41 protein-coding genes (1 of these 41 running past the window's edge) are annotated in these 57671 nt (G+C 50.0%); 21 read left to right on the top strand and 20 right to left on the bottom strand.

Annotated features, from left to right (window positions below; translation table 11 throughout):
• Positions 1-974, top strand: partial view of an MBL fold metallo-hydrolase gene (locus IK012_RS05090; RefSeq protein WP_290951428.1) — the 3' portion only. 64 nt of this gene lie to the left of the window's left edge; the window shows 974 of its 1038 coding nt (coding positions 65-1038); its start codon lies beyond the left edge, outside the window; the stop codon is at positions 972-974.
• Positions 975-979: 5 nt separating this feature from the next.
• On the opposite strand, the gene IK012_RS05085 is transcribed toward IK012_RS05090, so the two are convergent.
• Entirely contained in the window at positions 980-1744 is a 765-nt protein-coding gene (locus IK012_RS05085) for an acyl-ACP thioesterase domain-containing protein (protein ID WP_173379070.1), read from the bottom strand.
• A 92-nt stretch (positions 1745-1836) separates the two neighbouring features.
• Here IK012_RS05085 and aroA point away from each other — a divergent pair, with 92 nt between their 5' ends.
• The 3 genes from aroA to dacB are packed head-to-tail and all read left to right on the top strand — an operon-like array spanning position 1837 to position 6975.
• Entirely contained in the window at positions 1837-3150 is a 1314-nt protein-coding gene (gene aroA, locus IK012_RS05080; protein ID WP_173384755.1) for a 3-phosphoshikimate 1-carboxyvinyltransferase, read from the top strand.
• Positions 3147-4778 (top strand): extracellular solute-binding protein, encoded by a 1632-nt coding sequence (locus tag IK012_RS05075; protein ID WP_290951422.1) that lies wholly within the window; start codon positions 3147-3149, stop codon positions 4776-4778. The genes aroA and IK012_RS05075 overlap by 4 nt, the downstream gene beginning before the upstream one ends.
• Before the next feature lie 19 nt (positions 4779-4797).
• Entirely contained in the window at positions 4798-6975 is a 2178-nt protein-coding gene (gene dacB, locus IK012_RS05070) for a D-alanyl-D-alanine carboxypeptidase/D-alanyl-D-alanine-endopeptidase (protein WP_290951419.1), read from the top strand.
• 91 nt (positions 6976-7066) lie between these two features.
• On the opposite strand, the gene IK012_RS05065 is transcribed toward dacB, so the two are convergent.
• Positions 7067-7516: a hypothetical protein gene (locus IK012_RS05065; protein WP_290951415.1), complete on the bottom strand. Its 450-nt coding sequence runs from the start codon at positions 7514-7516 to the stop codon at positions 7067-7069.
• 85 nt (positions 7517-7601) lie between these two features.
• On the opposite strand from IK012_RS05065, the gene IK012_RS05060 reads away from it, so the two are divergent.
• The gene (locus IK012_RS05060; RefSeq protein WP_290951412.1) at positions 7602-10382 is read left to right on the top strand and encodes a TIGR02171 family protein; all 2781 of its coding nucleotides are present in this window, start codon (positions 7602-7604) and stop codon (positions 10380-10382) included.
• A gap of 33 nt (positions 10383-10415) precedes the next feature.
• On the opposite strand, the gene IK012_RS05055 is transcribed toward IK012_RS05060, so the two are convergent.
• The 3 genes from IK012_RS05055 to pgi all read right to left on the bottom strand — a co-directional run bounded on the left by IK012_RS05055 (position 10416) and on the right by pgi (position 14313).
• Positions 10416-11198 (bottom strand): hypothetical protein, encoded by a 783-nt coding sequence (locus IK012_RS05055; protein WP_290951409.1) that lies wholly within the window; start codon positions 11196-11198, stop codon positions 10416-10418.
• Positions 11199-11207: 9 nt separating this feature from the next.
• Positions 11208-12302: a hypothetical protein gene (locus IK012_RS05050; RefSeq protein ID WP_290951406.1), complete on the bottom strand. Its 1095-nt coding sequence runs from the start codon at positions 12300-12302 to the stop codon at positions 11208-11210.
• 346 nt (positions 12303-12648) lie between these two features.
• Positions 12649-14313: a glucose-6-phosphate isomerase gene (gene pgi, locus IK012_RS05045; protein WP_290951403.1), complete on the bottom strand. Its 1665-nt coding sequence runs from the start codon at positions 14311-14313 to the stop codon at positions 12649-12651.
• Positions 14314-14468: 155 nt separating this feature from the next.
• On the opposite strand from pgi, the gene IK012_RS05040 reads away from it, so the two are divergent.
• The gene (locus IK012_RS05040) at positions 14469-16217 is read left to right on the top strand and encodes a 1-deoxy-D-xylulose-5-phosphate synthase (protein WP_290951400.1); all 1749 of its coding nucleotides are present in this window, start codon (positions 14469-14471) and stop codon (positions 16215-16217) included.
• Between the two features lie 640 nt (positions 16218-16857).
• On the opposite strand, the gene IK012_RS05035 is transcribed toward IK012_RS05040, so the two are convergent.
• The 7 genes from IK012_RS05035 to IK012_RS05005 are packed head-to-tail and all read right to left on the bottom strand — an operon-like array spanning position 16858 to position 28555.
• Entirely contained in the window at positions 16858-18624 is a 1767-nt protein-coding gene (locus IK012_RS05035) for a hypothetical protein (protein ID WP_290951397.1), read from the bottom strand.
• The gene (locus IK012_RS05030; protein WP_290951395.1) at positions 18624-21065 is read right to left on the bottom strand and encodes a hypothetical protein; all 2442 of its coding nucleotides are present in this window, start codon (positions 21063-21065) and stop codon (positions 18624-18626) included. The genes IK012_RS05035 and IK012_RS05030 overlap by 1 nt, the downstream gene beginning before the upstream one ends.
• A complete protein-coding gene (locus IK012_RS05025; RefSeq protein ID WP_290951392.1) occupies positions 21062-22510 on the bottom strand; it encodes a hypothetical protein in 1449 nt (482 codons plus the stop codon). Before IK012_RS05025 ends, IK012_RS05030 begins: the two co-directional genes overlap by 4 nt.
• A 1-nt stretch (position 22511) precedes the next feature.
• Positions 22512-25658, bottom strand: a complete 3147-nt coding sequence (locus tag IK012_RS05020) for an ATP-binding protein (RefSeq protein ID WP_290951389.1) — start codon at positions 25656-25658, stop codon at positions 22512-22514.
• Positions 25655-27109 (bottom strand): lipopolysaccharide kinase InaA family protein, encoded by a 1455-nt coding sequence (locus IK012_RS05015; RefSeq protein WP_290951386.1) that lies wholly within the window; start codon positions 27107-27109, stop codon positions 25655-25657. The genes IK012_RS05020 and IK012_RS05015 overlap by 4 nt, the downstream gene beginning before the upstream one ends.
• Positions 27110-27115: 6 nt before the next feature.
• Complete coding sequence (locus IK012_RS05010; RefSeq protein WP_290951383.1) at positions 27116-27841, bottom strand: PP2C family serine/threonine-protein phosphatase; 726 nt, start codon at positions 27839-27841, stop codon at positions 27116-27118.
• Between the two features lie 3 nt (positions 27842-27844).
• Positions 27845-28555 (bottom strand): VWA domain-containing protein, encoded by a 711-nt coding sequence (locus tag IK012_RS05005; RefSeq protein WP_290951378.1) that lies wholly within the window; start codon positions 28553-28555, stop codon positions 27845-27847.
• Positions 28556-28611: 56 nt separating this feature from the next.
• On the opposite strand from IK012_RS05005, the gene IK012_RS05000 reads away from it, so the two are divergent.
• Positions 28612-30186, top strand: a complete 1575-nt coding sequence (locus IK012_RS05000) for a sigma 54-interacting transcriptional regulator (RefSeq protein ID WP_290951437.1) — start codon at positions 28612-28614, stop codon at positions 30184-30186.
• Positions 30187-30287: 101 nt separating this feature from the next.
• Here IK012_RS05000 and IK012_RS04995 read toward each other — a convergent pair whose 3' ends face one another.
• Complete coding sequence (locus tag IK012_RS04995) at positions 30288-30665, bottom strand: hypothetical protein (RefSeq protein ID WP_206673114.1); 378 nt, start codon at positions 30663-30665, stop codon at positions 30288-30290.
• Positions 30666-30779: 114 nt separating this feature from the next.
• On the opposite strand from IK012_RS04995, the gene IK012_RS04990 reads away from it, so the two are divergent.
• The 3 genes from IK012_RS04990 to IK012_RS04980 all read left to right on the top strand — a co-directional run bounded on the left by IK012_RS04990 (position 30780) and on the right by IK012_RS04980 (position 34527).
• On the top strand, positions 30780-31547 hold the full coding sequence (locus IK012_RS04990; protein ID WP_290951371.1) for a ZIP family metal transporter: 768 nt from the start codon (positions 30780-30782) through the stop codon (positions 31545-31547).
• Positions 31548-31568: 21 nt separating this feature from the next.
• Positions 31569-32132 carry an HD domain-containing protein gene (locus IK012_RS04985; RefSeq protein WP_290951367.1) on the top strand — a complete coding sequence of 188 codons (564 nt, stop codon included), beginning with the start codon at positions 31569-31571 and terminating at the stop codon, positions 32130-32132.
• Positions 32133-32193: 61 nt separating this feature from the next.
• Entirely contained in the window at positions 32194-34527 is a 2334-nt protein-coding gene (locus tag IK012_RS04980; RefSeq protein WP_290951365.1) for a SpoIIE family protein phosphatase, read from the top strand.
• Positions 34528-34613: 86 nt separating this feature from the next.
• Here IK012_RS04980 and IK012_RS04975 read toward each other — a convergent pair whose 3' ends face one another.
• From IK012_RS04975 to IK012_RS04965, 3 genes are read right to left on the bottom strand one after another with little or no spacing between them, the layout of a single operon-like run.
• On the bottom strand, positions 34614-35234 hold the full coding sequence (locus IK012_RS04975; protein ID WP_290951362.1) for a Spy/CpxP family protein refolding chaperone: 621 nt from the start codon (positions 35232-35234) through the stop codon (positions 34614-34616).
• A gap of 3 nt (positions 35235-35237) precedes the next feature.
• Positions 35238-35588, bottom strand: a complete 351-nt coding sequence (locus tag IK012_RS04970) for a hypothetical protein (RefSeq protein WP_290951360.1) — start codon at positions 35586-35588, stop codon at positions 35238-35240.
• Entirely contained in the window at positions 35581-36144 is a 564-nt protein-coding gene (locus IK012_RS04965) for a sigma-70 family RNA polymerase sigma factor (protein WP_290951357.1), read from the bottom strand. The genes IK012_RS04970 and IK012_RS04965 overlap by 8 nt, the downstream gene beginning before the upstream one ends.
• Positions 36145-36361: 217 nt before the next feature.
• Here IK012_RS04965 and IK012_RS04960 point away from each other — a divergent pair, with 217 nt between their 5' ends.
• The 5 genes from IK012_RS04960 to IK012_RS04940 all read left to right on the top strand — a co-directional run bounded on the left by IK012_RS04960 (position 36362) and on the right by IK012_RS04940 (position 45871).
• Positions 36362-37225, top strand: coding sequence for a DUF4423 domain-containing protein (locus IK012_RS04960; RefSeq protein ID WP_290951354.1), 864 nt, complete (start codon positions 36362-36364; stop codon positions 37223-37225).
• Positions 37222-38463 (top strand): hypothetical protein, encoded by a 1242-nt coding sequence (locus tag IK012_RS04955; protein WP_290951352.1) that lies wholly within the window; start codon positions 37222-37224, stop codon positions 38461-38463. The genes IK012_RS04960 and IK012_RS04955 overlap by 4 nt, the downstream gene beginning before the upstream one ends.
• A gap of 162 nt (positions 38464-38625) precedes the next feature.
• Positions 38626-40773 carry a family 43 glycosylhydrolase gene (locus IK012_RS04950; RefSeq protein WP_290951349.1) on the top strand — a complete coding sequence of 716 codons (2148 nt, stop codon included), beginning with the start codon at positions 38626-38628 and terminating at the stop codon, positions 40771-40773.
• 207 nt (positions 40774-40980) lie between these two features.
• Entirely contained in the window at positions 40981-43215 is a 2235-nt protein-coding gene (locus tag IK012_RS04945; protein WP_290951346.1) for a carbohydrate-binding protein, read from the top strand.
• Positions 43216-43672: 457 nt separating this feature from the next.
• Positions 43673-45871 carry a carbohydrate-binding protein gene (locus IK012_RS04940; RefSeq protein ID WP_290951343.1) on the top strand — a complete coding sequence of 733 codons (2199 nt, stop codon included), beginning with the start codon at positions 43673-43675 and terminating at the stop codon, positions 45869-45871.
• A 78-nt stretch (positions 45872-45949) separates the two neighbouring features.
• Here IK012_RS04940 and IK012_RS04935 read toward each other — a convergent pair whose 3' ends face one another.
• Together IK012_RS04935 and IK012_RS04930 are read right to left on the bottom strand one after the other, a co-directional pair.
• Positions 45950-46558 (bottom strand): hypothetical protein, encoded by a 609-nt coding sequence (locus IK012_RS04935; protein WP_290951340.1) that lies wholly within the window; start codon positions 46556-46558, stop codon positions 45950-45952.
• 2 nt (positions 46559-46560) lie between these two features.
• Entirely contained in the window at positions 46561-50211 is a 3651-nt protein-coding gene (locus tag IK012_RS04930) for a hypothetical protein (protein ID WP_290951337.1), read from the bottom strand.
• Between the two features lie 327 nt (positions 50212-50538).
• Between IK012_RS04930 and IK012_RS04925 the strand changes: the two genes are divergently transcribed.
• A complete protein-coding gene (locus IK012_RS04925) occupies positions 50539-52635 on the top strand; it encodes a carbohydrate-binding protein (RefSeq protein ID WP_290951334.1) in 2097 nt (698 codons plus the stop codon).
• Between the two features lie 82 nt (positions 52636-52717).
• On the opposite strand, the gene IK012_RS04920 is transcribed toward IK012_RS04925, so the two are convergent.
• Both IK012_RS04920 and IK012_RS04915 read right to left on the bottom strand, forming a co-directional pair.
• Positions 52718-52942: a DUF167 domain-containing protein gene (locus tag IK012_RS04920; RefSeq protein ID WP_290951331.1), complete on the bottom strand. Its 225-nt coding sequence runs from the start codon at positions 52940-52942 to the stop codon at positions 52718-52720.
• Position 52943: 1 nt separating this feature from the next.
• A complete protein-coding gene (locus tag IK012_RS04915; protein WP_290951328.1) occupies positions 52944-53480 on the bottom strand; it encodes a DivIVA domain-containing protein in 537 nt (178 codons plus the stop codon).
• Between the two features lie 118 nt (positions 53481-53598).
• On the opposite strand from IK012_RS04915, the gene IK012_RS04910 reads away from it, so the two are divergent.
• The 5 genes from IK012_RS04910 to IK012_RS04890 all read left to right on the top strand — a co-directional run bounded on the left by IK012_RS04910 (position 53599) and on the right by IK012_RS04890 (position 57485).
• The gene (locus IK012_RS04910) at positions 53599-54684 is read left to right on the top strand and encodes a GGDEF domain-containing protein (protein ID WP_290951326.1); all 1086 of its coding nucleotides are present in this window, start codon (positions 53599-53601) and stop codon (positions 54682-54684) included.
• Positions 54685-54845: 161 nt separating this feature from the next.
• Entirely contained in the window at positions 54846-55001 is a 156-nt protein-coding gene (gene rpmH / locus IK012_RS04905) for a 50S ribosomal protein L34 (protein WP_072813226.1), read from the top strand.
• 15 nt (positions 55002-55016) lie between these two features.
• Positions 55017-55391, top strand: coding sequence for a ribonuclease P protein component (locus tag IK012_RS04900; protein ID WP_173379840.1), 375 nt, complete (start codon positions 55017-55019; stop codon positions 55389-55391).
• Positions 55375-55620, top strand: coding sequence for a membrane protein insertion efficiency factor YidD (gene yidD / locus IK012_RS04895; protein ID WP_173383558.1), 246 nt, complete (start codon positions 55375-55377; stop codon positions 55618-55620). Before IK012_RS04900 ends, yidD begins: the two co-directional genes overlap by 17 nt.
• A gap of 2 nt (positions 55621-55622) precedes the next feature.
• Positions 55623-57485: a YidC/Oxa1 family insertase periplasmic-domain containing protein gene (locus IK012_RS04890; protein ID WP_290951320.1), complete on the top strand. Its 1863-nt coding sequence runs from the start codon at positions 55623-55625 to the stop codon at positions 57483-57485.
• Positions 57486-57671 lie beyond the last annotated feature (186 nt).

Here is a 57671-nt window from a genome sequence, read left to right as displayed (position 1 = left end):
GCACTTGTGTGATAGATGAGGGCGAGGAGGAGGCTCTTCCGCTGCGGGTCGAGTTTCTTGATGTGGGGCAGGGGCTCGCGGTGCTGCTGGAGTATGGCGGGCGTTTCGCGCTGTACGATACGGGGCCCGATTCCGTGGGGGTGGTGGATTCGCTGGTCGCGCGCGGGGTGGATACGCTCGAGTGGGTGGTGGTGAGCCATAACCACAGGGACCATGCGGGCGGGTTCATGGAGTTCGCTGTGGACCGCGGTGGGGTTTCGGGTGAGGCGGGCGCTGGCTTTGCTCGGGTTGGGACGTCGCCGCGGATTGTTGACTCTTCTCAGGTTGGGAGTGCCGCGCGGGTGCATGTGCGGCGTCTGTTCGTGGGGCCGGATACCGCGGGCGGTTTTGTGCGGGATAGCGTACTGCGGGTGGCTCGCAGGTTGGGCGTCCCGGTGGATATGCTTGTGCGCGGGGATGCGCTCGGGTTCGCTGCGGATTGCGGGCAGTCTTCGGGTGCCGGGAAAGGTTCGCCCGAGTGTGTCGCGGGTTCCGGGCAGTCTTCGGGTGCCGGGGATGCCCCGCGGTTCGACGTTCTTTGGCCGCCGGATTACGTGCGCGAAGGCGGGAACCCTGCGAGCGTGGTTCTGCGGGTGGAATTCGGGGTTTCTACCGCCCTCCTGACGGGCGACCTGGATTCTGCGGGTGAACGCCGCCTGCTGGAACTTTCCCCCACGCTCTCCGCGGGCTTGCTGCAGGTGCCGCACCACGGATCTGCGGGGAGCAGCTCACTGCGGTTCGTTGCGCAAGTCGCTCCGGATTATGCCGTGGCAAGCGTTGGCGCGGGCAACAGCTACGGGCACCCCGCCATGTCGGTTATCCGCAAGTACGCTTATGTGCTCGGGGATACGGCGCGGTTTTTCCGCACCGACCGAGACGGCAGCGTGACGTTTGAACTGTGGCCTGATTTGGGCGTGGTGGTTAATACAAACTAATAAAATTAGTCTGCAAACCCGATGCGCGCCTGGAAATGGCATTCCGCATCGTTCGGGTCGCGTTGCATGCCCACTTCGTTCATCCCGAAAATGTAGGCGTGGTGGTTCGTGTTCTTGAAGCGTACGATGCTCACCTTCCCCCCGAGCGGGACCTGCGAAAGATAATTCATTTGTATGGAACGGATGCGACGGCTCTTGAGTTCTTCGGCGTCGAGGGCGTCCATGACCCAGTCCACGTAGCGGCAGTGGTTCACGTGCCTGTTCATGTCGAGGTCGCTGTACTTGGCCGTTTCCGTGCATACCACCCTCGGTTCGATCTGCGGGTCGAGAATGTCCATCATTTCGGGCAGCGCGTTCTTGCCGGGGAACAGCGGGATGGGGAACGGGCAATCGGCGGGGTTCTCGGACCTGCCGGTCTTGATGTTCACCAGGAGCCAGCTCGAAGTCGCCTGGGCGATAGAGTGCCCCTGTGAATCGACGATGGAATAGTCCTTCAGTACGACCTTGTCTTTGATGATGTCCTTGGCCCAGGTGGATACCTGGATTTTTTCGCCCCAGACGGGCGTGTGCAAAATGCGAATCTTGAGGCGCGTGATGACGGTGGTGTAGCCGGCCTGCATCATCTTCCAGAGGCCGAAACCGTTTTTCTCGGCGTCGGCGATGGCCGTCTCTTCCATGAACAGGAAAAGGTTCGAAAGTTTTAGGCGGCTGTGGTGGTCGCAGTCCGAGAAGCGCACCTCGAATTCCTTTGTCGTGATTTCTTGTTCCATGGTCTACCTGCCGTTTTGCGGTTGTCGTCGAATTTAAGCGGATTTTGCGGCGCTCCGTGCGCCGCCTTTTCAATAATTTATAATTTTGAATTATGGAAGATTTTCAGTTCCGCCCGTCTTTTATACAGTTACCGGTTTTTACTTCGTTTGAAGGGGAGGTTCGCCTCCCGGGTTCCAAGAGTATTACCAACAGAGCCTTTTTGATTGCCGCCCTCGCGAAGGGCCGGACCCGCCTGCACAACCTGCTCAAGAGCGACGATACGCGCTACATGGGCGAGGCCTTGCAGAAACTCGGCGTTCATATCGATTTTTCGGAAGACTTCTCCGAGGCTGTGGTGGAAGGCAGCGGCAAGCCCATATCGGTGGACGGCGCTGTGGACCTGTTCCTCGGCAACGCGGGTACGGCGATGCGTTCGCTCACGGCCGCGCTTTCGCTCGGGAAGGGCCAGTTTGCGCTTACGGGCGAAGAACGCATGTCGGAACGCCCGATACGCGACCTCGTGGATGCGTTGCGTACGCTTGGCGCGAAGATTGAATACCTCGAGACCGAGGGCTATCCGCCGCTCCGTATCGATGCCTCCGGGCTCGAAGGTGGCGAGGTGCATGTGCGCGGGAACATCTCGAGCCAGTACCTTACGGCGCTTTTGGTTTGCGCTCCGTACTGCAAGGCTCCGCTGAAAATCCACGTGGATGGAGAACTGATTTCCGAGCCGTACATAAGGCTTACGCTTGCCGTGATGAAGCGCTTCGGTGTTGAGGTCTCGTGGCCTGCGGCCCAGCCGTACCGGTTCGACGTGCCGCATGGAGAGTACACCTCTCCCGGCGATTTCTTCGTAGAGGGCGACGCGAGTTCGGCGAGCTATCCGCTTGCCGCAGCGGCCATTGCCGGTGGCAAGGTGAAGGTCGTCGGCGTGGGCAAGTGCAGCACTCAGGGCGATGCGCAATTCGCGAAGGTGCTGGAACGCATGGGCGCGAAGATTACGTGGGGTGACGAGTTTATCGAATGCGAAGGCCCGAAGGGCAAGCTCAAGAGCCTCGGTGAATTCAACGCCATCGAGATTCCCGATGCCGCCATGACGGTCGCGGTACTTGCGCTGTTTGCGGATGCCCCGATGACGATTACCGGTATCGCGAGTTGGCGCGTGAAGGAGACCGACCGCATCGCGGCGATGGCTGCGGAACTGCGCAAGGTGGGCGCGACTGTGCGCGAAACGATGGACAGCATCACGGTGACGCCTCCCGAAGTATTGCAGAGCGCGACAATTGAAACCTACAACGACCACCGCATGGCGATGTGCTTCAGTCTCGTCGCGCTCGGTGGCGTGCCTATCAAAATTTTGGATCCCGCGTGTGTGAACAAGACTTATCCGAACTTTTTTGAGGACTTCAAGAAGCTCGCAAAATGAAGAAGCTGTTGAAAAAGTATGCGTTGCACCCTGCGCGTGGCCTGCTGGCCTCGTTGATTGTCGCTGCTTCGGTCGCAATCGCTGCTGTTGCGACGCCTGCCAATGCGGAACCTGTTTTGCAAAGTGCCCCCTGGTCCGGCCCGCTTTATCTTTGGGTCATGGACAACGGTGTCGGCTCGCAGAAGGCCGTGCACAAGTTGGTGAAAAAGTTCCGGCGCGATACGGGCATCCCGGTCGAGGTGCGCGTGCTGAACTGGGCCACCGCCTACGCCGCCATTTCCGAGGCTCTCGCCAATCCGGATTCCGTAGCTGATTTCCCGGACGTGTTGCAGCTGGGTTCCACGTGGGTCCCGCATTTTGCTTCGATCGGCAAGCTCCGCGTGCTCGACACGCTCCTTGCCCAAATTGATTCTTCGAGGTTCTATCCCGAACTGTTCAAGGCGAGCCGCATGGTCGGCAGTCCCGACGTGTATTCCTTCCCGTGGTTCCTGGACGTGCGCGTCTTTTTCGCGAACGAGTGGCTCTGGCATTCGCTCGACATTCAGGACAGCGATATTAGCGACTTCTCGAGGTTCCTCGGATCGCTCCGCGCCATCAACCGCGGGGAATTGAAGAACTCCGAAATGAAGCGCGTCGCAGCGTTCGCGCTGCCCGGCAAGGACGACTGGACCGGGCCGCAGCAGATGGCTCCGTTCGTGTGGAGTTACGGCGGCGAATTTCTGGATTGTGAAGAAGGTTCCTGCAGGAGCGGCCTGCTGGATTCCCTGACGCTTGCTGGCATTTCCGTGTTCGTGAAGATTCTGGGCGACAATGAACTTGCCCCCTTGAGCCTTTCTGAAAATTCAGCGCAGAACGCGGCGCGGTTCGTGAACTCCGAAGTCCTCATCCATTACGGCTCGTCGGAACTTGTGCGCCAGCTGGACTATCCCGAAGATGTCGGCGGGCTGCGCTCGAGCGCTATCGCCGATGACGGCATCATGATTTTGCCGTCTCCTGAAGGTCCGCGTGCGCATTACACGTTCGTGGGCGGAAGCCACCTGGCCTTGCCCAAGCATGGCGATTCCGTGCGGTACGCTGCCGCGGAAATGTTGCTTTCTTACCTGTTGCGTTCCGACAACATCGACGGTTTCTGCCGTGCGGTTGGATTCCTGCCTTCGGACCGCGGGCTCATCAGCATCTGGAACCAGGATCGCCGCTACTCGCAGGTCATCCAGAGTCTCGAAATTGGCAAGAGTTTCCCGAATATCCCCGAATGGGGTGAAATTGAATGTATTTTAAATAAACTAACAAACGATATCGGGACGGCGCTGTCCTTAAACGAAAACGAGGATATTCGCGGACGCGAAGTCGCGAAACTCCTGGTGCAAGCCCATAAGGACGTGAACAATGTCTTGCGTCGCGATGATTCGCTCGACGAGGCGGCCGCCTTGAAAATGGTTGAAAACGCCCTGCTTGCGGATATTCCGGAAGTCTTGCCCGATGACTTGAAATTCGAGCATCCGACTTCTCTGTACCCCATGTGGCGTGCGGTTGACATAATCATTGTTGTCGCGTTTGTTCTCATTAGCCTTGCTGTAATCGCTGCTTTTGTTTGCTTGATTGTTTGCTTGGTTCGTCGCAAAAAGTGAGTGGTTGGGTTTGGGGTTCTTGAATAGGTTGGTTGTTGTTCTCCTGCTTGCGATTGCGCCGCTCTTTGCGGGGTTCGATTTCGCACCGTATCAGGCCTACATCGATTCCGTGATTCCCGAAGTGAAATTCGGGCTTTCCGTGCGTTCGGTGAGCACGGGAGCGGAACTCCTGAACGTGAATGCCGACGAATATTTTACGCCCGCGAGCACGATGAAGACGCTCTCGACGGCGACCGCGCTTCATTTTTTGCCGCTCGATTATGCCCCGCAGACAAAGCTCAGGCTGATAGGTAACAAGCAGCGCAACGTCTTTACCGGCGAAGTGAACGTGCGCGGCGAAGGCGACCCGAATATTTCGGCACGCTATTACACCGACCCGATGCTCGTTCTCTACGCGATGGCCGATTCCATCAAGTCGCTCGGCATCGATACCATCCGCGGCCGCGTGGTGCTCGACACATCGTTCTTTACTCCGCCTTGGAAACCCGAATTTTGGCGCAGTGACTTTTTCGACTACTATTACGGTGCCGAGGTGACGCCCCTGCAGTTCAACGACAACTGCACGGTAATCCGCATTAAGCCGGGTGATGCCGAGGGCGATCCGGTCCGCGTGACGGTCGTGCCCGACGTGGGGTATGTCAAGGTCGTGAACAAGTTGATAACGAAGACGGCGCCCCGCAACAAGCGCGGACGCAAGCAGAAGCTCAAGTGGAACCGTGCGCTGGACCCGAACGAGCCGGTGGTGACCATCGAGGGCGAATTCGATATCGAGTCCGATTCGACGCAGTTCGTGATACCCGTGCGCAAGGCCATCGGGTATTTCCGTGCGGCTCTTTTGCGCGCCTTCCGCGATCGCGGGCTGGTGCTGTACGAGGCTCCCGTTCCCGCGGGCCCCGTGAAGAGGAAAACCTTTACCTTCTCGTCGGCGCCTCTGCTGAGCGTGATGGACGAAATCAACCAGAGAAGCCAGAATTTGCATGCCGAGACGCTCTTCCGCAATGCCGCCGCCTACGTGTATGGCGTCGGGAGCGTAGAAAACGGCAAGAAACTCGAACGCAGGTTCCTCGCCGAGATGGGGCTTGATTCCAGCGGGTTCGAAGTGTTCGACGGTTGCGGGCTGGCCGCGAAAAACAAGCTCAAGCCTTCCGTCGAAACGAAGATGCTTGCCAAGATGGCGCGCCACCCGAAGGGCGAATACTACGTCAATTCTTTTGCGAGCCCGCGGATCGGTTCGGGCAGCAAGCGCATGCAGACGCTTTTGTATCCCTGGTTTACGCGCTTCAAGACGGGCTACATCGCCGAAGTTCACGGCCTTGCGGGTTACATCTTCACGATGGCGGGCGACACGCTTTCTGTTGCCATGTACCTGAACCAGACCGGCAAAAACAAGGATGCCGATTGCAAGAATACGATGGATTCCGTGTGGATCGCGCTTGTGGAATGGGCGAACAACGGGTATCCTTCGCTGCTCCGCATGAAGGACATGTGGCGCGAGGGCATGGGCCTGAAGGATTTTGATGATCGCCTGGAATATTTCTCCAGGAGGCTCATGAAAACGCCGTATGGTCTCGGCAAGATGGGCGAGGGCCATATCGATGCCGTGGAGTCGAAACCGATGGTGTATTTGGATTCGGTCGATTGCGTCACCTACGTGGAACACGTTCTCGCGATGGCGAATGCGACTAGCGAAGATTCTCTGTTCAACGTGCTACAGCGCATCCGCTATGTGGGCGGAAAAATCGGCTACCGCACGCGCAAGCACTACATGATTGTCGACTGGGTGGGCGAAGGGAAGTTCGCCCGCATTATGCCGGTGCAAGGCGATACGCTGATGGAACGCACCATCGCCAAGAAGGAGTTCTTCAAGGCGAAGAAAATGAAGTACCTGGTTGACGGCAAACCGGCTGACGACCCGAAGGTGCAAATCCGCTACCTGCCTTATGAAAAGGCTCGCAGTTGGGCCGCCGAGACGCGGTCCGACACCCTGAATGTGCTCGGCGTTGCCTTTATCTCGAAGGCCGAAAAATACGATGCGAGCCATACCGGATTTATCGTGTTCAAGCCTGGGGAAGCCCCGCGGCTCCGCCATGCGTCATCGCAGCGCAAGCAGGTCGTGGACATGGCCTTAAGTGATTACCTTAATAGCCGAAAAGGCAAATTACCGGGAATTACTTTGTTTGAATTTGTCAATCCATAACCCCGCTCGTCACCCATCATCATACCGCCGCGTTGCAGAGGCTTGCAAACCCTCGTTACACTGCAGTGCCATCGGCAAGACGTAAGGCTGGTTAATCGCCGTAATCGAATGCGAGAATGGCCACCAGCTCGTGCGGGTTCCCTTCTTCGTCCGATTCGCCTTCGAATGCCGTCCATGCGTCGGGCATCCATCCGTAGGCGTTCGTGGTAAGTTCTTTGCCCAGGGCTATTTCGGCATGCTCGATCTGTTCCCAGTCGATTTTTTTCTTGGGCGAGGTGTAGTAGCGCAGCATGCCGAGCGCTTCCATCGATTCGGGATGATCGTCCACGAGTTGGTACACGCAGTCCTTGAAACTATTTCCTGTAAAGCGCAGAACTTGGTAGAGCCTTTTGCGGCCCAGGAATTTCGAAAGTTCGCTTCTGTCCGTCTGAATTTTCGAGGCTCTGCCGAAAAAGACCGCAAGCTCGCGGAATATTTCGGATTCTTCCTCCATGAGCGGGGAAAGTTTCTTGATGAGCGATTCGATCGGTTCGGTGGACATGGTGAAAAAAATATATATTTGCAAAAGGGATTGTGAAACGGGAGGGGTGAAATTATCAATGTTTTTTGAGAGTTCCAAAAAAGGTTTGATTCGTTTGTGTAGGGTTCCCCTGTTTGCCGCCGTAGCCGTCGCTATGGCCGTTGTGGCGTGTACGGACAAGAAACCGGACTCGCCGTCATCCCCGATTGTGGAGACCCCCGAGGAGCCCGCGGCAACGGACGGATTTAAACTGATTGGCGCTGCCGGTGATTCCGTGTATCTCGGGGCCAACGTGACGACCGCTCCTTCCGGCGAACGCCCGCAGATGCTTGTATTGTTCGACTACAATTTTTGGTTTTCTAAACACGAGGTCACCTGCGGTGAATACAAGTCCGTGATGGATGGCCGCGGGTTCGTGCCCGAATGCGAAAACGATTCCCTGCCCGTTACCGACGTGACGTTCTTCGATGCGGTGCTTTTCGCAAACGAGAAGAGCAAAATGCTTGATCTCGATACCGCCTACAGGTACACTGCCGTGACGAAGGACAACCAGGGGCATTGCACTTTCTTGGAAGGGTACGCGTTCGAACCGCAGTCGGCGGGGATGCGCCTGCCAACGGAAGCGGAATGGATGTTTGTTTCCCGCTGGCATTGGGATACGCAGCATTCGTGGAGTGCGGAAAATTCCGAAGACAAACCCCATGAGGTGTGTACGGCGTTGCAGGGCGATGCCATCTGTGATATGGCGGGCAACGTGATGGAATGGGTGAACGACTGGTATGCCAATCTGCGGGATACGACCCTCATGAATTTTGCGGGTGCACCCGACGGTGGTCACCAGGGAAAGCGCATCGTGAAGGGCGGTTCTTTCCGCACGCCCGCTTCTGGAATGCTGCGGTATTCCCGCGGTGACGTGTACACCGTGACCTCTTCTACCCATGCCGAATATGTCGGGTTCCGCCTTGCCATGGGCGCCATTCCCAGCGCCGTATGGATGAACGACAAGGGGTACGCGGGCAATAGCCGTTTTGTCGTCGTGTCCAATTCCGCGAAACTTCGCGGGAAGACGGGTTCGTTCAACGTAAAACTCGCCTTCAGGAACGATTTGACGGGGAATCTCGCATATATCGACTATTCCAGCGGGATTCCGAACGTCGAGGAAATCGTCGACACGTTCGACGTGTACCATCCGGATATTTCTCCCGATGGCAAGTTGGTGGCTTTCTGTACCGGCCTCGAGGGCGTAGATGGCAAGTCGCGTATATATGTGCGCAGCCTCGATGCCATCTGGAGTTATGTCGCGAAGCTCAATGTGGATGGTGCCGCGATACCGCGCTGGCGTGTGCTCGATTCGGGCGATACCGTCATCGTCTTTGTGACATCGGCGGCGAACAACAAGGACGATGCCTCGTTCCGGACGCAGACCACTTGGCAGGTGCCGTTCTCGAAAGGCGCGTTCGGTATGCCGCAGAAACTTTTCGAAGGCGCGTACCATGGGGGCGTGAGTGACGATAACAGGCTGGCTGTTACGGGGGCGTCGAAACTGCGCGCCCGCATTGTGGACAGTTCGGGTGCCGCGCGTGATGAGGTATGGTATGAGGGCGAGCAGGCCTGCAACGCGAGCCTCGCGCGCGATGGCAGCAAACGCACGCTATTCCTTGATTTTGGCGGGAAGACGGGCCGCGAATTCGTCGGACAGGATTACGGAACGCACGAACGCCTGCTCATCGCCGACAGTACGGGCAAGTTGATTGAATCCATCGGGGCTCCCGCGGGTTTCTCGTTCGACCATACGGAATGGGCTCACGACGCCACGAGGCGTCCCGGCGAAAAATACGTGGTGACCTCTATCGCGAATCCGGAAGGCAGGCACGGCTGGGTGGTGCTGGTGGATGTAAGCGATTCGAGCATGATTGAACTCGTGGAAGGCGAAGATATGTGGCATCCCGCCCTCTGGACTCAGGAAGCGGGTAGCGCCATCCAGACGGATTTGGACTTCGACAGCGCGGGCGTGTATTGCTCAATTGGTGCGGGCGAGCCCCCTTACATGTTGCGCTATAAGCTGGAACTCCTCTGGACGTACAAGGATACCGCGAATGTCGTGATTCTTGGGTCGTCCAGGCCGCTCATGGGCCTCGTCCCGGCCCTGTTCAGCGAAGATTTCTTTGTCATAAATATGGCGAATGTGCCCAACATGGTTTACGTTTCCAAGTACCTGTTCGAAAACTACGTGCTGCCGCACGTGAAGAACCTCAAGTACCTCATCGTATCGCTGGATATCGATTTGTGGTTCCATAGCGAGCGGAGCGAATACAACTTCTTCTACAACGAATACAAGAAGTATCCGGGCTACATCTATGATGCGAACCATAACTTCTGGCAGGATAGTGTTCCCGAGGGCTTGGCCGAGGTGGTGCAGTCCTCCTTCGGGTCGGATTTCTATGCGGGCTATTTCCGTGACGAGATGGGCTATGTGCGCTTCAATCCGAAGCCTTGGGAAGATTTGCCCGTTGTGGAATATGACAGCACCTGGATGGATTTTGCCTCGGACAGCTACTATGAGGCCTTCGCGCATCTTGAGGAAATTATCGAACTGGCCGAAAGCAACGGCATTTACGTTATCGGTATCGTGTTCCCGCAGAACCCGAATTTCCAGAAGACGGGCTCGTTCGGGCGCTATGGCCCGCGCCGCAGCGAGGCTCCCGAGCTGTTGCAGGGAATTGCCGACCTGAGCAAGGAACACCCGAACTTCATCTTCATGGACGAGAACAAGATGGGCAATCACGATTTTTTGGGCGAAGTGTGCAATGACAAGGACCACCTTGCGTATACCGGCGCCGTCAAGATGACTGCCCGCATCGATTCCCTGCTCCATACGCTGAAATAGGGATTGCCGCCTGGGATTCTAGGCTTCTGTGGCCTAGTATAAATACCATTCCCATTCAACTTCGCATTTCGTGTTCTTGTAGTCCGATTGGTAAACTACTTCTTGATAATCTAACGAACCGATGCTGGAAATGTAGTAGCAATAACCAGATGACATGTCGTCGTCAAAACTAAAGTCGTCATCGAGAACCGTTGGGCAAACGCGGATGGTTTCTGTGTATGCGGGAACATTTACAGAAAATGTTTTTTTGCCATCCCATTCGCCTGTGTTTTCGTAATAGAACCATTTTTTCCCGAGTTTGTCGCTCGTAGAATATGTCGTTGAATCTCCGGTGAATTTGATGAATATGATCTTGAAGGAAATCTTTGGATCTCCGTCGTCATAGTTGCAGGATTTTGAACCTTTGCCTTCCATGGTGCATACGGTCTGTTCGTAGTGGGTCAAACTGAAGTTGAGCGTCATGGAACTGGTTAGATAATCGTATTCCGATACGTACTCTTTCTGGGTACTGCTGGAACTTTGCCGATAACTGGAACTTGAACGGAAAGAGGAGCTGCTTGAGATGTAACCGCATCTATATCCATAGTAGTTGCAACACCACGAATCCGGGTGGGAACTTTCGCCATAGTAGCACTTGTCCGCTTCGTCCTCTGATTCTCGATCTTCGTATTCACTTTTGGCGTCGTATCTTATGTCGTCCAACTCTTCTTCGGCTTTTGAAAAGGGACTTTCATAGCTACATGCGGTAAGGAACATGGATGCCGCCAGCGCAAGGCCTCCAATCCAGATGGACTTTGTTGTTTTGATAACCTTCATATGCCCTCCTTAGAAAGCGAAGTCGAGGCTTAAACGCCAGGTATCGGCTAGCAATTTGTAGTTTAAAACATTGGCGGAGTAAGTGACCGCATTTATCAGGAGCATCTGCCATTGGATGGAAATGTGTCTTGTTAATTCGATTCCGAATCCGAGATAGCCGAGGAATTCCCAATCGATGTCCGCAAACGCTCCGTGATAACCTCCGTGTTCATCGAAATCGTAGTCGCGGTTGCTGTAACTATAATAGTTGCCCAAATGGAACGTTACGTCGACATCGTAATCGATCCATGCGTAAATGGGTTTGCGAACATGGATGCCTAAGCTAAGATAGGGACTTGCTATAAAGGGTATTCCGAAGCGGAAAGTGAGCGGAATCTCTGCCATGATGCTGTGGTAATTAATGGATACATCATGGTTGTAATTGATTTGCTCTCCGCCAATCTTGAAATCAGAGCCTTGTATATCGTTGTACCCGTGATGGTAAATTGCGTTTAGACCGAACTGGAAACTTCCTGCGCTATAAAAATACCAGCGCAAGAACAATCCAAGATTTGCGCCTAAGTGGTCGTAAAATTCATCCGCTTCGTAGACTTCGTAATTGGCAACGGTGTATTCTTGGAACTGTTCGAAACCGAGGGAAAGACCCAAATAGAAAATTCTGTTCTTTTTTGTTTGTGAAGGGGCTGGTTCCTCTTTTACTTTTTCTTTCTCCGTAACAACAGAGACTGTCACGTTGATGTTTTGCTCGCCTTGTGAAAATACTTGCCTTTTTTCTACTACTTGCGTGTCTTGTGTCGTAACGATTGTTATTGCCGAATCATTATGTTCTGTGCTGTCGGCTTCTGCCAGCGAGTCGATTGGAGAAATACTTGTGTCAAAGGGTGCTTGAGTGGCCTGCGTGGTATCGATTGTCGACGAGTTCGTTGACAGAAGTTCCAACTTTAAACTTTCTAGAATATCTGAACACTTGCAAAGGGATTCGACTTTTGCGCATACATCTTGCTTGTCGTTATTCATGCATGAGGAGCAAAGCTCTATGCATTGGTTTTCGGCAAAAACTTGCGCTGCAGAAAGTCCCAGGATGAAAAGTATGCCCCTTTTCATATTGTCTCCGTTGTTGAGTCATTTCGTTATAAAATACCCTCAAAAGCGGTGATGAGTGCAAAAAGTTTGCAAACGGCTCTCGTAGTGTGCGGAAGCGCAAAGAGGCTCTTGTGGAGTGGAAAGATTTTATTCCAACTTGGAATGAAATTGGATGTGATTTTATACAAAAAACCGCGACTTTTGAAAGCCGCGGTTTTTATTGATTCTATCGTGTCCTTGCGGACACTCCAGAATGACATGCTAGGTTATACAGCGCGGGTGCTTGCACACGCATTGGATAACCGACGCAGTCATGCACGAAGTGCAATGACATGTCACCCTGGAGTGCAAAGCACGATAGGGTCCATTAAGCCTGGTGAGCCTTGAACCACTTGATCAGCCCGTTGGTGGAGCTGTCGTGGCCCAGTTCGGCGTCGGCCTTGGCGAGTTCCGGGAGGATCTTCTTGGCGAGCTGCTTGCCGAGTTCAACACCCCACTGGTCGTAGCTGTTGATGTTCCAGATAACGCCCTGCGTGAAGATCTTGTGTTCGTACATGGCGATGAGGGCGCCGAGCGTTTCCGGGGAAACGTAGTCCATCATGATGGAGTTGGTCGGCTTGTTGCCTTCGAACACCTTGTGCGGAGCGAGGAATGCGATTTCTTCTTCGCTCTTGCCATCCTTGCGGAGTTCTTCCTGGGCCTGGGCGAGCGTCTTGCCGTTCATCAAGGCTTCGGGTTGGGCAAAGAAGTTGGAGAGCAGCTTCTGGTGATGGTCGCCGACCTTGTTGTGGCTGTTGGCCGGGGCGATGAAGTCGCAAGGAATCATCTTGGTGCCCTGGTGGATCAGCTGGTAGAAGGCGTGCTGGCCGTTGGTGCCCGGTTCGCCCCAGAGGATCGGGCCGGTCTGGTAGTCGACGCGCAGGGAATCGCGGTCAACGGTCTTGCCGTTGGATTCCATGTCGGCCTGCTGGAAGTAGGCGGCGAGGCGGTGCAGGTACTGGTCGTACGGGAGCATCGCGTAGCTGGAAGCGCCGAAGAAGTTGTTGTACCACACGCCGATGAGGGCGAGGATAACCGGCATGTTCTTGTCGGCCGGAGCGGTCTTGAAATGCTGATCCATTTCGTAGGCGCCCTGGTGGAGCTTCATGTAGTTTTCGAAACCGATGCGGAGAGCGATCGAGAGACCGATGGCAGACCACAGGGAGTAACGGCCACCGACCCAGTTCCAGAATTCGAACATGTTGGCGGTGTCGATACCGAAGGCGGCGACGGCTTCGGTGTTGGTGGAAAGCGCCACGAAGTGCTTCGCGATGGACTTCTCGTCACCGTTGAAAGCCTTGAGGACGGCGGCCTTGGCCGTTTCGGCGTTGGTCATGGTCTCGAGGGTCGTGAACGTCTTGGAAGCGACGATGAAGAGCGTCTCTTCGATGTTCACCTTCTTGAGCGTCTCGGCCATGTGAGTGCCGTCGATGTTAGAAACGAAGTAGACTTCCGGAGAGGTTTCGCCGGCGATCGGCTTTTCGGCATACGGCTTCAAAGCTTCGGTGACCATCACCGGACCGAGGTCGGAACCGCCGATACCGATGTTCACCACGTACTTGATGGACTTGCCGGTGTGGCCCTTCCACTTGCCGCTGCGGACGAGGTGGGTAAAGTCTTCCATGTGCTTGAGCACGGCGCGAACTTCGGGCATCACGTCCTTGCCGTCGACGCAGATGGCGTCGTTGCCCTTGTAGCGGAGTGCGGTGTGGAGCACAGCGCGCTTTTCGGTGGTGTTAATCTTTTCGCCAGCGAAGTACTTGGCGCGCATGTCGTCGAAGTTGGCGGACTTGAGCAGGTCCTGGAGCTTCGCCATGGTCTCGTCGGTGATGATGTTCTTGGAGTAGTCCAGGAAGAGTCCGCAGGCCTCCAGGCTGAACTTGCCGGCGCGGGCCGGGTCCTTCGCGAAGAGTTCCTTCATGTGCCAGGTCTTGGCGACTTCGGCATGGGCTTCGAGGGCCTTCCATTCCTTAGAATCTGTCAGTTTCGACATAGATTAATCCTTTCCGCATGCGCGGTTTTTTGTTGCGGGGGTAAAAATAGAAAAATAGAGAGGTGGCATGGTTCGATGGCCCGTTTTGGAACTTAAATGGGGCTGCAGGTAGTATATTTGTAATGAACACTCAACCACCCCGAAGGCGGTTCCTTATGCTGATGGAAAAAATCGCGTCCCCTGCCGACGTCAAGAAGATGGACTCTGAAACCCTCAAGACGCTGGCTGGCGAAATCCGTACGGCCCTCCTCAACAAGATTTCAAAATGCGGCGGACACCTGTCGCCGAACCTCGGATTCGTGGAAGCGACCATCGCGCTGCATTACGTTTTTGAATCCCCGAAAGATAAAATCGTCTACGATGTGTCGCACCAGAGCTACACCCACAAGATTCTGACCGGCCGTGCCGAAGCGTTTTTGAATCCGGAAAAATACTGGAGCGTCACGGGCTACACAGAACCCTGCGAAAGCGAACATGACCACTTTATGATTGGCCATACCTCGACCTCGGTGAGCCTCGCTCTCGGACTGGCGACCGCACGCGACATCAAGGGCGAATCGGGCAATGTGATTGCCGTAATCGGTGACGGTTCCTTGAGCGGTGGCGAAGCGTTCGAAGGCCTCGACAATGCGGGCGAGTACGCGACGAACTTTATCGTGGTGGTGAACGACAACGAAATGTCCATCGCCGAAAACCACGGCGGACTCTACGCGAGCCTCGCGGAACTCCGTGCCACGCAGGGCAAAAGCGAAAACAACTATTTTAAGACCCTCGGGTTCGACTACCTCTATGTAGAACAAGGTAACGAAATTGAACCGCTCATCGCAGCGTTCAAGCAGGTGAAAGATTCCAAGAAACCCGTCGTGGTGCACATCTACACGCTCAAGGGCAAAGGCTACAGCTTTGCGGAAAACTCAAAGGAGGGTTTCCACTGGGCGGCACCGTTTGATATTCCGACCGGCGTCATCAACTGGGGCAAGGGAGAATCGTACGGAGGCATCCTCGGCGATTACCTGATGAAGAAAATCAAGGCGGACCCGAAGGTGGTCGTGATCCATTCCGCCGTGCCTGCGGGCATCGGGTTCTTTGCCGACCAGCGCAAGGAAGCGGGCAAGCAGTTCATTGACGTGGGCATTGCCGAAGAGCACGCCGTGGCGCTTGCATCCGGCCTCGCGAAGGGCGGAGCAAAACCGATTTATAGTACGCACGGCACGTTCATCCAACGCACCTACGACCAGCTTTCGCAGGACCTCTGCGCGAACAACAACCCGGCAACGATTCTCGTGACCATGTCGGGTGCCGACGGCATGAACGACACCACGCACCTCTGCATATTCGACATCCCGATGATGAGTAACATCCCGAACCTGGTATACCTCTGCCCGACCTGCGTGGAAGAGGCCGTCGCCATGATGGACTATGCGATTGACCAGACGGAACACCCGATCGCCATCCGCATCCCGAATGGAGTTGCGCACAGGAATACCGCGTTCGACAAGGATTACTCCAGGCTGAACACGTACAAGGTTGACAAACGTGGAAGCAAGGTGGCATTAATCGGTCTCGGGAGCTACTACACCCTCGCCGAAGAAGCCGCTGCAGAACTTGCAAAGTCGGGAATCGACGCGACCATTGTCAACCCGCGATTTGCCACAGGCATCGATTGCGAGGTATTGGATGGCCTGCGCACCGACCACCAGATTGTCGTTACTTTGGAAAACGGTGTTGTGGACGGCGGCTTTGGCGAGAAGATTGCGCGTTATTACGGCAATACCGGCATGAAGGTACTCGTGAAGGGCCTCAAGAAGGAATTCTACGACAAGGTGCCCTACGGCGAGCTCATGGAAAGGAACCGCCTCACGCCCAAGCAGATTGCGGAAGATGTGACGGCGACGGTGGGGTAGGCCGCTGAAGTGAAAACTCCCCCGAGGGCAAAACCTGGGGGAGAGAATTATTGGCCGTTATCTGCCTTTAGGCGGATTGCCTCCGCGACCACCGCCTGATTTGCCTCCCGTAGTGGAAGGCCAACCGGCTCCATGCGGATTGATTGGTGGTTGTCCGTTATGCTTAGACATAGGTATTACCCCCTTTATGCTGCTAAGGTTGTGTTGACTTTGGGTTTGGAATTCGTTCGAATCCACCCCGATTGAATAAGATACTGCCGTAAGTAGCGAAAATAGTCTCGCCGGAAGTTATCAAAGGTTCTCGGATCGCTCGGCGTACTGGGAATCACAACAGTCTTGTTGGCCCCTTTTGCCGTGTGCCGGATAATGACGTGCTTCCCATGCCGAGTAATCTCCCATTGCCCAGAGCGGAGCAGGTTCAGGACGAAATCACGGATTTCCTTATTGCTGGATATGTATGACATTTTGCACTCCTTGTTTGTGTTCTTCGACACTCTCAGAAAAGCAAAATGCATGCCAAAAGGAAAAAAGGCCAAAATCGCCGTTTTTGGGGTGGATAACTTACCTCACGTATAAAAAATTTCGTTATATAAGAAAAATTTTTCTTATATAGATATTCACAAATATGTTATGGACAGAATTAAATTTTTAATTCAAAAGATTCCCATTTCCCATGAAGTTTTGTGTCTTTGAATGACCATTTGATTTTGTTTCCGTTTCTGCTCCAACGGCTATGGCAATTATTGCAGGAAACCAAAAAGTTGTCATTGGTCGCCCCGTCATGCAATTTTCCTGTACTCTTACAACAGGGACATGTCAAGACTAGATTTACGAGAGTATTCCCCGCTTCAAGAATCTTTATGTCTTCGTCGCAATTCTTGCGATAGGTATATAAATCTCTTTTTTGAACTCTGTTGGTTCTTTCTTGTTCGTCAACTTGATTCTTGAATTTCTTTATATCGTAACTTTCAAGCAGGAATTTCTTGTTCAAAAGGGTGGGCACTAAATCCTTAATGAATCTGTTTTGAGTTATCTCAAATGGATATTGGTGCATAAGGATGGGCCACGCCCATTGAAGAATTATTCTTTGAATAAGTAATTTTGAAAATATGGATTGCGGGGAAATCCCCAATATCATATAGGGCTTGCAGTCTTTGAACATCTGCTGGATGGTAAAGTAGTTGCTTCCGTTATCGTTAAGATAGGGGTCACTTTGTGGATATACAAGGACCGATACCTCGCTCGTTTTTTTTGTAGGAATGCAAGATTCGTAGATGCTTGTTGGCTTTGAGGTGACAAAAACGAAACGCAGTTTTTTCTCGCGTGCCTCAAATTCAAAGCTATATGGCGTTTCTTTTGATTTGAGTTCCAAGTATGTCCAGCATTCTCTGTTTTCTTTCTTGAAGTCGTTAATGCATCGCTTGACGAATACTTTTTCGTAGTTCCGCAACGAAACTTGTTCGTCTTTTTTTTCTGTTTTGGAAAGTTTTGCGATTCGCGCTCTCTTTACCTCTTTCTGTATTTTGGGCAAATATGAATAATGCTGGTTGTTCATCAAGACATTTGTCATAATGTCGTGGTTGATGTCAACTTCAATATTGGGTATGGTTTTCAAATTGTTGAATAGCGGCGAATTCCAAAAGGCAGATATGGAACGTTGCAGGTACTTTAGAAAATCTATAGTTTGTTTCAGTAGGTCCCTATTTTCTTTTACTGTTTCTTGACTATATCGATTTAACAGGAAATTTAGTTCTTTGCCCATAGAATTGAAATCTATGTTGTTTGTTTCCTGATAATACAGTTCAATTTCGTAATAGGCGTTGTCTATATTCTTTAGCTCTTGCAGCCTTTGATTGATTAAGGAAATCAATATTTTGCAAAGCGTGTACATCAAACGGTTTTCGTAAGTTTCCCATTTGTCGTCTCTTACCAAGGAGAGAATACGCTGTGGATGAACGCCCACAAAAGAACGATTTCGCCAATCTTCGGAATGCCCTGCTAGATATTCCAAAGCGCGGGGGGCGAATTTTTTGACTCGGCTTGTTGGCTGCTTGATTTCTTCTTCTTTCAAGTCGAGAATCGGCCTGGCGACAACTTCTTTTAGATGGGTGAGAGGGTCATTTCGCCGGATTTGTTCAATATCTTTTTGGAGGAATCGCTCTAGCGGATTGCGGTCAAGGTTTTCGGGATCATCACATAGCGAAAAGAAAGATTCCTCCTTGTCATTGGCGAGTAACCGAAATGCGCTTAAAATATCGCGAGATATGGGTGTGGAGTCCTTGATTTCGATTTCATCAAAGTGGTAGATAATATTCCCTTTTTGTGCGTCCTCTTTGCTTTGTGCATAGAGACCTCCGCAATCAGGGAAATCTTTTTCAACATCTTTTTGCAAGAAGATGTCGAACATTATGCACCTCGTCTTTTTGCAGCGATGTCTTGGTCAAGAAGTTTGATTGTCGCGGAATCATCACCTAGCTTTATATTTTTCTGGATTTCATCCTTGAGTTTTACGAGCGAATCTTCTTGTACACCAAATAGTCCCGTAATTTTTCCCTTTCGGACAATCTTTGTTGCCAGGAGATGGTCTAGGGCGAGTTCCTCTGTTCCTCCTGCGGCACAGACTACCGGAACGAAATCCCTAATCTGTCTTTCGAGACGATTGCCAAAAGAAACATCAAATTCGGATTTAAGAATATCCTTGAGGGAATGTAATTTTTCAGTGACCCAATCCGATTGTTTTTCTCCCTCGCTTGATTCTTGCGCTTCTACAAAGGCGTTTCTCAAATCCTCGGCGGACCAGTGGGCAGAACCTTTTCCTACTTTATCATAGGAAGTTTTTTGAGTATTTCGTTCCATCACCATGACATGAGCACGGTCGTATGTTTTGTCGGCAAATTCCATTGTTGTTTCGTCATGGTTTGCTGTTCCGATAAACCATACGTTGGGAGGAACGATAATTTTTTCATTTTCGAGGTGCATGGGCCAACGGTCTGACTCCATAATTTCTTTGGGCATCCCAGAAAGAAGTTCAACTTTAAGGTTGTCAAATATGGAACTATTTGCTTGTTCCATTGCAGAAATGAAATCAGCAAAGTACTGTTCTGGGTGCGACAGGTTCATTTCATCTAGAATTAAGAAAAATAGACGATTTCTAAACTGGGGTGTAGATGCAGTGTACAGGCCTTTGGAGAAAGGTTTCTCATAAAACTTCTTTTCAAAAGCATTGTAGTAGCCCAGCAAATCTTGGTTATCGCGCCATCCCGCTTGAACTGGGATAATGTAACTACAGGAATCTTTTTCCGATTGACGACCATCGGAATTGTCGCCAACAATAGAGGCGAACGCCTGAGCAAGTTTGGTCTTTCCCGTTCCGCTAATACCCTGCAACAGTATTAAGCGACTCATGGCAAGTCCACCCACGAACAGCTGCAACGTTTCGCGAGTGTAGAAAAGATTTGGTTGATATTGCGTCAGTTGGTATCCAACTGCATTTACAAAATCCTTAAGGTCACCGGATTTTTGGGTAAAACTGATATATTTATGATTGCATCTGCTATCAATATTTTTGAATTCTGCAAAAATATCCTTATTCTTATCTTTTTTGGTGAGTTCATTGAGCTCTTCACGCAGTTGATCTTGAGCAGCTTTAAGGGCCTTATTGTGAGTCTCTAAAGTATTTTTATATGCAATCAGGCCATCATTGTCAACAATTTTTCTTCGATAATCCATCATCTGATTAAAGAGAGCATTCTTTTCAGCGATAGCTGCTTCATATTTATCTTTGAACGTTTCCAAATCATCTTGCATTTGCTGCTGATGTTCTGGACTCCATAGCGTATTACGCTCCAATTTGAGTTTCTCATTTTCTATGCGAAGCGAATTGATTAACTCCTTGGCTTCTTCGGCACTCATTCCATCAAGTTGCGACTTAATGTCCTTATAGCTCTTTAATTGACATAGCAGACTCTCTTTCTCCTTAGTCAATTCTGTAATTTGAGCATTATAATCACTTTTCCTCTGTTCTAATTCTCGCTTGTAATCGTCTCGAATTTCTGCTTTCACATCGTCAAAGGCCTTTTTCTTATTCTCGTATTCTGTTTTTTCAAGGATACATTTCTGTTGATTAAAATATAAAGAGGCCTTTTCTTCCTGATATTCATTAATTTGTTTTTGCAAAGATTCTCTTGTCGATTGAAGATCTTTGTTGAGTTTTTCTGTAATTTCATTTTTCCATCTAGTCTCATTTGCGATAAATCCGGCATTGGCTTCGGCTTCTCTTTGCTTAATTTCTGCGTCTAATTTATTTAAGCGCTCACTTTCTTTTTTATTCTCAGCCTCTTTTTGATCGACCTCATTTTTGAGCGTATTGAGTTTGGATTCTCTATCATCTAGTTTGTCCAAACGTTCATTGAGTCCAGTTTCTCGTTTGTCAAGATTACCTTTCTTTTCCTCTAGCTTACGCGCTTTATCTTCTTGATCTTTAGCTGTTTTTCCTAAATTTGCAATTTTGGCGTTGTAATCAGCTTTGACGCCGTCGCAATCTTTTTTCGCCATGTTGTATAAATCAATGGCTACCTTAAGATCTCTTTGCAATGTATCAAGGATGTTTTTTTCATCGTCAGACAGCTTCTTTTCGGAAGGTACTAGACTTTTAATTTTGTCTAGTAGAGACTCCTTGGGAGGCGTAGTGACCGTTGCGGAACCATCATTACTTGAAATTGCAGGAGCGCTTTCAATGGTGTCCTTTAGTGGAGAGAATAGGTTTTTCACATCGGCCATACTTATAGGTGCATGACGTTGTGGAGCGGAAGGCTGATTTTTGTTCTTATTCTTGTTCTTTTTGCTCATTTGTAGGCCTCGTGTAAAATATCCAATTGTTTCTCAATTTTATTATAGATGTTAATGTATGGATACGGAATAGGGTTTCTATCCGTGTTAAAATGATCATAGATGTTTCGTGTGTTCACCAATTCAATAATAAGTCTAAGGTCATCCTTCAACAATCCGTTTTGATCTAGCAGTGCCGCAAACCAGGCAAGCGGATTTTTAGGATGGTCAAGATAAAAGAGTAAATGCCTAATTAGTAACGACTTTAAGGATGGCTTTTTTCGGGTCATATTTCGCCATACATCTTCATTTGTCAAAGCTTTCTTTGTGACCTCGTCTAGTTCTAAATTACGCATTCTTAGACCAGCCTCTAAATAGTAACGGCGCTCTTGTTCATCCTTACGGGAAATTTTTATGAGTTCCTTATCATAAAGGGTATTTTTTGTCCTGAGAATACTTTCGTACATATTTTGCATTCGGGTAAGAAACGCATCGCTTAAATCAAGTGAGTTATCCGTATCGTCTGCTAGAATATCTTTTAATACAAAAAATCTGCAGATTTCAATAATAATATCATCATTAAAATACGGATATCTGCTCTGGATACGATCTTGAAGTGCAATAGGGATCTCTATTGATTTGAGTCCTAAAAACGCCCCCATTTTTTCATTTTGTTCAAGAGCCACATTAAGTTCATTTGCAAGAAATTCCATTGGAATTTTAGAATTGTCTTCCAACATATCAATACATTGGAAAGCTTCACCTTCAGATATCTTATTGACCTTGACTAGTAGATAATTACATATACCGGAATCTGTATCACGTCTCTCGATAGAAATAATTTTATCCGGCTGTTCGATGTAACCTGATTTAACATCATCGTAGTCAGACATGGCTATATCGCAGTCAATTTGCTGATATTCCTTCCACATACCGTAAATGTCTTCTTGCGAAATATCGGGAGCGAACTCTCCATGTTCATCTGGTCGAGGATATACAATAAAGGGCTTGATATTACAAGGTCTTCCCTTGGTTCCTCCGACAATAGAAATTCCCTTTTCAATTTGCAGATAATCAATAGATGCGAGTCCACCATTCTTTAGGGGATGAGGAATCAACTGCCCTGTCAACATAGATTGCAACACAACAATTCGAGTTTTCTTGATTTTTGTTTTGGTCTTGGTATTTCCTTCTGGCACATGCCATTTATCAATTCCTTTTGTGACTTGTCCTCTGAGATCATGTTCAAGAATATAGCGAACAAGAGATTCATCAAGATTGGTTAGTTCATGGAGCTCATGGATAGTCTTGTCACCAGTTTGGAGAAAATCTAAAATTAAGTTAGAGAAGAAATTCTCGGGAATCTCCGCTTCAGCAACCAAGATATCCCATATAACGACAGGCAAGGCGAAGTAGTCCCCCTTGGGACACTCACAAGAGTTGCAAAACAGATTTGCAATTTCCATGCTATTTCTCCTCGTCAGCAAGCTTGATGAATTCCTTCAAGGCAGGGACATCTTCTTGAGCTTTTTCAGTTTCATACATATTTCGATTCCCTACAACTACGAGGAGTTTCTTTTGTCGCGAAAAAGCAACATTTAGTCGATTTTCCGATTTCAAGAAGCCAAAGATGTTTTTGTCATTGCTGCGAACGACAGAGAAAAATACAATGTCAAATTGTCGTCCCTGAAAAGCATCAATTGACCCAATTTCCAACTGTTTGGAATCAATCCTTTTTTTCAGTTCGGCATCTGATTTCGCCATTTTATCAATGAGCCTTGTTTGGGCGCTATACGAGGCAATAACACCAATTGATTCATCGGTTTCTTTTACAATTTCCCTTATACGTTTGATAATCAGTTCCGCCTCGGCTTCGTTCGTTTTGCTTATTTTCCCGGATTCTTTACCATCAACGTTTTCCCAGACTGCGCACTTACACTCACCGTTTTTCTTTATATACCTAGAAACGTGATGAATGCAGTCGTTGGGATTTTTGCCAGTTTGAATATGAGTTTCTTCACCATAAAAATTTTTGCTCACAAAATCGCTCAATTTTTTCGGCATGCGGTATTGAGTATCAAGCGTTACTGTGCGTACAACGCCATCGTTTCGTTCCATTTTTAAGTAATTCCAAAGGGATTCAAACAGCGACTTTTCCATAAAGCCTTTTAGTTCTTCAAATCGCTCCTCAGAATCGTTGTTAGACTCCATCTGCTCCAAAATATCTTGATCAACTAATTGAGGAAGTTGTTTATGATCGCCTACCAGTATAACTTTTTTTCGTGCTAAAGTAATCGGAATGAATAGATCAAGCGGATTTGCACGAGCCGCTTCATCAATGATGACATAGTCGAATTCAAAGTTTTTTTCCCCGAGGAGCCGGACAAAAGACTCGCTTTTGGATTGCTGAACAGTCGCCGCATAAGTCATAGCGTAACGGAGCATTGCATTCCTAATAGACTTGAAGCCGACATTTTCCTTATATCCGTTCAAAATAATGTACTTTTGAATATCAGTTTGCCTAATACGCTCCTTGATATTGGGAATTATGGTCGTCTCAATATAGTCTTGAAGCATTGTGAATAGCCGATGGTCAAAAGAATTTGTCGGATTATGCACCATTTGAGCAATGCCTTCATCTTTAAGCCATTCAATCCAATCAAAATCTTCTTTGCTAGGTGTAGATTCCATCAGTTTCTGTAATCTTTCGTACCCATTCTCCACTGCATCGCAATTTAAAGAATCCTTACGCAAGTCGTAGTATTCCAACAATCGCTCAATCATTCTCTTTCCATCATCATTAAATCCCACGGGAGTCGTTCTTAACCCCATTAGGCATTGATAGAATCGATAATCCATCTGCTTGCTTTGGAATCTTTTTTTAAAATCTTTAAGAGTCGAAACTTCTGATGGCGAAAGAAAGTTATTTGTGGCCGAAAGGCCAATAATCTCTTGTATTAAATTACGAATCTCGTACGAGGATCTTGCTGCCCTTATCGCATTGAGACTCACTTGCAGCTTATCATATTCCTTGTATCGGGAGTTAATCTGCACTTTGTTTATTTGCTCATCTATCTTTTTCGCAGTTTCTTCTTGCCATTGCTGTAGCCCCCTAAAAATTTGCTCCTTGTCCTTTTGTTCCCCATAGAAACGAAATACAGGGAGTCCCCAAATTGAACTTCCATCAGCCACATTGTCAACGGCCACATGCTGAAAACTTGTCAGCAATATGCTCGGCATTTTTTCGGGATGCCTCGGGTCTGTTGATTGCAAGTATTTTTGTAATGCATTAATGACGCGAGTCTTTCCCGTTCCAGGAGGTCCTTGAATAAGAGCTATATCAGGAGTATTAAGGCAAACTTTAAGAGCCTTTATTTGAGCGTCGTTGGGCTTACTATCACCAAACGCAGCTTCTATTTGCAATTCAGTAGGCGCTTTTTTTGTAGTCGCCGAACTGAATGACGGCATCGTTGTTTTGTTTAAGATGTCTGTAATAGTGGGAATTGGGATGTTTCGCGTACGAACTTTTTCAAGAGCATCTGTCCTGCGTTTAGAGGCAATTGCCCATGGCATAAAATTAATGGCGAAACCTTCTAGTTCCAATTTTTCATTATTATTGTATTGTGGCTTTCGTTCGTTCCATTTCCAAGAGATGGTTCGTTTTTGTTCATCAATGTGTTCATTACATATTGGGTGTTTATTTTTTCCCGCGAAAACATAAATGGAATAGGCATTTTTCTGATTGCTGTTTAACTGATTGTATATGTTCTTAAAATTTTCTATTTCCTCAGTTTTATTCTGAAGTGTAGCGCTGCAATTTTCGCCTTTTGCCGAAATCTTTTCAATCCGGAGAATCCCTGATTGATTTTTATAATCCTCCAACATATTTGCATCAACCTGATTGTATTTTTCCCAAAGGTTGATGATGGAGTTTGGATCTGCAGCCTGCTTTGCCAATTGAGCGTTCAAAATAGGATCGCTTTCGACAGCATCCTGTTCCGATACAAACCGAACGTGCGCTATACCCTTTTGTATATTCAGTTTCTTTTGCGGAGACCTTTTTAAACTACTGACAAAGAGATAGTCCTTACCATTAATCTTCTTGCTTTCAATATTTGCAATATTCTTTCGTCCTAGCCATCCTCCTTCTAAACCAGGCTCATTACTCAATATTTTAAAGAATAAGTACAAATTTTCAGTTGTATGAAAAAGAAATTCGTTCTTAAACCAATCAAAAGCCTGTTCAGCATCTTTAAAGTTTTTTTTCTTAGTGACTGCTATGAGAAGAGGGGTCGGAACAACAATGTCGCACACTTGGCCTATATTCCCTTTAATAGTGGGACCGCCAAAATCCCATTGATTCAGGCCTATTTCATAGGAACCATTCGTCTGTTTGATGGAATCGACAATATAAAGAGATTCTTGATTATCTATAGATGAATTTTTAGGCAAGTATTTTTTTTCAGGATGGTTACTATTCTTGAAAAAACCACTTGGAGTAAGTTCCCAAACATCGAATCTATTGATACCGACTTTACCATCATCATCAACAATCACATCTACAAGTTGAGCCGAGGAATTGCACGCAATGATGTTTAGTTGCTCATTATTCATGCTTCACCCCAATACTTGAATTTGATTGCGCCCCTAAATTTTAAAGAAGAACTTTCTTCGGATTCATCTTCGTTGTTTATAATTTCTGTGAGAGTGTATTCTGGGAAAAAGATGTAGCATCGGCAATCCTCTTTGACTTTAACAAGGAGAGGAACATCTTTTTTTAGAGCACAATTCTTAGTTGTCTTTTCTTTATCAATCAATAAGGTCGCCTTAAGTTCATCCTGATTTGTCAGCAGAAGGCTTAACTGTTGCTTGGAAGCATTGAACGAGACTTTGATATTAGCCGATTTGGTTTCTGCCATGGGAATAATCAACAGGGCAGATGAATCTTCTAGCAAATATGTGGGATGGCTAGAACTTGTTTCTATAAGTTGTCCCCCTGTATAAATCATATTGAGCAAAAGGATGTATGGTACATGTGATTCTGTATCGCAAAAAGGACATTCGCACTTCTTGCCCATCTTAATGTAATGCTTTCCACAATTTTTGCATTTCATGAATGAATTTTCGCCTATCTGAAGAGCCTCAATCCATTCAAACAAAGCCGGTCTTGTCAAAAAATTCTTTTCACCGGAAAACGTTCTTTTAAACAGGTCTTGCAAATTCTTCGTTTCCATGACTTCGCGAAAGACGGCCGATTCTCCTACGTTATCTTCATCTTGATCATCGATAAACGGAAGATCCGCTTCCTCTTCTTTTTTCTCTATGGTTGAAATATCCATAGTAGCCGCATCAGTTACAAGTCTTCCATGAAATGGCAATTCCTGCCGAAGGGCAAAGAACGCAACTACGGCAAAACTCCATGTGTCACTTAAAGGTGTATTGAACTTATGTTCTCTTACAATTTCGGGTGCAGAGAATCCCTTAAACGATATTGAATCCTTGAAGTCTGCAGCAATGGTCATATTATCACAGTCGATAAGTTGTACTTCGCTAAATTCAGTATCGCTAGAAATAAAGATATTATTTGGGTTCAAGTCCCCATAACAGTAACCGACTGCATGTATTTGATTAAGTATTTCAGCTAGTTTACGCAAAAGTGTATAGATACGTCGAATTCCGCCGAGTCGTTCTATGTATAAAGCAAATTCTTCGCCTTTTTTGCAATGAAGACTGCTTAATGGAACCATATCTTCCATCAGTTCCATGACGTAACCATAGAAAACCTTTCCTCCCTTTATAATAGGCTTGATTTCATTTAAAGGCTTTGCCAAATTATTAGGTAAGTCTATTCTAGAACGAAGATTCCTATAACGTCTATAAACAATATTAGGATTGAAATTGTCCTTTGATGCGTAACTTAATTTAACAAGCAGATTTGGATGCTGTGTTTTATATACAGCCCCCTGTCCGCCTTCTCCAATACATTCTTTTAAATCAAATTTGCCAGCGCTTTCAGTTTCAACTACTATGATGCGATTTTCTTTTACAAGTTCTTCTGTAAACATAACAAATCACCTTCTTTCAATAGCAACGATGGTTTTGTCATCAATATGGTGTTGTGTCGGCCAATGTGTCAGTTCATCTTTTAGATTCTTTTGGGCTCGATTAATTGGAACCTTAAAAAAATTATCAAAGACAGAAACAAATTCATCCATAGCATCAGATAAAATATCTTCGCTGATTCCATCTGTCATCATAAGAATTCTATCGCTTGGAGAACTTAACTCTATCTTATTTAAACGCCAAAACGGAATGGTATCATAGTCCCCCATAGCGGAAGTTTCGTTACCAAAACCATCCTTGATTTCAGAAAACGCCTCAATCTTCCCATTGTGTCGCACAAGAGTCATTCCATCTCCTAGTTGGGCTAACCAACCTTTGCCCTTACTATTAACAATAGCAAACTGGCAGGTACAACCACATTCATCTGCCCCAAAATTACGTACATGCATTAACCATTGGCAATGTAATAGTCGCAAAAAATCTGTCGGAATATGTGATTTGTATTTACTCCATTCCTTAAAACACGGTGCGAATAATTTGCACAAAGTTTGCGCCCCATAATCACTATGAGCATGGGACCCTAATCCATCACAAACCATCACTAATAGAAATTTGTCAACATAACCAATATATGTACAATCTTGATTTGGAAGATTGTCCTTGATATGTCCAGGCCCCCGTACCGAAGCTTGGACTGTTTTCCATTTTCTACTAGTGACATATTCTAAAAGCAAATGTTAATCCTCATCAAAGAGATCCTTAACACTTTCAGAAAGGCCAATGATGTCATTCGCGCTAATTTCGCCAGGCTTGGCCGATTGCGAACTCTTAATGGCGGACATCGTGACGCATTTGAAGAATTTTTGTATTTCAGCGGCGTTGTTCGCTTTAAATACAGGAATTTCATCATTATTCACGAATTTTTTTAACATGTTTTCGTCCGCATCCGCCCCAATAGCAAGCGCAAGACGGGTCGCTTTTTTGCTCCGCTCACTATTAAGAAGTCTACTTAATGGATCTTGCCAGGAATCATTAGGCTTGCCATCAGATGCAAGAACAATAAATGGACGATATGCACGAGATGGATAAATATCTCTCCTTTCCAGCATATCTACGAGGCTTGTTAAAGCTCCACCAAGAGGTGTATTACCAACCGCCACCAACCCATCAATGGCGCTCATTTTGGATGCATCATTTGCAATTTCGCTTGCAGCCTGCGGCTCCAAAACAATATTTGTGGCATTATTGCCAAATGTTATGAGCGAAACATAGATTTCTGCTTCCAAAGATGAAGATGAAGCGTTTTTGAATGACGCAATCATATTTTTTAAAGCAAGTTTCAAAGAATCGAGCTTGCCGATTTCACTCATGCTACCGCTTACATCCGCAAGAATAATTACAGGAAGCGGGCGGGCTTGAATGTTGATGACATTGTTGAATACACTCATGGCTTACCATCCTTTGTTAATAGATATATACATTTTTTTGTGGTTTCGTGAAAAATATGGCAAAAAACGTGCCAAAAAATCAGATGGAGCGAAATAGTGGGAAAAAACGGAATTTTTTACCAATAAATCTTTTCCTAATGCGAAGTGATAAGAAAAAAATTTCCCTAAAAGCGAAAAAATTGTATATTGAAAACATGAAAAAAAAGGTGACTTTACTTACTTGGATGTCTCCCGGCCATGATCCTGGTACTTTGGAGACGTTTGTGGACAAGTTTAAATCTTCGTGTGAAATTGAAAAGATCCTATATCTTTATCAAAAAGGCTTTGCAGAAAGAAAAGACGAAATGAAAGGTCTTTTTCCCGCCATTGAGCCTATTGAACTTGCGCTAAAAAATCCAACAGCACATAAAGAGATTTATGGATTGATTAAAGATCAAATATTGCCTTTGATAAGGGATGAGAGAAACTTGATCATCAATGTATCCGCGGGTACTCCTGCGATGCATGCGGTCTGGCTCATATTGTATGCGGGTGGAAATTTTCCTAAAGGAACGCAAATAGTTTCTTCTCAAAAAGTTCCTAATTCAAATCAAACTTCGTGTGATGATGTTGACTTTCCGATAACCACTTACTTAAGCGAGTTTCGTAAATACGAAAGGGAGAATCCGAACGAACCGAGCTACGAGCCTGAGGCAAAGTCAAAAGTGCGACGGGATGCTATAGAGAAGATAAAGGTTTATGCCAGTGTCCGAAACGTTCCGCTTCTTTTGCTTGGCGAACGTGGTATTGGTAAAAGCCGCCATGTGGAATCTCATATTGCAGAAATAAAGAACAAAAAGGTTGTAGCGGTAGCTTGTGGTTCCCTAGATTCAACGTTGGCAGAATCGGCAATATTTGGTCATGTGAAGGGCGCATTTACGGGGGCTATTGAAGATAAAAAAGGTCTTTTGGAAGAAGCGAAGGGAAAAATTCTTTTCCTGGATGAGATTCAAGATTTGCCAAAATCCGTACAGCGAAAATTGGTGCGTACACTGCAAGACAAAAAGCATCGTTATCGCCCTCTTGGCAGTAATGAAGAGAATACAGCCAATATCGAACTTGTATGTGCTTCTAATTTGCCGGAAAAAGAACTGCAAGAAAGGCTAGATCCAGATTTTTATGATAGAATTTCTTTTTATAAGGTAGAACTCCCTCCACTGCGAGAATGTCGAGAGGACTTGCTTGATGACTGGCGGAAAGTGTGGAATTCGTCATGTTTAGAGAGTTCACCCCAGGAGGCTCCTGAAGACGAATGCCTTATAAGATTTTTTCGAAAATCACGACTCCCGGGTAATTTTCGCAATTTGCAGTCCGTAGCCTATCAAATTATTGCATGGAATGGCAAAAAATCAATAGAGGAAATTTTGGCAGAAATTTCATTTGAAGACGTTAAAAAGAGCGAATTCGATATTGCCGCTTTCCCTGAATTCGAAAACAAATCATGGCAAGAAGCGACCAAGTTCTTCCATAAGGCTCTTGCAAAATACGCCTGCAAAAAATATAAGACACAAGCAGATGCGGCAGATGCGCTTGGGTGTTCTTCAAAGACCCTGCAAAATTCACTGAAAGAGGGAAAAGGGATAAAGAACTAGTTCCGCATTGCTCCTTCAACATTTTTCCCGACCTCGGAGACTCATTCCCCCGAATTTCGGCTTATTTATCCGTCCAGCAACTGAACACCTGTGCAGTCCATTTAAAATGCGAGGGCGTTGATCCAATAGCAGATGGCCGTGACCACCGAAAGGGGTGTCATCACGTACTTCTCTTGCTTGCTTTTCGAGGCGAGATTGGCGAAGCTGTTCAGGGTCAGGTAGGCGGCCAGGACAATTCCGATGACCTTGGTAACCTGATGCGAAAACCACGGGGCCATATGCCCGCCGAGCTGCAGGAGTATGGCGGCGAAGAAAAGCTGCATCAGCATCTGCGTGGCGAGCACCAGGCGCAGCTTGGGCGGGAACACCTTGAATCGGCCGCCCAGGGTGAAGGCACCCAGCGGGGCCCCTAGAATCAGGGCGATGCTCATTACGACAACGACCATCAACAAAACGGCACCGATTATAGCGGTCATCATAGCCTCCAAACGAAATCTACGTCGTTAATTCTCCGTACGCTTTAAAGATATAAAATATGGCTTTGGGGCGCTTGTTTGTTATTAAATTATTAGATTTCTTTGTAAGGTAAACATATGCTGAAGGTCATTCTGATTCCATTCTTAGGGACTGTCCTCGGGTCGGCTTGCGTCTTCTTGCTCCGCCGCGAAATGGGGGAGAATCTCAAGCGCTCGATGTCGGGCTTTGCGGCGGGCGTCATGGTCGCTGCCAGCGTGTGGAGCCTCCTGATCCCGGCTATGGATGGTGCCGCTTCCCTCGGGAAGTTCGCATTCGTGCCCGCGGTCGCGGGCTTCTGGATAGGAATCCTCTTCCTCTTGCTCCTTGACAATGTCGTCCCGCACATGCACGTGAATCACGAGAAGGAGGGCCCGAAGAGCGGGCTTTCCGGGACTGCCATGCTTGTTTTCGCGGTTACGCTGCACAATATTCCCGAGGGGATGGCGGTCGGCGTGGTCTATGCGGGTTTCCTTTCGGGGAATGTCGATATTACGGCGCTCGGGGCGCTTGCGCTCTCGATCGGTATCGCCATCCAGAACTTCCCCGAGGGCGCCATTATTTCTATGCCGCTGCGCGCCGAAGGTCTTTCCCGGAAAAAATCGTTTGTATACGGTGCGCTTTCGGGCGCGGTCGAACCTGTCGCGGCGCTTTTCATGATTTTCTTCGCGGAGCATTTCGTGCCCGCCATGCCCTACCTGCTCAGCTTCGCCGCGGGTGCCATGATTTACGTTGTTGTGGAAGAACTCATCCCGGAAATGTCCGAAGGGCGCCATTCCAATATCGGTACGGTCTTTTTTGCGGTCGGTTTTTCGCTGATGATGGCGCTGGATGTTGCACTTGGCTAGTTTTTAGTATAGATTAATATTATGGATACTTCTATTCTTGACAAGGCGATCGTCTTCGCGGTAAAGGCCCACCAGGGTATGGAACGCAAGGGAAAGGGTTTCCCGTACATCGTCCACCCGATGGAGGCGGTCTCTATTGCCGCTACCATGACAAACGACCAGGAACTTCTGGCTGCCGCTGCCCTCCACGACACGGTGGAAGATACCGGCGTGAAGTATTCCGATGTCAAGCGTGAATTCGGCGAACGGGTCGCGCAGCTCGTGGAAACGGAATCCGACATCGTGGTGAACGGCAAGACGGAAGAAGAAAGCTGGCAGTTGCGCAAGTCTATCGCCATCGACCAGCTGAAGGCGGCGCCCCGCGATGCAAAAATCGTCGCTCTTTCGGATAAACTCAGCAATGCCCGCGCCATCTACCGCGACCTCAGGGAACACGGTGACGAGGTGTGGAAGCTGTTCCATGTCAAGAGCAAAAAGCAGCACGAGTGGCATTACCGCGGGCTGGTGAAGGCGCTCTCGGAACTGGAAGGCACGTTCGCTTTCGAGGAGTTCGCCGATACGGTCGACAAGATTTTCAAGAGATGATGGTGTGTGGTGGCTAGGGATTTAAAAAAACGGAAAACGGTTATTTTTTAGAGGCTTGGCTATGAAGTTAAACGTACGCGGCTTGGCGTTCAAACAATCCGCAATGATTCTCTTGGGCATCAGCGTTGTTTTCGCTGCTCTGTTCAGTTTCAGCAGTACACAGATTCAGGATAGGCTTTCCCGTCTCCTCGTGGAGAAGGGCGAAGAGATCAGCCGTGCCAACGTGGCTGTCATAAACAACCTGTTCGGTTCGTGCCGCAACTTCGGCGAAGAGATCGCTGCCAAGGTGAGCGAGCAGGGGCTTGTCGGCCAGCAACTCGACGACTTCTTGCTGCGTTCCCTTTCGGGCGTTCGTGCGACCGTGCCCCAGGTGCTGGCGGTGGTTGTCGCTTACGAGCCGGGAATGGCCCCGAGGGGTGCGCCCAAGGGCCAGTACATGAGGCTCGCGCACTATACCGAAAACGGGAACACCATCACCGATGGCGGAAACTTCCTGGAGACGACCTGGTACACGAGCACCAGGGACAGCATGAAGGGAATCTGGCAGGAGCCTTTTGTCGGGCAGTTCATCAAGGAGCCCATCGTCATTTATACCACGCCCATCTTCCGCAAGGATGCGTCGGGGAAGAAGAAGTTCGCGGGCGTCCTGTGCGTGGATATTTCCATCGCGTTCCTCAAGGACTTGGTCGCGAACATTCCCGTATCGAACAACGGCTATGCGGTGGTGCTTTCGGCGAGCAACATGGTTATTGCCCACCCGAAGGACGAACTTACGTTCAAGGGCAATTTCGGTTCCATTTCGAAGAGCGCGTCGCGCAAGCGGTTCGATGAGTTCGAAAAAGCGGTGAGCAGCATGAAGAGCGGGCTCTTCCTGGGTTCTTCGTTCGACGGCGATGAGGCGGTCATCTACTTTACGGCGATGGAGACGATTGACTGGACGTTCATGATCGTATGGCCCGCGGAGACGTTCCTCGAAGAGAAGCGTTCCGTGAACTACATGTTCGCCTGGATTGGTTTCGGCGGCTACATCGTGATGCTCGTGCTTATCCTCGTGATAACGCTGCGCGTCTCGCGCCCGCTAAAGACGCTTGCCGTAGCGGCGGAAAAACTCGGCAAGGGCGATTTCGATACGGCTATCCCGATGATCAGCGGCCACGATGAAATCTCGCAGCTCGCGACTGCCTTCAGCGACATGCGTGTCTCGCTCAAGAAGTATGTCGAAAAACAGAAGAGCCTCGACCGCATTGAACGCGATCTCGAGTTCGCGCGCGGAATCGAGATGGGTATCCTCCCGAAGGACGAATCCGAAGAGAACTGCGGCGACATGCGGCATTCGCTTGCCCCGTACCTGCAGCCCGCGAAGGAAGTCGGCGGCGCGTTCTACGACTTCTTCAAGGTCGATGACGACCATCTGGTGTTCATGATGGGCGACGTATCGGGCAGGGGTGTCCAGGCGGCGCTCGTGATGATGGTGACGCGAATCGTGCTGCGCACCATGACCATGCATGTTACCAGGGTCTCCGATATTTTCAACAAGGCCAATTACGAACTTGCTCGCCGGAACAAGGACGAAATGCCCGTGACGGTGTGGATGGGCATCATGGACCTCTGCAACGGGCATGTGGATTACGCTTCGGCGGGTCACAATCTTCCGGCGATTCGCCACAAGGACGGCTCCGTGGAAAGCCTGAAGTGCGAACTCGGCGTGGCGCTTGCCATGGACAAGGAAGCCCGCTACGAGCCACAGTCGATCGACTTGGCTCCGGGCGACATGCTGTTCTTCTTCACCGAAGGCTTTGTCAATGCGGTGAATGCCGACGGGGAACGGTTCGGCAGCACGAGGCTGCTCGTGGACCTCTCGGAAAGCGGCAACCGCGCTCCTGGCGGCGCATGCTATTTCATGAGGGAACGTTTCGACGAATTCATGAACGGTGCCGAGCCGCTCGACGATGCCGCCACGCTCTCGGTGCAGTATACCGGAGGCAGGGACGACAGGTGGGATGCCCGCGAGACGGTCGTGGACGCCGTTCCCGAAAACCGCGATGCCTTGACGTCTTTCGTCGGGGAAGTCCTCGAGCCGCTGGGCGTATCTGCCGAGGTGCGGAAACAGCTCGACGATGCCGTTGTCGAGGTGTTCGATAACGTGGTCGAGTATTCGGGAACGGACAAGGTGACGTTCACGGTGGAAACCTGCAAGACGCACGTGATGGCGCGGCTCAGCTTTGCCGATAGCCAGAATGCCTCCGCCTTTGCTGAAGATTCCGGTGAGGCGCTTTCCGCCGAGGAACGCATGTTCGAAGCCCTCGGAAAGTTCCTCTCGAACAGGAGCATGCGCGATGTCGCCTTCCGCAGGGATGGCAGCAAGAGCATCCTTACCGTGATGAAGAAAATCTAGCCTTCACGCATCGCCTGTATGCAAGAACCCCCGGCGCTTATGCGTCGGGGTTCTTCGTATCAAGAATGGTTCAATGCCGCTGCGGATTACTGCTCGGCGCTGTCAGCTTTTTGCGGGCCCTTGGGGCCGTGGCGGAAATCCTTCATCTGTTCGCGCATATTTTTTATGTGGTCTCTGCGGAACTGGCTGAACTTTTCGAACTGTTCCGGCGTGAGTACTTTCGCGAGGGCGTTTACCCCGTTGATGCGGTGTTCGAGCAGAGCCTTGTCGGCATCAAGCACCAGTGCCTTCGCGGCCTCGATTTTTGCGGGATCCCTGCTGTCGAGCGCTTCGCCCAGAGCCTTTTCGGCGCCGTGCTTCTGCTTCCTCAATTCCTTGAAAATGGAATCGCCCTTGGCGCGGTTCGCGTCGAGCGCTTCCTTCTGCTCGGGTGTCACCTGCAGCATGGAATCGACGACGGCGGGGTTTATCGAGTTTTTGAAGTGCCTGCCGGGTCCCTTGCCGAAATCGCCGTGCGGGCCGCGGAATTCACCCGGATGGTGCGGCGGGCCGGGAGGCGGAGGCGGCTGCATGCCGTGACGCATGCACTGGGCCGTATCGGCCTTTTTGCAGCAGCAATTGCACTTGCCGCCGAAGTTTCCCAGGAAGAATCCCAATACCAATGCGAAGATGGCGATACTTACCGCGAATAGCGTTGTACCCTTCATTGTTTACTCCTTTGTTAAATAGCTGAATCCGACAGATTCCTCGAGCGTTTCGAATTCGTCGCTCGTCGAGTTGCCCAGGCTGGAATACCAGCTCATGACCTCGGAGGGGGCGGAACTGTTCATGGAAATGGTTTCGGTGCTGTTCGAGTTGTTGATTGCGGGGAGGAGCGCCATGATGCTTACGAGCACGAGGCTCGCCGCGATCGGGATGGCGCTGTACCAGCTCTTGATGTCGATGATTTTCCCTGCGGGTGCATTCTTGGCTTCTGCGTCCAGGCGGGCGCAGACTTTAGCCCAGGAATCGGCCCGGGGGGTGAGCCGCTCCATTTTCGAGAAGTCGATTTTGTTAGGCATGGTTGCACTCCTTGTTGATACTGGCTTTGCGTTCGTTTATATAGTTGCGAACAAAACTCCTTGCGCGGCTCAGTCTCGCCTTGACGGTGCCCTCGGGCATCTTGTAAATCTCGGCGAGATCCCTTACATCCAGGTCCTCGGCATCCTTGAGCCAGAGCATGCTTCGCGTTTCCGCGTTCAACTGCGCGAGTCCCTTTTCGAGAAGCGTCGGGTCGAAATCGCTCGTCGTTTCGCCTGTCCCGAGGGCTTCCTCGATAATCGTGTCGAGGTGTTCCTCTTCGAGCTCGCGATGGCGTTTGCCCGCTCGCAACTTCATGAGGCATGCGTTCACCGTGAGGCGGTAAAGCCACGTGGAGACTGCGCTCTGGCCTTTGAAACTTTTGATGGCGGAGGGTACTTGGACGAAAACGTCCATGAGGATGTCTTCGGCTTCGTCCCTGTCCCGGAGCATTCTGAAGGCGAGGTTCAGGACTTTGCTGCTGTGTTCACTCCACAGCATTCCAAGCGCCTCGCGGCTGCCTTCCCGAACCATCTTTAGAATCACTCTTTCGTCCATTCTTTTATTTTGATGCGTGGGGGTGGGGGGTGGTTGCATGGAAAAAATGTTTTTTGTCGTTCAATGTGTTCTTGGGGTAACATAGAAAAAATGGCGAAAAATCGGGAAAAAAGGCCCTATTTTGTGATTTCCGTCAACTTCCCTATGGATAAAAAGTCAATAGAGAATTTACAAAAAGCCTTTTTTTTCTACTTTGCAAAGGGTAATTTAATAGCTGATGGTTATTTTTTCGGACATAGCGGACTACCGCGACTTCTTGAAGGACTACTACGACCGCCGCAAGGCGGAGATGCCCTTCTATAGCTATCGCATGATGGGCGATAAGCTGGGGCTGGATTCCAGCTACCTTTACCGCGTGTTGCAGAAAAAACAGCACCTGCCCGCTCATGCGCTCCAGGCTGCCAAAGAAATCCTTGCCCTGAACGGTCGCGAGGCGGAATACTTCGACCTGCTGTTCTCTGCTGCGGTGAGCAAGGACAAGGCGAAGAAAGAAGAATTGATGGCGAAGGCGCTTTCCCTTCGCGACGTGGAACGCCACAGCCTCCAGGCGGCGGAACTCAAGCTGCTCGAGAACTGGTGGATTCCGGCCGTGCGTGCCTACCTCGATCTGAACGGTGGGGTGGTGAACGTGAAGCAGATCGCCAAGGACATTTGCCCGCCCATTTCCGAGGAGCAGGTGACCGAGGCTATCGAGATTTTGAAGGAGGTCGGGCTTGTCAAGAAGTTGGCGAGCGGACGCCTTGCGCTTACGGATGCGCACCTCACGGTGGGTGGCCCGGAGAAGGCGAAGGCGGTGAGGAACTTCCAGCGACAGGTGCTCGGGCTCGCGAGCGACGCCCTCGAGAATATCCCTGTCGACGAGCGCAATATTTCTACCCTGACTCTTTCTGTCGACCAGTCCTGTTTCGAGGATTTGGGCGAAATGTTGAGGGAATTCCGCAGATTAGTGCAAAAACGCGTGGACGAGGCTAAGAATCCCGACCGCGTTATGCAGCTTTCGATGGCGTTTTACCCGGTAGCCCGCAAGGGTGGTTCGTCGGAAAATGCTATTATGGGGGATGGTGCAGGAGTAAAAAAATGATGAATAGGGTGTGGAAAATAGGGTTGGCGGCATTGAGCGGATTCTTTGTCGCGTGTACTGGCGAGAACGGTATCGAAGGCGCCGGTTCGTCGATGGAAACGGAAAATTCCATCGCCCTTTCCGTGCAACTTGCCGACGGGACTCCGGCGGCACATGTCAAGGTTTTTGTCCGTCCGGATAGCTATCTGGCCAGCGGCGATACTCTGAGCGATTCCCTTGCTACTGCGAATATGAATTTTGAGACCAACGATTCCGGATCGCTGGTGCTTAGCAATTTGGGCTATGGTAGTTATATAGTGGAAGCCCGCAGCGATTCGCTGAAGGGTGCCTCCAAGTTCAACTACAGGTCGTGGCATACCGACGGCGGTCGCGTGTCCCTGCATGTCGGACCTCCGGGTGCGGTTGCGGGCCAGGTGGTGTTCGAAGAGGGTACCAGCGAGCCGGTCACAGTCGCCGTCCAGGGCCTTGATTACAGTACCGAAACCGATTCCGATGGCAATTTCGAATTCGAGTCCCTGCCTGCGGGCAACTTCGAGATGGTCGCCTTCGTTCAGGATGATTCTACCGTCATTAACGAGAAGGGCAAGAGGCAGCGGGTTAACTTTATCCGCAAGCTCGGTTCCGTGCTCGCCGAAGTCAGGTCGGGCCAGTTCCGTGAAGTCCAGATCGACGCGAGACCGCCTATACTTTCGTTTGTACTCGACGATTTCGAGGCGGGCGTAGACAATTGGAAAATCGACCACAGCGAGTATGCCTCGGGCAAAGTCGAAGTGGCCGAGGCAGGCCTTGGCCGGGAAGGCAAGGTCGCGCACTTTACATGCACGAACGACTCTCTGTACCAGTGGGTGCTGATGGGTTATGAACTGGGTGGCTTCGTCGACATGAGTGGACTCGATTCCATCGTGTTCTGGGCTCGCGCCGATGCCATTACGGACACGACCAAGCACAAGTACATTTCGTTCTCGTTCGACATGAACCTCGACAGCACTTCCGAAGAAGAAAGCGGAAAGGCCTGGACGCATATCGATATCGATACCGTCTGGAACCGCTACGTGGTTGTGCCCAGCAAGCTCCAGGAACCCGACAGCAACAAGACTGGCGGCAATCTCGGCTGGGATGTCGTGAAGAGGCGCATTACCGATATCTCCATATTCGGAGGCACGGGTGGCGAGTTCTGGATTGACGACATCGAGGTGTTCGGCTATAGCGAGTTTGTCGCAAAGAAGCAGGGAAAGTAGTCAAACTCGGTTTCTAAAACCTTACAAAAGTTTATACAATTTGTAAATGAGAAGTGTCGCGGCCCGCGGCACTTTTCTTTTTTTTCAAGATATCTTTATAGGCGTATGGGACATGAGCCTTTGGTGGTGGTGGGGCTCGTGGCTCTTGATTAAGGAGCTGTTATGAAAACATGGAATAGCGTGGGCGCGCTGTGCCTTATGGCAGGGTTTGCCTCTTTCGGCTTTGCCGACAACCCGATTTCCTCTTATCACTACCTCGCGGACCCGGCAGCCTTCGGCACGGAAGACGAGTTCTTTATCCTTACAGATACGGACGATGAAAGCCCGAATACGGGCGAAAACGACTATACTATCCGTTCTCTCTACATTCTCAGTTCCAAGGACATGAAGAACTGGACGGATCACGGCATGGTGCTCAGTCATGACCGAGAAGTTTCTTATATCAAGAACATCTGGGCTCCGGGCATTGCCGTTGTTGATGGCGTGTTCTACCTGATTTACCCGAACGGTGCGAGCGGCGTGGGCATTGTATCTTCCAAGAACGTTGCTGGCCCTTATCACGACCCGGTGGGCAAGCTCCTCGTGGGTAATGGCGGTGTTACGGGTTGCGACGGCATCTCGTGGTGCTTCGACCCGGCCATCTTCATCGATGAAGACGGCAAGTCCTACATGACTTTCGGTGGCGGTAGCGGCGGCAGCCGTGGCTACGGCAACAACTTCGACCTGTTCGAGTTCAGCAAACTCTCTTACGATAAGGTTGAACTGAATGTGAGTTCCAAGACGGCTCTCCAGGGCGCGAACAGGTCTTTCGAGGCGTCTTACCTTCACAAGCGCAATGGCATTTATTACCTGAGTTACAACGACCAGAGCCAGAATATCAGCTATGCGACTTCTAAGAATATCAAGGGCCCTTATACTTATGTAGGAACGGTGATTGAAAACCCCTCGAAGATTAACGGCAAGGGCGGCAACAACCACCACGGTATCGCGAAGTTTAAGGACAAGTGGTACGCTGTTTATCATGACCGCCGTCTTGTGATGGCTTCTGAAAAGCCGAAACTCACCAATGGTCAGTTGCCTACAACGACGGGTAACCACAGAAGCGTTTCTATCGATGAACTCACCTGGAACGGCGACAAGATGAACGTGGTGAAGTTCACCGAGTCGGGCCCCGCGCAGGTCGGGAAGTTCGATCCGTACCAGACTTACAAGGCGCTCACGAGTTCGAAGCAGCGCAATGTGCGCAGCCGTACCGATTACACTAGGGGCCAGGCCGTCGTGCATGTGCTTACTCCGCTTTCTACCAAGGAATCCTGGATTCGCGTTAGCGGCGTGGACTTCGGCAATGGCGCGCAGAACCTTCGCATCAAGGCGGCGAGCGTGGCCGACGGCAACACCGTTGAAATCCACAAGGGAAGCGTGTCGGGCTCGCTCGCCGGAACTTGCAAACTGGAAAAGACCAGCGGCTGGAACAGCTATGCGGATAATGACTGCGAGATGAGCGGGCTTACCGGCGAAGTGGACGAATTGTTCTTCGTGTTCAAGGGTTCGCAGGATTCCACCATGGGCATTCTGGAATGGGAATTCCAGGGGACCAAGCGTGAACCCGAGCCGCAGACTCCGTTCGGTGACAAGGCCGTGGCAATTCCGGGCAAGGTCGAAGCCGAGAACTTCGATGTGCCGGGCTATGGCGCGGGCAACGATTCTTACAGCGACAACGATACCGATAACCAGGGCGATGCCGAATTCCGTACCGAATATGGCGTGGATATCGTGCTTGGCGGTACCGGCAAGGCGATTGGTTACACGAACGCGGGCGAATGGCTCGAATATACCGTAGATGTCGCTGCCGACGGCGAATATCCGATTACGGCTTATGCATCCTCGGGCGCCGAGAATTCCGGCTTCTGCTTCTCCGTGGACGGAAAGACGGTGGGCGATACGGTCAATGTGACCAAGACGGGTGAAGACTGGAGCGTTTACGAGGAATTCAGCGCGGGCAAGGTGACGCTCACCAAGGGCACGCATACGATTCGCCTGACTGTTACCGGCAACAACGTGAACGTGGACTGGTTCTCGTTCGGCGCGGTGAAGGACAGCGTGCCGGATGCGATTCAGCAGCTCAGGTTCCGTGCTGGCGGTTCCGAGGCTTACCGCGTGTTCAGCCTCTCGGGCGAGATGCTCGGGGTTGTGGACCTTGCGGTCGACAAGGCCTCCCAGGCCCTGAAGGCTGCTGGCTACAGGCAGGGCGCCTACATGCTCAGGCAGGTGAACGGAAACAAGAAGTTTATGGCCACGGTGAATAGATAAGGCCAGAAAGAGTCCCTAAACACCACACATCCAGACCGGCGCCTTTTTCGGCGTCATAAAGGTACCCCGGGGTAACTCGGAGTACTTTTTTGTTTTGGACAATACGTCCATGCTAATTGCTTGGGCTGGAGTGAATTATGGGCTTTGGGGCGTTAAATTATACAATGGTGAAGACTGTAATGGTGCAGTCGAAAAGGGATGTTAAAAATGAAAAAGATTTCCATTGGAAAGCTTGGCTTGGCTGTTGTGGGCGGCCTTGCCAGCATGGCTCTCGCCGATAACCCGATTTCTACATACCACTATCTGGCGGACCCGGGTGCGGCTGCTGACGATGATTACTTCTACATCATCACGGACTCCGATGACCCGGCGCCGGCAAATGCTGACGGCTACAAGATTTACGCCCTCTATGCGTTCCGCAGTAAGGATATGCAGAACTGGACCGACTACGGCATCATTTACGATGCCCGCAAGGTGAGCGGCATTAACGACATTTGGGCCTCCGGCATCGCTGTCCATGACGGCACCTTCTATATCGTGTTCCCCGATGGCGGTGGTGGCGGTATCGGCTACATCAAGGCTCCGGATATTGACGGCCCGTGGGAAAATGCCGTAGGCAACGGCAAGAACAAGCTCGTTGGCGGTAGCGGCATTATCGGCTGCGATGGCGTGTCTTGGTGCTTTGACCCGGGCATCTTTATCGATGACGACGGTACCACTTACGTTACGTGGGGTGGTGGTGAAAGCAATAGCCGCCCGAACACCGACAACTTCGATATCGTCAAGTTGAACGATGCCAAGAACGCTCCGGTGGGCAATGGCTCTCACGTGAAGGTGAACAACTTGCCGACCCGCAAGATGCTCGAAGCTTCTTACATCCATAAGCACAATGGCACTTACTATTTCTCGTACAGTACCGGTTGGCAGCAGGGCGCTCCCACGATTGACTACGGTACTTCTAATAATGTAATGGGTCCGTACACCTGGAAGGGTACCATCCTTGGTGATCCGAGCATGAACGGCCGAAGCATCAACGGCAACAACAACCACCATGGTATTGCCGAATTCAAGGGCCATTCTTACGTGGTGTATCATGACCGCCGTATCGCGAAGGGCCACAACGGATTGGAAGTTATCCCGGCCGATGACGGTCGCGCCAACCCGAACGAAGGTTACCACCGCAGCGTTTCTGTGGACGAAATGTTCTACAATGCCGACGGTACCATCAAGCAGGTGGTTTGCACCAACGAAGGCCCGGAACAGATTGAAAACTTTGACCCCTACGATTGGTATCCGGCTCTCACGAGTTCCAAGCAGAAGGGCATCCGCAGCCGCTCCAACTTTGTGCAGGGCAAGAAGGCTGAACACGTTTTGCTCCCGCTTTCTTCCAAGGAATCTTGGCTCCGCGTGAGCGGTGTTGATTTCGGTACTGCCGCTACGGGCTTCACTGTCGAAGCCGCAAGCGCTGCCGATGGCAACAAGATTGAAATCCGCACCGGTTCTGCAACGGGTACCCTCGCTGGTACTTGCACCCTCAAGAACACTGGCAATAAGACTGTCTATGCTGAAAACAAGTGCGAGGTAGAAGGCCTCAAGGGTATTGTGAAGCAGTTGTTCCTCGTGTTCAAGGGCAATCAGGATTCTACGATGGCCATCAAGGCCTGGGGCTTCGAAGGCAGCGGCACGACTCCTCCTGAACCGCAGAAGCCGTTTGGCGGCAAGGCTTGGGCAATTCCGGGCAAGATCGAAATGGAAAACTTCGATGAACCGGGTACTGGCCGTGGCGCTGGCTTGGCCTCTTACAGCGACAACGACAGCGAAGACCATGGCGCCGAAAGCAATGGTGGCAAGAGCTACCGCGAAGATACGGGCGTTGACATTTACAAGAAGGCTACCGGCTACGTGGTGGGCTACAACCAGACTGGCGAATGGCTTGAATACACGGTGAATGTGGAAAAGGATGGTGACTACACGATGTTTGCCGCTGTCGCTTCTGCCGCCAATACATCCAGCTTCAAGCTTTCCATAGATGACAATGACATCACCGATGAAATCGCCATCCCGGCAAACGAAGGCGAAGACAACTGGGATGATTACAACAAGGTCAAGACGAATGTAAGTCTTACCGCCGGTGAACACATCTTGCGCTTTACTGTTACGGGCGACTGGCTGGACATTGACTACATCACGTTTGTCGAAGGCAAGGACGCTACCGATCCCGAACCGATTGGCACGATTTCTCTCCGCGAAACGGTCCACTTGAATGCGATGAGTTCCAATGCGTTCCGCGTGTTCGACCTGAAGGGCACCCTGGTGGGTACCGTGGACCTGGAAGGCAGCAAGGTGCAGGATGCGCTCCGCACTGCCGGCTTCCCGCAGGGCGTTTACATGCTCCGTTCCGTCCGCGGCAACAAGAAATTCATGGCCAGAGTCGCCGAATAATCCCAAAACTGCGTTTTTTAACAAAAAACGGCAAATTAGACTTTAAAAGGCATCCCGGACCCGCTCCGGGATGTTTTTTTTGTGCAATAAACGGTCTTTTTCTTGCATTTAAGAGAAAAAGACCGGAAATAAGCGAATTTTTGCCCGAAAAGCGTCGGCCACAACCTGTTAAGGCGAGTGCCGCGGTCATACTTGTATGACCATGGTTGAGCCGTAAGGTTGGCGCTTGCGCCAGGATGGGGAGGGTGCAGGGAGGGGCCCGTGCGGCCTTCGCAACTCCGAGCTGGGGCCCCTCCCGCATCTTTTTTACTCAAAAAATTCAAAAAAACGTTTTTGTTGTCGTTATGGATAAAAAGTCAATGGAATGTGTTTTTTGGGGGGTAAAGAAGGCGTTTTTTAGGGGTAGATTATAGTTAGCAGACATTTCAACAATGTGCTTTTAAAAATGGATGTGTATATGAAAAGTTATTGTATGGGAAAGTTCGGCCTGGTTGCCGTGGGACTTCTCGCCACGGCAACCTTGGCCGATAATCCGATTTCCAGCTACCACTATCTTGCGGACCCGGGTGCGGCGTCCGACGATACGTATTTCTACGTCATTACCGACTCTGACGACCCGGCTCCGGCAAACGCCAGCGGTTACGAAATTAAGGCCCTCTACGGCTTCCGTACCAAGGACATGAAAAACTGGACCGATTTCGGCATCATTTACGATGCCCGCAAGGTCAGCGGTATCGATGCCATCTGGGCGTCCGGCATTGCCGTGAATCCTAAGGACGGCAGGCTCTATATCGTGTTCCCCGATGGCGGTGGTGGCGGTATCGGCCTTATTGGCGCCGACAGCATTGCTGGTCCCTGGACGAACCCTCTTGGAGGGGAAAAGAAACTCATCAACAACTGGGGCGGCGGCATTGCGGACTGCGATGGCATCGGCTGGTGCTTCGACCCGGCAATCTTCTTCGATACCGACGGCACGGGCTATTTCACCTTTGGTGGTGGCGAAAGCAATTCTCGCCCGGCAGCAAACAACAATAACGATATTTTCAACATTTACAAGTTGAATGCGGACATGAAGGGCTTCGATGTAAGCACCAAGACCCACCTGAAAATCGGTGGTCCGAAGGCCATGGAAGCGTCCTACATTCACAAGTACAAAGACAACTACTACCTCTCTTACAGTACTGCCGATTTGCGCATTGCCTATGGTATGTCGAAGAACCCGATGGGTCCCTATGAATACAAGGGCATCTTCATGGGCAACCCGAGCATTGGCGGCCAGAATATCAACGCGAACAACAACAACCACCATGGCATTGCCGAATTCAAGGGCCACTGGTACGTTGCTTACCATGATCGCCGTATTGCCAACGGTTACGACGGCCTCGAAAAGATCCCGGCCGAAGACGGCAAGGCGAACCCGACTCCTGCCTACCACCGTAGCGTGAGCGTGGACGAATTTTACTACAACAACGACGGCACCATGAAGGAACTGACCTTCACGAAGGAAGGCCCGAAGCAGATCGAGAACTTCGATCCGTATGACTGGTATCCGGCACTCACGAGCTCCAAGCAGAAGGGCATCCGTAGCCGTTCTAACTGGAGCCCGGGCAAGGTTGCCGAACACCTGTTGCTCCCGCTTTCTTCCAAGGAATCCTGGATCCGCGTGAGCGGTGTTGACTTTGGTACCGCGGCCACGGGCTTTGTGGTGCAGGCGGCAAGCGCTGCCGACGGCAACAAGGTTGAAATCCACACGGGTTCTGCTAGCGGTACTTTGGCTGGCACTTGCACTCTCAAGAATACCGGCAACAAGTCTACCTTTGCCGAAAACAAGTGCGATGTCGAAGGCCTGAAGGGCATTGTAGACCAGATATTCCTGGTGTTCAAGGGCGATAAGGATTCCACGATGGCTATCAAGGCCTGGGGCTTCGAAGGGAGCGGCACTACGCCTCCCGAACCGCAGAAGCCGTACGATGGCGAAGCTATCAAGCTTCCGGCCAAGATTGAAGCTGAAAAGTACGATATTCCTGGCACTGGCCGCGGCGGCGATGTGGATTCCTACAGCGATTCCGAAGGCGAAAACCAGGGCGATGCCGATTTCCGTGCGGACCAGGGTGTAGACATCGTGCTGGGCGGTACGGGTATGGCAATCGGTTACACGGCTTCGGGCGAATGGCTCGAATACACCGTCGATGTCCCGGCTGACGGTTCTTATGACATCAAGGTTTCTGCCTCTACCGGCATGGAAAATGGCGCAAGCTTCTGCTTCTTGCTCGATGGAGAGACCCTTATCGGCGATACCATCAAGGTTCCGCAGACTGGCGAAGACTGGAGCGTCTATAAGGAATTCGATGGCGGCAAGGCCACGCTTACCAAGGGAACGCACGTTATCCGTCTGCTTGTCACGGGTGACAACGTGAACGTCGACTGGTTCTCTTTGGGTGATATTTCGACTTTTGCCCTCCACGCCACCCAATTCAACGTGACTTCGGCAAAGACTTACAATGTGTATAACCTTGCCGGAAAGCGCCTCGGAAGCGTCGAACTCGATGCCGGTACTGCCGCTGAGACCCTGAAGGCGGCGGGCTTCAAGCAGGGCGTGTACATGCTCCGCTCCGTGGTCGGCAACAAGAAATTCATGGTGTCTACTGCAAAGTAGCCCAGAAACAGAATCCCTAAACCACACATCCAGAAAAAACACCCTCGGGCTTTGCTCGGGGGTGTTTTTTTGCGGTTTTTATTTGTCGAAGCAGAATTCTTTTTCGACTATAGGCAACGCTGCTACGCAGTAACCATCATTGCAGCCCAAGCGTGTTGACGAAGATGGTGCTTGGTATTCGCTAAAATATGGCCTTATGGGATTTTGTTCATACCCAAACCATTTTGTAGTATCAGATTCGGGAAGGATGTTTATATACAGCCCACCCGAAATAACTTGAGAAATATTTATTGTTGATTTTTCTGTCGCAGTAAAGATTTCTAGACTTAATGCACTAGAATCAACATCTATTTCATCCGAAGAATTGCCGATGAAACAGTGGAAATTTTTCCATATAGTTTTTTTGTCCGATATTTCACATTTTTTTGATGGATCGTCAATTTCTATTGCGCTCAAATACCCGTTTACGGACGAATCTCCGCAAATAAGTAAATTGTAGAAATTACCGACATTCCCGTGGCAAATATTTCTATTGTTCAGTAAAAAATGAATGCTGTCAACATTATCTGCCGTTAAAACGTTTAAGCTGATAAAGTGATTGGAATCAGTACATTCTAATTCTTCTGTTTGACATCCGAGGAGACTGCTGATAACCATAAAGAAGAGTATGCTAGATATCTTTTGCATGTTTATATCCTCCAAAAATTAATAGTGTATTTTTGATTCAAAAGATTTTTTTTTGCTATAATAGTATTTGGTGTTGATTCCACAAATGGAACCCAAGTAACCATAGTGTTTTGGTGAATCACGATACTTTTGGCGAATATGGCCCCATAAAAGTGTTTGCCTGATTGACCAACAACAACTTCAGCATTGGGCGCAATGATTGTTCCTGCAAAATCCGTTTGTACGAACACCTTGTTGGTTCCATAATAGTAAAGCATAATATGCTGTGCGGCAGAAACCATATTGTCGGTCACAATTTTTCCATTCCATTGGAAGTCGTTTCCTATATGAAATACCACGTTCTCGGTTGGTGCGTACAATCTTGCTCCATCTTGGAATTTTAGGGACCCAGCAAGTAGATTGCCGGTTAAATCAAATATTAAATTTGAGCCTGAGTTAAAGTTGAAATCAGTATTGTTTGCGCCGATTCCAAAAATGTAGGAGGATGTAATTTCATTCGAATTAACAGAATGTTGGCGATATATTGTAAAATCGATGTTGTGAGTTGCATTGTCAAGAACTGATGCGTAAAGATTTGTATAGGCTGAGGATAATATGGAATTTTCAACCACTCTCCCTGTAATGATGGATGTGGAACTTTGCTTGACTACAGAACCGCCTGTTTCTATGTTTCCATATACGTTAGCTCTGTCGCGCAATAAAATTGATTTTGCAGAGTAGATATTGCCTACGAAAGCGCTTACGCCAAGACTCACTCCGTAGACATTGTTGAATGCTGTTCCGTATGATGCGACGGGACAATGGGAGCCATTCAAAGAAACGCAGGTTGCCCTGTCGTTTAGTTGTATTTTTTCCTTTGCGAGTAGAGCGACTGTATTATCTCTGCATTTTGGAATAACTCCATCTGGATGTTTTGATGCATCAAATCGTTCGCAATTGTGAATTTCTAAGTTCCCTATAAACCCTTTTTCATCAATGTCGCAATAGCCATCTCCGTCGGAATCTGGATCTATAGCAGCATGTAGACCATCCTGATCAAAATCAGATTGTGTTCTGTATTGTAGTTGTGGCTCATTGTGGATTTTGATTTTTTTGTTGCCATCTTCGTCAAAGGAAACTTCAATGTGAGGCATGAATTTCCCACTATATGTTTCGCACAACTTGTATTCATAAATTTCGTCATAATCATTTATTCCATCACCATCGGAATCAGGATTAAAAGCATTTGTTCTGAATCGTTTATTCTCGTCAATATCGACTATGCCGTCACCATCAGAATCATTGAATATGCTTTCGTCTGTGAGACGTCCGTTTGCATAAAAAGGAGGAATGTAATAAGTAATAAACATGTCTCCGCTTAAGGGAGATTCTTCTTCGCCTAATTCTCTTAAATAGTCAATAAATTGTCCTATTCCATTAGCGATAAATTGTGCGACAAGATCCACTCCAAGAAAAGAAATGTTGCAATAATATCGCCATTCTTCTTCGCCCATATTATGAGTATTTAACAAATGGATGTAGACTTTGCCATCAGTGTCTATTCTGTACCCATTAAGAACCATAGCGTGAAAGCCACCCGCTCCGTCATTTAGTTGAGAGACTCCAAGAACATTGCCGGATTCTATTGTGCTGATAATGGTATTGAGTCTTGGTGTCCCGACTAGCCAGCCGTCAATGGATGTGTTCACAACTGTATGTGAAATGGGAAAAATAGATGTCCAACCATTATCTGTAGGTAAAACACCCATCGAATGGTATGCGTTTACAAAAAAAGTATATAAAGTTTGATCCAATAATGTCTGCTTAAGAGCATAACTGACGGATTGCATTGATTCTATAGGATTGCTTCCTGTGGTGTTGCTAAATCCGCCTCTTACATTATAAAGAATCTCGTCAGATGCAATATTTCCTCCCTTGTAGTGGTTTATCATTTGGGCCATTGTGAGCCAGCAGCGGTTACGAACGGCATCATTTATATTTCCATTGACAGTATATTTTAGAAAGATTTTATCCCAGTTTGTTTCATTAAAACCGACACTCCAGTTTTCGGCAAGCATTCTAGTATCTTTCATTGCACAAAAAGCACTCGATCCAAAGCATGCATTTGTTGGGAGAGCTTCATGTATATATTCTTCTTTATACGTTTCTTGGAGCCATTTCATGTTTTTCGTTATAATGTTGACTTTCTCATGCATTGTTTGGGTTGGAACGAAAGTCAGGATTATTCCGATGGGATTAAGATGAGCAATGGAAGTCCCAATATTGTCGATTAGACTTCCGTCATTGATAAGAGTATATGTAATGGGGGTAAACGTTTGAACAACGTTTGATACGGTCTTTTTTGCCCAATTTTCAAATCTTTTCCAAAGCCCACGACGAGGCTCATGAGAAATAACATCTCCATTGACATAGTAGTATTCTTTACGTTCGTCCTCTTCGCTCATATCAACTTCAACAAGAGGCTCCACATACCAAATGTATTTTCCAGCGGAAGGAACCTCAATTTTGATTGAAGTGTTTTCTGTGGGTTTTGAAACAATTGTGTCTCCGTATACAACGGAATCGTTTGCGGTTGAAACCTGTATAACAATAAGATGATATAGATCGCAGCCTTCGATTGGGCTCCATTCAAGAAAGAGCGAATCAATATCTTGTTGGTTGTATCGCATTAGCATTTGGGTTCGGATTGTGGGCATTGGGTTTTCGCCAGGTATTTCCCATGATCGGTAGAATTTCCAATTTGCAGCTTGTTTAGCATCAAGGAATTTTCCTAAAGAATCCTTCTGTAAGGCTATGCGTTGTCCCTCAATTAAGCCTTGATTGAAACCCATGTCAAAATCGGCTTTTACAAAGGTTTCGGCTGATTCCCAAAGTTTTTTTGATACAGCAGCTGCTGCATTTGTTGGTTTCCAACCATATGCAAAATAAGCCAAAATATTGCCGTTACATTCTGCTGTTAATTCTCCGCGATGTTCGATAGAGTCTTGGGTGGGCATGTATCCATGCCAAATTTTTTGTCCTATTGAATCGAACTCAGTAGCATTAAGATTTGCGGTTACTAAATATCCGTTTTTGTTTTTGATGGTTATCAAAGGTGAATCGGAACTAGATTGTTGTAGAACCAGCAGCGAAACGGAATCCTTTTGTATTTCGATAAACTGGATGGAGGGGCAACCGGCGTGTTTTTCAACATCGGACATTAGTAATTGACCTCCAGACATTATTTCCACATTGTTCGCAATGGTGAATGTGTTGGATTTTGGCTGGGATGGGTCATCGCTTTTTGTCCATATGGACCAATTATGGTTATGAAGGCCTACTGAAAAACCAGAAATACCACCTAAAGTATCTCCAGGATAAAGAATGGTTGTTGGAAAGTAGATGACAAGGGTCGCATTGACGGAATCATCAAAAGACCAGTTGGCCATGCCTCCGGGAAGGTAATACAAATCTGGTTCGTCTATGTTTGAAGTGTTTTGGACGACATGATAACGTAGTTCAACACCATTCAAAGTATCGCTGGAATTGTTTTCTATTCTGAATCTTAGGACCGTTTGATCTACTTGTGAATACTGCTCGTCTAATGTATAGACGACGATTGCGTTTGCTAAGTTAGCCAAAGAAAGTAAAATTATAGATACTATTTTTTGCATGTTTTCTCATTGTGGTTTTGAGTATGGCCCAAATTACGTATTGTAATTGAATTTTATGTGCCAAAACTAGCCCATACATTTTTTTTTGACAAAATCTAATTTGTTTTAATCGTGAAATGCTGCGGCTTTATCTTTTTTTTACAAAAGGATGGCTCGCTTCTGATGAAACAATGTCTGATTCCTTTTTTTTGCGGTTTTTAGCTTGTTTTCGTTACCAAAACGTAAAGGGAAAATCTGCCGAAGACGGGTAAAAACGGGTTTTGGGCGGGTATTTTTAGAGCATGGGACCGCAATCCTGCGGACTTCTGTTTGGAAATAGGGTTTGATATGAGTTGTTTCAAGAATGTCTCTCTCTCGATTGGCTGTGGCGCTTTTGCCGCCATGGCTTTCGCATCGACGGTCAATGTCGACGTGAGCGAAGAGCACCAGGTTATCCGCGGTTTCGGTGGCATGGTGCATAACGAATGGCAGGGCGGTGGTGGCCTTTCCGAAGCCGATGCCAAGATTGCGTTTGGAACGGGCGAGGGCACGATCGGTCTCAACACGCTCCGCATTCCGGTATACGCAAATTCCGGCAGTTTCAACAAGGAAGTGAATGCCGCAAAGTACGCCAAGAAGTATGCCGGCGATGACTTTATTTTGTACGCGACTCCGTGGACTTCCCCGTATGCGGGGGCGAACCAGCACATAAGTTCGTCGAACTACCAGAAGTACGTGGATCACCTGAACAGCTTTACGGCGTACATGAAGGAACAGGGTGTTCCCCTGTATGCCATCTCCATCAGCAATGAGCCTGACTGGTGCGGTGAATGGGCCTGCTGGAGCGCCGACGAAATTTACAACTTCACCAAGGGTTATGCCGATCAGATGCGCAAGAACGGCACCAAGGTGATTTCGACGGAATCCTTCCGATACGACAAGAACCTCTACAACAAGGTGCTGAACGACGCCAGTGCCCTCAAGAACTGGGATATTCTCGGTGCGCACTTCTACGCGAGTGACAGAAATACCCAGGACAACTTCTTTGAATACAAGCTGGCCGACCAGAAGGGCATTGAACGCTGGATGACGGAACACTATACCGAAAGCCAGGGAAGCGGTAATGATTGGCGTACGATTCGCAATACGGGTGACCAGGCGAACCAGAACAAGCGCGATACCGTGAATGCCATGGATGTGGGTTACGAAATCCACCGAGCCATGGTCGTGGGCAACTTCAACCAGTACACTTGGTGGTACATCCGCCGTTGCTACGGCCTGATTATGGAAAAGGACTTTGGCAACAAGCTCCAGGTGCCGCAGAACGAAATCGGCAAGATTTCCAAGCGCGGTTACGTGATGAGCCAGTTCGCCCGCTTTGTCCGTCCGGGGGCAATCCGCGTGGGTGCGACTGCCAAGCCCGAAGCCAACCTGTTCGCTTCTGCCTACAAGAGTTCTGAAGGCGACTCCGTGATAGTGGTGCTCGTGAACCGCGATTACAAGAATTCCAAGACCGTGACCGTAAAGGTGCAGGGCGCCGATGTCCAGACCTTCCGTATGTACACCACCAGCGAGGCGAAAAACGCTAAGGACGAAGGCGAAATCGAAGTCAAGAATGGCGAAGTGACGATTACGATGGATGCGGGCAACACGAACAACAAGGATTGCATCGTGACGCTCGTGGGCGTGGGAACGCCCGCCGACCCTGTGCCGCGTGAGCCGTTCGGCGGCAAGGCCGTTGAACTCCCGGGCAAGATCGAGGCCGAAAACTTCGACGTTCCGGGTACGGGCAAGGAAAACAAGACTTACAACGATGCCGATTCGGAAAACCACGCCTGTACGGACGAAGGCAAGACTGCTGAATGCAACGATTACCGTGAAGGTACGGGCGTCGACGTCTACAAGAAGGCGACGGGTTATGTCGTGGGCCACAACCAGGAAGGCGAATGGCTCGAATATACCGTGAACGTGAAGGAGGCGGGTGACTATTCGATGGTTGCCTCCGTGGCGACGGACAATTCGACTGCGAGTTTCACGCTTTCCGTAGATGGAAATTCTGTTGCCGAAGTTCCGGTATCAGGAACGAGCTGGGATGAGTTTACGGACGTGAAGGCGATTGTTCCCCTTCCGGCTGGCGAGCATATCCTCCGCATGACGGTGACTGGCTCCTGGTTCGATGTGGACTATTTTGCATTCTCGAACGGTTCCAGCCAGTGCACGGAGGAACCTTGCAATCCGGATTTCTTGGGAGCCCGATTTGATGCGGGCCAGTCGCCTGTTGCGTACGGTATTTACGACGTGACGGGCATGTTCCTCGGGCGTATCGAGGCTGCGGGTCTCGCCGATGTCAGGGCGAAGACGGCCGGGCTTGTCCGTAACGGCGGGATGTTCATTGCGAAGCCTCTCCGCGGCGGCAAGATGTTCCGGTTCTCCGTGACCAAGTAGATCTCCTTTCCTAGATAAAATCAAAAGTCCCAGGTTTATCCTGGGGCTTTTCCGTATATGGAATGATGCGGGAGGGGCCTGATTATATCTCGGCGATTTCGACGACTTTCTTGTTGTTCGTGGAGCCGAGGACGACTTTCACGTCGCGCTTGTGCACCTTGAAGTGCTCTGCGAGCAGTTCGCAGATGGCCTCGTTCGCGGCGCCCTCTACGGGCGGCGCCTTCACTTCGACCTTGAGGCTTCCGTCGGGTTGCGGGGTCACGCTTTCGCGCTTGCTCCGCGCATGTACCTTGATGTTGACGCGCATGCTAGGCGAGGACGTTCCCGCTGGAGGAAACGCCCGGAGTCGCTGTCCTGGGCGGGTTGGCCGCTGCGGGGGCGTCGAATTCCCTCTGGTCGTTTTCCATGGCGGCGAGGAGTTCTTCTTGCCCGCGGATAAGCGAGCGGCAGCGGATGAAGTAATTGCTGCGGAGCTGCTTCAGCTGCTCAATTTCGGCGCGCAGGTCTTCGGCCTGCTTCTTGGTGGACTCCACTTCACGGACGGCCCTGGCCTTCGCCTCGGCGATGATGATTTCGGCTTCCTTCTCGGCGGTCGCCTTCACCTCGTCCACGGTACGCTGCATGGTGATGACCGCGTCCTGGATGGTCTTCTCGATTTGATGGTAGTAGTTCACGCGCTCTTCGGCAATCTTCAGGCGTTCGTTCAGGTCGGTACGGTTGCGGGAGAGCTGCTCGAAAGCCGTCGCTGCGGTTTCCAGGAAAGCCTTGACTTCTTCGGCGTCGATGCCGCCGAACGATTTCTTGTGAAATGTCTGGTTTCGGATGTCGAGCGGTGTGAGTTCCATTGTATGCCTGCCGTGATGTTATTGTCGTTTTCTCTACGGAAATATAAAATAATTTTGGCAAATTTTGTCCCTTTTGGTAAATCTCTAGTTATATTAGATATAAGAGTGTGGACATTATATGGTAGTACGCATTAAAAGGTTCTGGGACAACCTCGAGACTCTGGAGCAGAAGCTGTTCTGGATTATCCAGGGTATTGTCATCATCGTGTCCATTTTCGGGACCTTTATCACCATGGCCGAACAGGTCAACCGCTCGGCGGAAATGTTGTGCCTTGCGAACGTGGTCGTGAGTGTCGTGGTGGCGCTGTTCGTTAGTAAGACGGGCTACTACTCCGCCGGATTCTTTATCCTGATTATCTATTATTCGTGTATTTATTCGCCCGTCCAGTTCTTCTTCTGCGGCGCGACGGATAGCGCCGGGCCGTACTACCTGCTGGTCGGACCCTTCCTCAGCAGCTTTATCGACAACCGTAGGATCCGCTTCTTTTCGGCGACCTTTACGATAATCTCGGGCTTTCTGGTTTTCGCTGTCGCCTGGCTTCATCCCGACTGGATTCCGATCAAGCCGTCTTGGGACATCATTTACCTGGACTACGCGTCCAACTACGTGCTTGTCGCCTTGAGCCTGTTCCTGATTTGCTCGTTTGCGATAAACGCGTACGTGAACGAGCGCATCCAGAGGGAACGCCTCCTGAACAAGCTGGATTACCAGTCCAAGCACGATTCCCTCACCGAGCTCTACAACCGCCGTCATGTCATCCAGTACCTCGAGAACATCGTGTGGCATAGCCGCGAGAAGTTCTACATGTTCATGTTCACCATCGACGACTTCAAGAACTTGAACGATTCGTATGGCCACGTGATGGGTGACAGGATCGTGTGCGATGTGGCGCATGCCCTGTGGAAGAACGTCAACGAGGACGTGGGCGAGTGCGGTGCGCGCTATGGCGAGGATACCTTCCTTTACATCATGGCGGTCGATTCCGATGTCGACGCCTTCGTGCGCGCGGATGAATTCCGCGAGAGCGTTTCGAACCTTACCTGGAGTTTCGACTCGCGCCTGCGCATCACTATCAGCGGCGGCCTTGTTCCCTGCCGCGACGAGAACGAGTTCGACCGCGAGCGCCTGCTGAAGAAGGTGGATTCCCTCCTTGACAGTTTCAAAACGCGCTACAAGAACCAGGTCCGCGCGATGACGGACTAAACATAAACCCTGTTGATAGATTGTTGGTTAATTACGGACGTTCCTGGGGATAGGCCAGGATGCCGTTAAAAAAGGTCAATAGCGGTGGCGCAACCCCTTGATATATGCGGATTTTTTGCTATTTTTGTGGCTCAAAATTTTGCAAAGAAAAAGGTTTTATCATGAAAAGAACATTCCAGCCTCACAATCGTAAGCGCGTCAACAAGCATGGTTTCATGGCCCGCATGGAAGACCGCTGGGGTCGTGCCGTCCTGAGCCGCCGTCGTGCCAAGGGTCGCAAGCGCCTCACCATCAGCGATTCCATCTACAAGAAGTAAGTCGGGGTGGGCCATATGGCCGCTCTGCGTTCTTACCGGCTGCCAAACCAGCCTGCTTATCGGCAAGTAGCCGTCCAAGGGAAATTCGTCCGCGCACCGTCCCTGTCGATGCGATGGATTGACAGCCCGGACGGTTTTTGTCGTTTTTGTTTTTTGGCGAAAAAGAAGAACGGGAACGCGGTCTACCGTAACAAGTGCCGTAGAATCCTGCGACCGCTGTTCTTCGGGATGGTCCCCGCCATAAGCAAGCCGGTTTGGGCGATGGTCATCGTGAACGACTCGTCCAAGGAAATGACGCCGGAACGCCTCAGGGAATCTGCCCTGAAGATATTCCGCAAGATGGAATGGGCGTTGCCGGAAGGTGGTTCGGAGAATGCTCACGAAGGCTAGGGATTTGCTGGTGGAGGTGCTGATCGCGCCGATTCGACTTTACCAGCTGGTCCATCCGTTCTTTTTTCACGGGGTGTGCAGGTTTAGGCCGACCTGCTCCCAGTATGCGATAGAGGCTTTTCGGGTCCACGGACCCTTCAAAGGTTTCTATCTTGCGGCTTTTAGAATTCTGAGATGCAACCCATTCTGCAAGGGCGGCTATGATCCGGTTCCGCCCAGGAAGGAATAGAGATGAATAAGAATACCATTATTGGTTCCATACTCATGGCGGCAATCATCATCGTGTGGATGACGATGAATGCCTCGAACGAAGAGGCCAAGGCTAAGGCCCGCGCCGCCCAGGCGGAAGCACAGAAGGCTGCCGCGGCACAGGTTGCGGAAGCTGGCAAGCCTTCCGAACTGGTGCTCCCGGTGAACAAGCCCGAAGAGAAGGAACCTCCCGTGCTTGGCGCCGCCCCGCAGAATTCCGGGGCCGCCGTTGTCGCTGCCGACAGTGCCGCTGTCGTCGATTCCGCGAATGTCGCCGCTGCCGATTCCGTGGCTGCCCCGGCTCCCGCGATTGTCCCGCGCACGGTGACCGTCGAGACGGACAAGTTCATCATGACGCTCTCCAACAAGGGCGGCAAGGTCCAGAGCGTCATCGTGAAGGCGCTGAAGGACAGTGCCGGCAACTACCCCGAACTCATCCAGGATACGACGCTTGGCGCCTTGGACCTGAAGCTTGGCGGGGCTGACCTGAGCGAAGCCTTGTTTGCAGTCGATGCTCCGGAATGGATTACGGTGGATGCCGATACGAGCGTGCAATTTACCTTTGCCGACGTGAACGGCAACAAGGTCGTGCGCAGTTACGGCTTTACGAAGGAAGGCGCCGCCGTCCGTCAGGTGAACAAGTTTGTCGGGTTCAACCCCACCGCCTACGAACTTTCGTGGAATGGCGGCATGAAGGAAACGGAAGTCATCCCGAAGGGCAAGAGCCTCGGCGGTGCGAGCTACTTCTTCAGCGAAGTCATTTACAAGAACAACAACATCACCGAGCGCGAATCGTTTACCGACGCCATGACCCTCGACGAGGCCGATTACTACTGGGTGGGCATGCGCCGCAAGTATGTGGCGATGTCGGTACAGTTCGATAGCCCGGTGCCGGCCAAGGTGAAGGCCAAGCATATCAATGTCACTGCCGAAGGCAAGTCCGATCCCGGTACCTACAGCCTTACCATCGCCGACGGCGTGCGCGCCGATTCCGTGGCGTTCAACTTCATGGTTCTCCCGCTCCAGTGGGATGAAATTGAAGCGTTCGGCCAGGATTACGAAAAGATTATCGTGACGGGTTCCAAGTGGTTCCTCGGTTCCAGCGTCTGGTTCGTGTGGATTTGCAAGTGGCTCCTGAAACTGCTCAAGTTCTTCTACTCGATTATCCCGAACTACGCGGTGGCCATCCTCCTTATCACGATTATCGTGCGCGCCTTCACGACTCCCTTTACCATCAAGCAGATGAAGGCTACCCGCGGTCTCGCGGCGCTCAAGCCCCAGATGGACGAGATCAACGTGAAGTACAGGAGCGACCCGCAGAAGAAGCAGGCCGCCATGATGGAACTTTACTCGAAGAACAACGTGAACCCGTTCTCCAGCTGCACGGGCTGCCTGCCGATGCTGTTCCAGATGCCGATTTTCATGGGCCTGTTCTTTGTGCTCGGGCGCGCGATTGAACTGCGCGGCATGCCCGCATTCCTGTGGATTACCGACTTGAGCAAGATCGACGTGGTGTGGAGCGGAATTTCTATCCCGTTCATCATGCCTGCGGGCCTTGCGATTCTCCCGTGGATCATGGTCGTGACGACCTACTTCCAGACGAAGATCACCATGAGCGGCAGCGCCGGCATGGACCCGGCCCAGCAGAAGATGATGGTGTGGATGATGCCCGCCATGATGTTCGTCTTCAGCGCGGTGATGCCCTCCGGCCTCGTGCTCTACTGGATTATCAGTAACATCTGGACTATCGTCCAGTACAAGATTTTGAACAGGAACAATGTTCCGGCCAATCCTTCCGGCAAACTGAACGGCAAGAAGGTTCAGGACGCAAAAATCGTGAAGTAGGCTTTAGGGCTTTTTTACAAGACCGCCACTGCGAAGGTGGCGGTCTTTTTTGTGTATAAGAAAACTACCGGCTACGCCGGTAGTTCCGTAAAAGCCTTCTGGCGGTCATGAAAAAAATCCTTTGACTATTATTGAAATGCGGTCTGCCAACTGCATCACAACAATTTCAAAGGATTTAAAATGAAT

Source organism: Fibrobacter sp., from assembly GCF_017551775.1.
Lineage (GTDB): Bacteria > Fibrobacterota > Fibrobacteria > Fibrobacterales > Fibrobacteraceae > Fibrobacter.
The sequence above is the reverse complement of the archived record's forward strand: the minus strand, read 5'-3'. Positions and strand labels throughout refer to the sequence as shown.

What these genes read in the sequence shown, in the direction of transcription:
- IK012_RS04900 (WP_173379840.1), top strand. Translation starts at nt 55,017, where the DNA reads ATGGCCGCTCTGCGTTCTTACCGGCTGCCAAACCAGCCTGCTTATCGG.
- IK012_RS04920 (WP_290951331.1), bottom strand. Translation starts at nt 52,942, where the DNA reads ATGCGCGTCAACATCAAGGTACATGCGCGGAGCAAGCGCGAAAGCGTG.
- IK012_RS04965 (WP_290951357.1), bottom strand. Translation starts at nt 36,144, where the DNA reads ATGGACGAAAGAGTGATTCTAAAGATGGTTCGGGAAGGCAGCCGCGAG.
- IK012_RS04960 (WP_290951354.1), top strand. Translation starts at nt 36,362, where the DNA reads ATGGTTATTTTTTCGGACATAGCGGACTACCGCGACTTCTTGAAGGAC.
- rpmH (WP_072813226.1), top strand. Translation starts at nt 54,846, where the DNA reads ATGAAAAGAACATTCCAGCCTCACAATCGTAAGCGCGTCAACAAGCAT.
- IK012_RS05015 (WP_290951386.1), bottom strand. Translation starts at nt 27,109, where the DNA reads ATGTTTACAGAAGAACTTGTAAAAGAAAATCGCATCATAGTAGTTGAA.
- IK012_RS04940 (WP_290951343.1), top strand. Translation starts at nt 43,673, where the DNA reads ATGAAAAGTTATTGTATGGGAAAGTTCGGCCTGGTTGCCGTGGGACTT.
- IK012_RS05065 (WP_290951415.1), bottom strand. Translation starts at nt 7,516, where the DNA reads ATGTCCACCGAACCGATCGAATCGCTCATCAAGAAACTTTCCCCGCTC.
- IK012_RS04970 (WP_290951360.1), bottom strand. Translation starts at nt 35,588, where the DNA reads ATGCCTAACAAAATCGACTTCTCGAAAATGGAGCGGCTCACCCCCCGG.
- IK012_RS05050 (WP_290951406.1), bottom strand. Translation starts at nt 12,302, where the DNA reads ATGAAAAGGGGCATACTTTTCATCCTGGGACTTTCTGCAGCGCAAGTT.
- IK012_RS05040 (WP_290951400.1), top strand. Translation starts at nt 14,469, where the DNA reads ATGCTGATGGAAAAAATCGCGTCCCCTGCCGACGTCAAGAAGATGGAC.
- IK012_RS04995 (WP_206673114.1), bottom strand. Translation starts at nt 30,665, where the DNA reads ATGATGACCGCTATAATCGGTGCCGTTTTGTTGATGGTCGTTGTCGTA.
- IK012_RS05025 (WP_290951392.1), bottom strand. Translation starts at nt 22,510, where the DNA reads ATGGAAATTGCAAATCTGTTTTGCAACTCTTGTGAGTGTCCCAAGGGG.
- IK012_RS05055 (WP_290951409.1), bottom strand. Translation starts at nt 11,198, where the DNA reads ATGAAGGTTATCAAAACAACAAAGTCCATCTGGATTGGAGGCCTTGCG.
- IK012_RS04930 (WP_290951337.1), bottom strand. Translation starts at nt 50,211, where the DNA reads ATGCAAAAAATAGTATCTATAATTTTACTTTCTTTGGCTAACTTAGCA.
- pgi (WP_290951403.1), bottom strand. Translation starts at nt 14,313, where the DNA reads ATGTCGAAACTGACAGATTCTAAGGAATGGAAGGCCCTCGAAGCCCAT.
- IK012_RS04975 (WP_290951362.1), bottom strand. Translation starts at nt 35,234, where the DNA reads ATGAAGGGTACAACGCTATTCGCGGTAAGTATCGCCATCTTCGCATTG.
- IK012_RS04925 (WP_290951334.1), top strand. Translation starts at nt 50,539, where the DNA reads ATGAGTTGTTTCAAGAATGTCTCTCTCTCGATTGGCTGTGGCGCTTTT.
- IK012_RS04945 (WP_290951346.1), top strand. Translation starts at nt 40,981, where the DNA reads ATGAAAAAGATTTCCATTGGAAAGCTTGGCTTGGCTGTTGTGGGCGGC.
- IK012_RS04910 (WP_290951326.1), top strand. Translation starts at nt 53,599, where the DNA reads ATGGTAGTACGCATTAAAAGGTTCTGGGACAACCTCGAGACTCTGGAG.
- IK012_RS05075 (WP_290951422.1), top strand. Translation starts at nt 3,147, where the DNA reads ATGAAGAAGCTGTTGAAAAAGTATGCGTTGCACCCTGCGCGTGGCCTG.
- IK012_RS04980 (WP_290951365.1), top strand. Translation starts at nt 32,194, where the DNA reads ATGAAGTTAAACGTACGCGGCTTGGCGTTCAAACAATCCGCAATGATT.
- IK012_RS04985 (WP_290951367.1), top strand. Translation starts at nt 31,569, where the DNA reads ATGGATACTTCTATTCTTGACAAGGCGATCGTCTTCGCGGTAAAGGCC.
- IK012_RS04990 (WP_290951371.1), top strand. Translation starts at nt 30,780, where the DNA reads ATGCTGAAGGTCATTCTGATTCCATTCTTAGGGACTGTCCTCGGGTCG.
- IK012_RS04935 (WP_290951340.1), bottom strand. Translation starts at nt 46,558, where the DNA reads ATGCAAAAGATATCTAGCATACTCTTCTTTATGGTTATCAGCAGTCTC.
- aroA (WP_173384755.1), top strand. Translation starts at nt 1,837, where the DNA reads ATGGAAGATTTTCAGTTCCGCCCGTCTTTTATACAGTTACCGGTTTTT.
- IK012_RS05085 (WP_173379070.1), bottom strand. Translation starts at nt 1,744, where the DNA reads ATGGAACAAGAAATCACGACAAAGGAATTCGAGGTGCGCTTCTCGGAC.
- IK012_RS04915 (WP_290951328.1), bottom strand. Translation starts at nt 53,480, where the DNA reads ATGGAACTCACACCGCTCGACATCCGAAACCAGACATTTCACAAGAAA.
- IK012_RS04950 (WP_290951349.1), top strand. Translation starts at nt 38,626, where the DNA reads ATGAAAACATGGAATAGCGTGGGCGCGCTGTGCCTTATGGCAGGGTTT.
- IK012_RS04890 (WP_290951320.1), top strand. Translation starts at nt 55,623, where the DNA reads ATGAATAAGAATACCATTATTGGTTCCATACTCATGGCGGCAATCATC.
- IK012_RS05020 (WP_290951389.1), bottom strand. Translation starts at nt 25,658, where the DNA reads ATGAATAATGAGCAACTAAACATCATTGCGTGCAATTCCTCGGCTCAA.
- IK012_RS05035 (WP_290951397.1), bottom strand. Translation starts at nt 18,624, where the DNA reads ATGTTCGACATCTTCTTGCAAAAAGATGTTGAAAAAGATTTCCCTGAT.
- IK012_RS05005 (WP_290951378.1), bottom strand. Translation starts at nt 28,555, where the DNA reads ATGAGTGTATTCAACAATGTCATCAACATTCAAGCCCGCCCGCTTCCT.
- IK012_RS05000 (WP_290951437.1), top strand. Translation starts at nt 28,612, where the DNA reads ATGGCAAAAAACGTGCCAAAAAATCAGATGGAGCGAAATAGTGGGAAA.
- IK012_RS04955 (WP_290951352.1), top strand. Translation starts at nt 37,222, where the DNA reads ATGATGAATAGGGTGTGGAAAATAGGGTTGGCGGCATTGAGCGGATTC.
- yidD (WP_173383558.1), top strand. Translation starts at nt 55,375, where the DNA reads ATGCTCACGAAGGCTAGGGATTTGCTGGTGGAGGTGCTGATCGCGCCG.
- IK012_RS05030 (WP_290951395.1), bottom strand. Translation starts at nt 21,065, where the DNA reads ATGAGCAAAAAGAACAAGAATAAGAACAAAAATCAGCCTTCCGCTCCA.